Here is a 57,201-nt window from a genome sequence, read left to right on the forward strand (position 1 = left end):
CTCATCGAAAACTTCTTTGCCAAACTCAAACAATTCCGCGCCGTTGCCACGCGCTATGACAAACGGGCGCGTAACTTCCTGGCGGGTATTTATTGTGCGGCTATTTGGGTGTGGTTGGCGTAATTGGTGACACGCCCTAAGCTCCCTAACAACCGGATTAGATGACGCCGCTGATGACAGCGGCTGCAATGATTGCGATAGCCACGACGTTAAGCGCGTTGGTTGCGGACGTGTCCGAGTTTTTCTTCGCGAGCAAAAATCCCAACACCACGAATACTGCCAACACGGCGACTCCGTGGGTAATCCAAGGGTGTCCGCTGGCGGCCTTCATCAGCGACATCGTCAGAGCGTGTTTAAAAACCCCTCTCCCGGTGGGAGAGGGGTAATAATCCGAACCGTTTGTAAGTTTTTAAACAGCTTCTTATAAACTGGCACTGATGAAGGCAGAGAGTTGATGAGACCATGCATCCTGCTATCAGCACCATTATGTAAACGTACATGCCGTCTCCCTGAGCACCGGCCGGTCCAGGATCTTGAGCTCGTCCTCGCCCAGGGTTTCTTTGGCAAGCAGTTGTTGCGCGCCGCGTTCCAACGTCTGCCGCCGCTCACGCAGAATCGCCAGCGCCTGGTCGAACGCCGCGGTCAGGACGTCGCGCACGGCGTGGTCGATCTCGCGCGCTGTCTCCTCGCTGTAGTCACGCGGATGGGTCGTCGTCGGCACGTCGAGCAGCGTCGCCCGGTCGTTCTCGTAGACGACATGTCCGAGCTTCTCCACCATGCCGTAGCGCATCACCATACTGCGCGCGATGTCGGTCGCTTTGGCGAGATCATCGGCCGCGCCGGTGGAAAAATGTCGGTAGACGAGTTGCTCGGCGGCGCGCCCGCCGAGCAGTACCGCCATTTTGTTCTCTAGCTCAGCACGCGTCATGAGGTAACGATCTTCGGTCGGCCGCTGGATGGTGTATCCGAGTGCGCCGATGCCGCGCGGAATAATCGACACCTTGTGCACGACATCGGTACCCGGTAACGACAGCGCCACCAGCGCGTGACCCATTTCGTGATGCGCTACGATCTCGCGCTCCTTGACGTTAAGGAGGCGATTCTTCTTTTCGAGGCCGGCGACGATGCGCTCCACGGCGCGCGTGAAATCGTCGAGCGCGACTGACTCGGCACCGCGGCGCGTCGCGAGTAGCGCCGCTTCGTTCACGAGATTGGCCAGATCGGCGCCGGAGAAACCCGGCGTAAGCGCGGCAATCTTTTCCGGATCGGCGTCGCCTGCCAGCCGCACTTTCTTAAGATGGACCTTGAGGATATCTACTCGCCCTCTCTTATCCGGCCGATCGACCAGCACCTGCCGATCGAAGCGCCCGGCGCGCAACAAGGCAGGATCGAGTATCTCCGGCCGATTGGTGGCGGCGAGCAGCATCAGCCCGACGCTCGGGTCGAAGCCGTCCATTTCCGTGAGCAATTGATTCAGTGTCTGTTCCTTCTCATCGTGCCCGCCGGCAAGCGGCGACGCGCCGCGGGCGCGGCCCAGTGCGTCGAGCTCGTCGATGAAGATGATGGCAGGCGCAAGCTTGCGCGCCTGGTCGAAAAGATCGCGCACCCGCGCCGCGCCGACACCGACGAACATCTCCACGAACTCAGAGCCGCTGATTGAAAGAAACGGTACCTTAGCCTGGCCGGCGACGGCGCGGGCGAGCAGCGTCTTGCCGGTCCCGGGCGGACCGACCAGCAGCACGCCTTTGGGAATACGCGCGCCGAGACGGCCGTAGCGTTTCGGATCTTTTAGGAACTCGACGATCTCCTGCAATTCTTCCTTGGCCTCGTCGACGCCGGCCACGTCCTCGAACGACACGCCGGTCTGCTTCTCCATGTAGACCTTGGCCTTGCTCTTGCCGATTTCGAGCATGCCGCCGGCCGCGCCGCCCATGCGCTTCATCAGCAAGCCCCAGATGCCGACAAAAATCACCGCCGGCAAAACCCACGACAGCAGGGTAGCAAGCCACCGGCTTTCAATCTTGCCCGCGAAGCGCACGTTGGCGGCTTCCAACTCCTTAACGAGGTCGGGATCGGCGACGCGCACAACCTCGAAGCGGTGGCGATCGCCGCCGGCACGCTTGAGTCGTTCGAGTGTCGCGGCCGGCAGCTTTCCTTCGAGACCATCGGCGTCCAATACGCCCGCAATCGCCGTTTCCGTGATCGCCGCCTCCTCGACCTTGCCGGCCTTGAGCAGTGTCTTGAACTCGCTGTAGGTCAGATCCTCCGTATGCGTATCCGCGAAATAATTCTGCACCGCGAGCAGCGCCAGAAACATGATCACGAAATACCACAGGGAGAATTGATGTTTGTTCTCCATAGCGATCGCGCGCTCTGTTTTAAGGAGTACGCATCGGAAAATGTTCTCGAACCTTTTCCACAATTTGACGATCAGTCATCTTATCAACCGTTTCGACACCGACGACGTGCGCGGGGAAATGGTTCTTATCGAGACGCTTCTTCAGTTCTGTCTTCGCCTCGCCCGGGCCGAAGATCACCACGGACTCGCCGTCGGGAATCTGGGCGATGACTTCGTCGTAGTATTGGCTCAGATGCTGTCGGTAAGTTCGCTGCGCGTGATCGTCCGCCGGCCTCGGTTCTCGCGACGCCGTCGATACCACCCCATCGTAACGCCGCGGTTGTCGGTCGACGTTGGCGGCAACCGACTTCACGCTCTCGCCTTCGTCGGTCACGGTCACGATGACGGCGCGTGTATGGTCTATCCACAATCCGACTTCCGTTTTCATAGCCGCTCCTGCTCAGTAACTAGTACTAAGTGTGGCGCTCCCGGTAACGAGATATCTTGATCTGTATCAAAAAATGCGTGGGCTAGGAAAAACCTTGAATCCTGAAGGTGTCCCCCGAAAAACTGATCATGTATGCAGGCGACGCGCGGTTCCTGGGTAAAACGGTGTTGCATGCGGCTTAACCTTATTTCCGTCGCATCATCTCCATCAGCGCCTCTTGCTGCCCCAGCATCTGGTCCATCATTTGCTGCATCATGTCCATGCGTGCTTGCATCATCTGCATACGCTTTTCCGTCGGCGCGTCGGTGCCCTCCGCCGGCTTCATGCCCTGCGCCATCATGCCGCCCATCGCCTTCATGTGGGTCTGCATGAGCTGCATATGCTCCTGCATCAGGCGTTCGCGTTCCTTCGGGTCGCTGGTCTGCTGAATTTTTGCCATCTGCTCATGCATCTTTTTCATACTGTCCATCATCGCCGGCGGCATACCGGCGCTTTGCCCGGTGGCAGGCGCCGGTGTGGCGGATGCATTCGTTTGCGCCTGCGCATGGTGGGTATCGTCGGCATAGGCCGGCGCGCACAAGATCGAGGCAAAGGTAACGACATATAAAAGCGATTTCATGGCGAATCTCCGGATCAATATTGAAAGGCTTATATATGACAACACCACCCGCATTTCATTGACCCACGTCAAACGTTGCGACACAGTGTCGGCGTCGTCGCCCGGCAACGATCGCCCCCTGCGATAGCTCGCACAATCGCCGGAAGCTACGGAGAGCCTATGAAACCCATGGACGAACTACGCCTCGCGCAAGCGGCTTTCCAAAACACCAACGATGCCATCATTTTGCGATCGAGATAGACATCGCCTTGCCGCCGCGCCGAAGCCTCATATTGCTGCAGCAGATCGGCGTTCATAACGCCGAACTCGGTCGGTAACGCGTAGGCCGGTTCCAACACGTGAATGCCGACGATTTTCGCATTCAGTATTTTTGCCAGCCGCACGCCGTCGCCAACGACCTTTTCGGAAAGTTCCGAACCGTCGGTCGGAATAAGAATGTTCTTGTACATGTCGCCTCCTTTTTATTTCGATGGTTCCATGATCACGATAGCGAGCGGCGTGTTTCAGGTATTGATTTGGATCAGAGATATGCCGAAGGTGAGATACCGAACCAGAATGAATCCTTCATCGTATCCTCCTCACGATTTCCTTTGCGCCGCCTCGTGGTACTTTCCCGGCTCGGACGAGAAACGTGCATGGCACCCGCCGGAGCAGAAATGATAGGTCGCACCGCAATAAACGACGCTCGCCGCCGCTTGAAACTCGCTCAACGACCGCCCGCAAACCGGGTCGGCGAACAGCGCCCCGGCTGGTCGTGGCGCCGGCTCTGGAAACCACGAAAATGATCTGAAGGCGTACGTCAGCATATAGAACACTCCTCGTTCGTTCTAGCACGGGGCGCTAACGCTCGGATTGACCGAGGCCAAACGCCACGATCACGATGAGCACGCCGCCCGCGATCGCGCCCGGCGACTGCCCGGGCCAACGGGTTTGATGACTATGCAAGCTTGCTGCTTTGCGATCCGGCTCCATGGCTTGTTTCCTCGAAATGTTTTACCGCATCACTGACCATTCGTTGGCTACACCAGCGCGCGTCATAGCGGCTGAACAGCCGACCGAATAAAGATTCCGGCAACGCGTAGTCAATGAAGACGCGGAACCGTGAACGGTCGTCGCGCGGGGTAATCTCAAAACCCATTTGATAATGTCCGATCACCAATAGATGCGGTTGATCGATCGTCTTCCAGACTTTGCGACGAGGCAGGACACGTTCGGTGACCACCTCCTCGACCGCGAGCGACATCCCGAAGACGCGCCCGGCGATGCGCACGCGCGATCCCACGCGGCGTCCGCCGGCTTCGTCGACGTCGATTTCCATTCGACCACCGCCCAGCCTCCACGAGGGTTGGTTCATGTGCGACGCCAACCGCGCGTGGTCGTCGGCATACTCGAAGACCTTGTCGGCGGGCGCGTGGATCCAGGCGCCTTGCTTGATTGCGAGTCTTATCGTTTCGCCGATTTCGGCCGCACGCTATCTACCCGCTGTTTGTGGCGGCGGCGCATCGGCCCAAGGCGGCGTACGCTGCCGGTAGCGAAAGCGCTTCTGCCTGGATAATATGCCCAGCTGTTCGTTAAGTGCTTCGTGGGGTTATCGCTCATACGAGACGCCTCCTTGAGAACCAGTAGATGCGAGAATTTTGCGCGTTCCGCACAGCACCGGTATTGATATGAATCAAATATCACCCTCATCCACCGGCGCTAAATCGTCTTCCGTTACTCCGGACTCACGTTTAAAGCGTCTGCTTACCATTCTCGGGCCGGCACTGCTCCTGGCCGGGGTAACGGTCGTCTTGACGGCATTCGCCGCGACCCTGGGTTTTTACCGCACCGAGATGCTGATAATCGCCGCCGCGGTTACCGGTGCCGCGCTCGTCTTCGCCACGGTCCTGCTTTATCGGCAAGCGGCGCAACAGCGCACCGCCAAGCGCACACTGGACGATGTGGAAGCGCGGATCGGCGGCATCATTAACTCGGCGATGGATGCGATCATCACCATCGATCGCCATCAACACATCGTCCTGTTCAACGACGCCGCCGAACAGGTGTTTCGTTGGCCGCGCGCGGCGATGATCGGCCAGCCGCTCGACCTATTACTGCCGGCGCGCTTTCGCGACCTGCACCAGCAACACGTTCAGCGTTTCGGCGACATCGGCGCCACATCACGCCGCATGGGGGCGAATACCATCCTCACCGGTCTACGCGCCAACGGCGAGGAATTCCCAGTGGAAGCGTCTATCTCGCAGTTCGGCCAAGGCAAGCAAAAACTCTACACGGTGATCTTGCGCGACGTTACCGAGCGCGTAAAAGCGGAAGACGCGTTACGCCGCTCGAAGGAAGAGTTGCGCGAATTGGCGGCGGCCGCCCATCAGTTGCGCGAACAAGAAAAACGCGCGATCGCACGCGAGCTGCACGACGAGTTGGCGCAGGCGTTGACCGGCCTCAAAATGGACGTCGCCTGGATCAAGGACAAGCTACCGGCACCGCCGCCGGAGATTGTGAATAAACTGCAAAACATGGAGTTATTGCTCGACGACACCGTCGCCGCCACCCGGCGGATCTCCGCCGACCTGCGTCCGATGATGCTCGACGACCTCGGTTTGGTTCCGGCGATCGAGTGGCTGGTGCAAAACTTCATCGAGCGTACCGGCATCCATTGTGAGTTCATCCTCACCGACCCCCATCTCGAATTGCACGATCCGCACGCCACCAGCCTATTCCGCAGCCTGCAGGAATCGTTGACCAACATCGGCAAACACGCCAACGCCGGAAACGTCAACGTCACGCTGGCGAGCACCGACGACACCGTGACGCTCAGCGTGCGCGATGACGGCGTCGGCTTCTCGCTGCAATCGCCGCGCAAACCCAATTCCTATGGTCTCATCGGCCTGCGCGAGCGCGCCTATCTGCTGGGCGGCACGGCAACGATCGAAAGCCGCCCCGGCGAGGGAACTTGCATCGAGGTCCGGTTACCATTCACCTTATGATACGAGTCATCATCGCCGATGATCACACCATCGTGCGCGAGGGTTTGAAACAACTGCTCGCCGGCGCCGACTTCGAAATCGTCGGCGAGGCGCGCGACGGCCACGAAGCGATCGAATGCGTGCGAACGCTCGCGGCGGACGTGTTGCTGCTCGATATGTCGATGCCGAAAAAAAGCGGCATCGAACTGATCAAACAGATCAAGAGCGAAAGACCGAAGCTGCGCGTGCTCGTCTTGAGCATGCACGAAGAGCAACAGTACGCCATCCGCGCGATCAAGGCCGGCGCCTCCGGCTACCTGACGAAAGACAGCGCCTCGGCGCAACTGATCTCGGCGATCCGCAAGGTCGCCGGCGGCGGCGCGTTCATCAGCAGCGCCGTCGCCGAGCAGCTCGCGCTCGGCGCCATGCCGCAAACCGAAGGCCCGCCGCATACGGCGCTGTCCGATCGCGAGTACCAGGTGTTTCAGCTGCTGGTCTCCGGAAAATCCGTGACCGAGATCGGCGAGCAATTGAATCTGTCGGTCAAGACGGTGAGCACGCACAAGGCGCGGCTGATGGAGAAGTTGGGCCTGACCAACCAGACGGAGTTAGTGCGTTACGCCATCGCGCATCGTCTGGTCGATGACCCGAGCGCTGGCGGCTAGTGTCCTAAAACACCCCTCATCCCGCCAAAGGCATGAAACCGATGGGCGACATCGATTCCAACTGGAAAGAAGAACGAGAACTTCCCGTCGTCACACCACATTCGCTCTGTCTGGCGTTATACTGCTTTGCCTGATCAATGTAGCAGTCTGCGAAAAATAGCGTCGTGACCCATCACCGCCAGAAAATTCAATTCTTTCGGCAACGTATTCCATCGTTCGAATGCAAACCCGGATGCCACGATTGCTGTGGGCCGGTGACCGCCTCTACCGAAGAGATGGCAAGGCTTCCCGTCAAGAGCGATGACGAACACGAGACGGCGCTTGCCGATCTCCGCTGCCCCCACCTCGGTGAGCATGGATGTACCGTCTATGAAGAGCGGCCGCTGATCTGTCGTTTATTCGGAACGACGCCGCGACTCCCGTGCCCGGTCGGCAAGCGGCCGGAGACGATGATCGACTCGCAAGTAGAACAGCAAATTTACCGATTTTTTGCGAGCACGCGTCATGTGTTGGTTTGAGGTGGCAAGAGTCGAGAACTAGAGGTTGCCCCATCCTGCAGGCTTCATTTTCAACTACCAACGCCGTCTTTCCATGCCGATAAACTATCTCGCCCAACTCACCGCCCGCGAGCGAACCGCGCGGACGAATCTTCATCTGGGGGTATCGCTGGCGTTCGTCGCCGGCGCGCTGAATGCCGGCGGGTTTTTGGCGATCGGGCAATACACGTCGCACATGACCGGCATTGTTTCCGCGGCGGCGGATAATTTGGTGCTGGGCAATATCGCCTTAACGGTTGCCGCGGCGCTGTCGCTGCTGTCATTCATTAGCGGCGCGGGAACGACGGCGGTGCTGGTCAGCTATGCGAAACGGAACTCCGGGAAGAACATCTACGTCGTTCCATTGCTGATCGAAGCGGTGTTACTGCTACTCTTTGGCATTATCGGCGGTACCTTACGACTGCACGAGATCGTCAGCATCTCGTTAACGGCGATCCTGCTTTGCTACGTGATGGGTTTGCAAAACGCGCTGGTAACAAAGGTATCCAACGCCGAAATTCGCACGACACATTTAACCGGTCTCGTTACCGACATCGGTATCGAGCTGGGTAAGTTGATTTACTGGAACCGCGGCCATCGCGTCTCCCAGCAGGCGGTGCGAGCCAACCGGGTTCGGCTACGGATTCACAGCTTGTTGGCGATGGCGTTCTTTTTCGGGGGCGTCGCCGGCGCGTTCGGATTCAATCATGCCGGCTTTGCATCGACGATTCCGCTGGCGGTGGCACTGGTAGTCATGGCGTTGGCGCCGGCGTTCAGTTCACGGCGGCCGGTGGCAGCAGAATGAAACAGAGTTGTGGTGAGCAAGCGTAGCGTGCGCCATGCGCACGATTACTCCATCTCCCCGAAACTGTCATCCTCATGTTGTAGGGACGTGCGCATGGCGCACGTTACATTTGCTACCCCTCTCCCGGAGTGATAGGGGTGATAAGTTATTCGATCGATACGGATTCGAGATAATCCGGCACGTGTGTGGTCCAGCCTAAGTTTTCTTCGATGCGGTGGCGTAGTGCGTCGGCGGCGTAGGGTTCGCCATGGGCGATGAAGGTTTTGCGCGGCGGTGATTCGAAATGTTCCAGCCAGTTCAAGATTTCGTTGTAGTCGGCGTGCGCCGATAGGTTGTCGATGTTGGCGACCTCGGCGCGCACGGGAATATATGAGCCATGGATCTTGATGGTGTCGGCGCCATTCACCATGGCGGCGCCGCGGGTGCCGCCGGCAGAGATCAACTAAAATCGTTATTAGCGGCGCCGGATCTTGGTCAGCGCGCCGCGACATTCCTCCTGATCAGGCAATCGCCGCGGGTCCGTTAACGTAGGAGAATTCCTACACGCCGGCTCCTCTCCGTCCTACCCCTAAAATCAGAACGCCCTGACAGGCAGATTCAGCACCCGCCGATACGATCGCGGGCGTTGTCGGCCGATACTTTCGTCCATGGAAATGCCGGTCGCCTCGAAGAACGTTTTTATTGTCGAAGATTCCGTCGCGGTGCGCGCGCGGTTGGTCGAGTTAGTGCGCGCCATTGATGGTGCGACCGTCGTCGGCGAAGCCGGAACGCCGGTCGATGCGGTGATCGGAATCATGAAGACCCGTCCCGATTTTGTCGTTCTCGATTTTCAGCTCGAGGGCGGCACCGGTGCCGACGTGCTGCGGATGATTCGCCCGCAGATGCCGAAAGTTGTCGTTATGGTGCTGACTAATTATCCGCTGGCACAGATCCGTCGCGCCTGCATCGAGGCCGGTGCGGACACGTTTTTCGATAAAACGAGCGAGTTTGGAAAGATCAAGGACGTCATCGCGGGCACCGCGCCCGGGTAACGAGACACATCATTCAACACATTAGAGGCCGTCGCCATGGGATCCGCTGCTGCTTTCCGTGCTATCGATAAAAATTTGCCCATACCCATCAACCACCGCGCCGCATCGAAAAACATTGAGCGTTGCCCGATCTTGTGTTCGAGCTGCAATCTGCGCCACCTCTGTCTGCCGTGCGGCATGACCGACGCCGACGCTGAATTTCTCGGCGACTTACACTTCACTCGCCGCCATCTGAAACGCGGCGACACGCTCTACCGCGCCGGGGCGAGCTTCGACTCGCTCTACGCGGTTCGCAGCGGTTTTTTTAAGAGCTACGCGATCACGGAAGACGGTCGCGAACAAGTGACGGGTTTCCAGATGACCGGCGAAATCATCGGCCTTGATGGCATCGAGAACGACAAGCACAGCCTAACGATCAAGGCGCTCGACGACGCCGTCGTCTGCGTCATTCAATTCACCCAGCTGGAAGAAATGGCAAGCCGGCTACCCGCCTTGCAGCGCCAAATCCATCGCCTGATGAGCCGCGAAATCGTGCGCGATCAGAGCATGATGATGCTGCTCGGCGCGATGCCGGCCGAGGGACGCGTAACCGCCTTCCTGCTCGGCCTGTCGCAACGCTTCGCCGCGCGCGGCTATGCCGCCTCCGAGTTCATTCTGCGCATGACGCGCGAGGAAATCGGCAGCTATCTCGGGCTGAAACTCGAAACCGTGAGCCGGGTATTCTCGCGGCTGCAGCAATCCGGCCTGATCGACGTCCAACAAAAACACGTGCACCTGCGGGACATGACGGGCCTTCAGGCGATCCTGGGAGGATCCGCGTAACAACGCGATACGACAAGGAGTCGCTACCCATGTGCGCACAAAGGCACCCTCTTTCCGCCGTCGGACTATCGCTGCCGCCGGAGTTGTTGGCGAACGCGCTGACGGTGATCGCTAACCCAGTCTTCATTGCCGATCGGCGAGGCTACATCGTTTGGGTCAACGACGCCTTCTGCCGAATCAGCGGTTACTCGCCCGACGAAATCATCGGCAAGAGTCCCCGGATTTTAAAATCCGGGAAACAAGACGCCGCGTTTTATCGGCAACTATGGGAAACCATTCTCGCCGGCAACACCTGGCACGGCGAAGTCGCACAACGCCGCAAAGACGGCAGTCTGTTCACCGTGGAAGAAGCGATCTCCCCCCTGCGCGACGACACCGGCGCCATCACCCACTATGTCGCGATTCACCATGATGTCACGCGACGCAAGAATGAGGTCGAGCGCGAGCGCTACCTTGCCTACCATGACACGCTGACCGATCTGCCGAATCGCGCGATGTTTTTCGACGTGCTGAAGCAGGCGCTCGCAAAGTCCGGGCGCACGGCAAATTCGTTGGCGTTACTCTATGTGGACGTTGATAACTTCAAGTCGATCAACGATACCTTGGGGCACCACAGCGGCGACCGCCTGTTGCGCGCCGTCGCCGACCGATTGCGCGCGGCGGTCCGCAAGCACGACACCGTCGCCCGACTCGGTGGCGATGAATTCGCCGTCCTTCAGACCGATCTCGACCATCCGGAGATCGCCGACGCGCTTGCCGCCAAGGTGTTAGACACCATTTCGCAACCGTTCATGATCGACGGGCACACGGTGCACGTGTCCGTGAGCATCGGCATCGCTATACACCCGGGTGATGGCGATAGTCCACCGGATCTGCTCGGCAACGCGGATCGGGCGATGTATCAGGCGAAAAACCACGGACGAAATAACTATCGGCGACATTGCCCGATGACACCACGATTGTTGGTTTCGGTTCAGGAATGCCATACCAAGAATACCGTCGAACCGACGTCGTCAAGGCAAGATCGCGCCCGCCGTTTTCCACGAGCGGCATCACGCAGAAGGTGCACGAACGACCATCGATTGGATGGGGAGAACGATGCATGAATTTCACTGCGCAGAACGACGGTCGAATCGGCGAGAGTTTGTCGTCGGCAGCGACGTTGCCGGATTGAAACCCCGTGACGTCCGATGGCTGTTAACCCCTCTCCCACCGGGAGCGGGGCAGGGGGTGAGGGAAAATGTGGCGGAAATTGGCTCTGGTTCCCTCACCCCAACCCCTCTCCCGGTGGGAGAGGGGTAATACGCCGAACACTTCTAACGCGATCTAGTGTCCTGAGTCATTAATTCGTTAAAGAATCCCCAGACGCTTAACGTTGCGTCTCCCTCTCCCCTTGCGGGAGAGGGAACAAGGGAGAGGGGTGATATTACGCCCCCTCTCTCCCGCAAGGGGAGAGAGGGACCCGAGGTTTGAGATCCACGAATTCTTGAATGAACTAATGACTCAGGACACTAGGTCGCGGTGATGAAACGGCGTTGCGTCCATCGAGTTAAACAGCTGCGCCAGCTCGCACCGCTGTAACTGGCTGCAAAGCAGCGACGCTGCATACGCTGGCGACCATTTTTTCGGCGTCATGCATGGGTTGCCTCGCGCGCCGCGCTGATTACGTTCTTAGCCGCGGCGCCCCTAGACGAATGAATCAGCGCACGCTCCTCGGTATCGAGCTTGGCGCCTACGAGATCGAGAATCGCGGATGAAGGCAAAGCTGAGGAGGTGAAACGGCCCGAAATGCGGGTTAGCCTTCCAGCCGAAGAGCATTTCGAGTAGATGACCGGCGTCGTGCGAGAGCCAGTCCACTCCGGGGTAACGGCTTTGCAGCCAGCCGGAGAGCAGATAGATCGTGAGCGGATAGCCGTACATTTCGCTGAACAGCGCCACCAGAAACGCGGACAGCGCGCCGAACGAGCGCCAGTCGCGTTTGCTTTGCGGCTTGGCGAAGCTGTAAAGAAAAATGCAGAAGATCTGAAGATCTCATGAACAACGAAACCACCGCGGCGACAGACACCCAAGATAAAGGCGGCCTTGAAGATGGATGCACCGCCGTCTTGATTTCGCTGTATGAAAAAATAATTAGCCGACCCCATCGAGCACGCGCCGGCGGAACCGCAGGCCGAGCCGGTAGGCGATGTCGCGGCAGGCGGCGATGTCCACCTCCGGCAGACCATCGATCGCGGTCAGGGTAATATCGGGCACGAACTCGCGCGCCCGCGCCACGAAGTCGAGCATCGCTTCGTAACTGTGCGGGTGGATCGGCCGGCAGTGGCGTGCGTAGACTTCCGCGTTGTGCGCGTTGAGCGACACCGACAACGCATCGACAATGCCCTCCAGATCGGGCGTGATGTCGCGCTCATGGACGAGATTGGCCAAGCCGTCGGTATCGATGCGGATGACGGCGCCGTGTCGGCGCAACTGCCGCGACGCCTCGAGCACATCGTATAGCCGCAACGTCGGCTCGCCGAAACCGCAAAACACGATTTGCTCGTAGCGCTCGGCATCGCCGGCGGCGACGACGATTTCATCGACCGTCGGTTCTCGTTGCAGACGCAGCGTGTCGCCGTGCGTCGTCCAGCAACCATTTAACGTGGGACGGAAGCGGCAACGCAGCGTGCAGCGGTTGGTCACATTGAGATAACGGTTGTTACCGATGGTATAGCCGACGATGCCGCAGCCGATGGATCCCGGCGGTGTTTCGTTCATCCTGACTCCTCGCCGCCGCGCGTTCGCGAGCGCAGGATTCTTGTACGCGCAACCGGGAAGCGTTGGCTTGATTCAGATCAAGCCGACGGCACGCGCCTTCCTTACCATCGAGTCAAAATAAAGGCCTATGGAGAAACGTAGCCACCGCGTCCATCACCCCTTCCCCTCTCCCGGAGGGAGCGGGGTTTACACATTAATGGCGCCTTAACCTGGACCATGACCATGCCTACGCACGTCCTGCCTGAAACCGAAGAGCTGGCGGCGCCACCTTCATTCGCATTGCTCTATGTGGGCATCGACAACTTTAAGTCGATCACAGAGACCTCGACAGCAACGGCTAAAGTTGACATAAGCGCAAACACGAGCGCCGACGGCGGCGCGCCGCTAGCCGCTGTCGAAAATCTGTCGTAAAGTTTGCGCGAGTAGTAAGTTGCGAGGAACCGCGGCTGATCGGCAGTGAGTGCTAAAGCACTGATCCCATTAGACGCGTCAGATAACTTACTGATCGCCCCGAGACTTGTAGCTGCCTCCTAAGCGGTAGGTCGCCGGTTCAACTCCGGCCCGGGGCACCAATAGTGGCCGTGGAGTCCTGTTTGGCGCATCGTCTCGATATCGTTGATCTCAGCTGCACACGCGGCGATCGGCCGCTTTTTAGTGGGCTAGGTCAGAGCGTTGCTGCGGGTGAGTTGTTGCATGTGGTAGGTAGCAACGGCAGTGGTAAGACGACGCTACTGCGAACCCTTTGCGGGCTATCGCAGCCAGCGGCGGGGGAAGTCCGTTGGCGCGGTACATCGACGCGAGCGTTAAGCGACACCTATCGGCAGGATCTAACCTATCTCGGCCATCTGGACGCGGTTCAAGGCGAGCTCACGCCGCCGGAGAATCTGCATGCGTTAGCGCGGATGGCGGGCGGCAGCGGCAAAATCGACGAAGCGCTGGAACGCCTGGGATTGACGGCGCACCGCTCCTTCCCGGCAAAGATCCTGTCACAAGGCCAAAAGCGGCGACTGGCGTTGGCGCGGCTCTTAGTGCTCCAAAAACCCTTGTGGATTTTAGACGAACCGTTTACAGCGCTCGATGCCCGCTCCTGCCGTCTCATGACTGAGCTCCTAGCGGAACATCTCGCGAGCCAAGGGATCATCGTCCTGTCGTCGCACCAAGACTTCGATATGCCCGGCGCTGTGATCAAACGCATTGATCTCGACCAGCTGCGGCACGCTCGGAATCGACCGTCAGCGTGAGCGGGCTCGTCAGCGCCACCCTTAGCATCGTTCGCCGCGATCTCACGGTCGCACTGCGACGCGCGCAAGACGCGCTAACGCCGGTCATCTTCTTCGCGATCGTCGTCAGCCTATTTCCGCTCGGCGTCGGTCCGGAGCCGGCAACGTTGGCGACCATAGCGCCGGGGGTGTTGTGGGTCGCGGCGCTGCTGTCGACGATGCTGTCGTTGCCGCGGATGTTCAGCAACGACTATGCCGATGGCACGCTCGAGCAACTGTTGCTGGCACCGCATCCCCTATCCGTACTGGTGTTGGCCAAGGTGCTGGCGCATTGGCTACTGACCGGCCTGCCGCTGGTGCTGTTGTCGCCGCTACTAGCGCTACAACTGCAGCTACCCGCCGACGCAATCGGCACGCTGACGCTGTCGCTACTCCTCGGCACGCCGGTGCTGAGCCTGCTCGGCGCCACCGGCGTAGCGCTTACGCTCGGGCTGCGCGGCGGTGGCGTGTTGGTTTCGCTGCTGGTATTGCCACTGTATACTCCGGTGCTGATTTTTGGCGCCGGCAGTGTCGCGGCGGCCGCCACCGGATTAGATACGGAAGCTTATCTCTCCCTGTTGGGCGCATTCCTGGTGCTGGCCTTGAGCTTTGCGCCTTGGGCCACTGCGGCGGCACTACGCACGTCGTTGGATTAACGGGAGCGAGAACACCCACTCTCTGCCTGACCCGTGTGGTGAAGGGAAGTTGGTGAAAATCTATGTTTCAATCGATACACAACTACGCGTCACCTAAAACGTTCTATCCCCTCGCCGGCCGCTTGCTTCCGTGGTTTGCCACGGCGACGGTTTTATTGCTCGCCATCGGGCTCTACCAAGGACTATTCGTTGCGCCGCCGGATTACCAACAAGGCAACAGCGTACGTATCATGTTCATTCACGTGCCCGCCGCCTGGATGTCCATGTTCGTCTACGTGGTCATGGCGGTCGCCGGCGCCACCGGACTCATCTGGAACGTAAAGCTCGCCGAAGTGCTGGCGCGCTCGTGCGCACCGATTGGCGCATCGTTCACCCTGCTAGCGCTTGCCACCGGCTCGCTCTGGGGCCGACCGATGTGGGGCACCTGGTGGGCGTGGGACGCGCGCATTACCTCCGAATTGATTCTGCTGTTCCTCTACATGGGGTTCATGGCGCTGCAGGCATCGATCGACGACCCTAAGCGCGCCGCCCGCGCGGCGGCGATTCTGGCGCTGGTCGGCGTCGTCAATATCCCGATCATTCACTTCTCGGTCGAATGGTGGAACACGCTGCACCAACCGGCATCGGTCGCGCGCATGGGCAAACCGACGATCCATCTAAGCTTGTTAATTCCTCTGCTGTTGATGGCGGCTGCTTTCAAAACTTACTTCGTTACCGTGCTGCTCATGCGTATGCGCAACGAAATTCTGCTGCGCGAACGGCACACCTCGTGGGTCACAGACGTCATCGAGAGCAAGGCATGAACTGGTCCGACTTCTTCGCCATGGGCGGTTATGCACTCTATGTCTGGGGTGCGTATGGCTTGGCGGTAATTATCTTGAGCGTAAATGTGCTGTTGCCGTTACGCCGCCGCAAAACCGTACGCCGCCAGCTTGCCGACTACTACCAGCTACAAGACGAATCGCGATGAAGCCGCGCCATAAACGATTGGCGGTCATTGTCGTCGGCGTCGTTGGCCTGACGGTGGCGTCGCTGTTCGTGCTGAACGCATTCCGCAGTAACTTGGTTTACTTTTATTCGCCAAGCGAGACGCTGGCCGGTAAGGCGCCGATCAATCGCGCGTTCCGCCTTGGCGGTATGGTGGAAAAAGGCAGCGTACAGCGCTCCAGCGACGGCCTGACGGTCGATTTCGTCGTCACTGACTTAAAACAAAAACTGCCGGTGCACTACCAAGGCGTGTTACCCGATTTATTCCGCGAAGGCCAGGGCGTGGTCACGCAAGGCCGGCTCGTTAACGGCCGCTTCATGGCCGATCAGGTCCTCGCCAAGCACGACGAAAAGTACATGCCGCCCGAAGCCGCTAAAGCGCTTGCCGGCGGATCTTATGTTCCGGGCAAGGAACCCTCGAAGTGAAAAAATTTTTGATTCCGATTGCCGGCTTCGTCGCGCTCGGCGGCCTATTCGTCTACGCGCTGTACCTCATGCAAACCGGCGGCTACAACCCGCGCGATATTCCATCGCCGCTGATCGGCAAGCCATTGCCCGCCTTTACGCTGCCGGTGCTGCATGAACCGACACGCACAGTAACGCCGGAATCGCTACACGGCCGTGCCTATCTGTTGAATGTTTGGGCATCGTGGTGTGTCGCTTGCCGCCAGGAACATCCGGTCTTGAACGAGCTGGCGCATAAGAAGACGGTGCTAATCGTTGGCCTTAATTACAAAGATCAGCGCAGCGATGCGCTCGACTGGCTCGACAACTTCGGCAATCCGTACGATCTAAGCCTGGTCGACGCGACTGGAAGAACGGGAATTGAATTGGGTGTCTACGGGGTGCCGGAGACATTCGTCATCGATAAGAACGGAATCATTCGCTACAAGCACATCGGGCCGGTAACTCCCGAGTCGCTGGCGCAGGTGTTGCTGCCGAAGTTGGCGGCGCTCAACGAATAGCTTTATGACCCCCACCCTAGCCCTCCCCCGCTTCGCCGAGGAGGGAATGGAGACACGGTAAAGTCAGTCGACATTTGTTGTCCCCTCCCCCGCGCTTTTGCGGGGGAGGGTTAGGGTGGGGGTAAAAAAATCGGCAGTTATTTTTTCGCCGCCCGCAGACGCGCCGCTTCGAGCGCGCGCTGCACTTGCGGTGTGACTTCGCTGTCCGGCGGTAATTCTTTCAACAAGCGCTCCCAATACTGCGCCGCCTGTTTAAATTTATTTTCCTTGAACGCCACTAAGCCGAGCGTCCACAACGCCGCGGGATGCTTGGGGTTGAGCTTATAAAGCTTACCGAACAACGCCACTGCCTCAGGATCGGGATTCGCCGGATCGCGCGACATTAAGAATGCGGCGTAGGCGGCGATGATTTCGGGACGGTTCGGCGCGAATCGATAGGCATGCACGTAAGCTTGGCGAGCATCGTCCGGGCGACCGAGCACTTCATACGACCGGCCGAGTTTGGCCCAGCCTTCAGCGTCGTTCGGATTGTCGCGCAGCTTTTGCTCGAGGCGTGCCACCATTTGCAGCACCATCGGCGGCATACCGGCGCTCTGCACCGTTTGCGGCTGCGCCAATTGCCCGAACGTTTCGTAATTGATTGCCCAATACAAGCCGGCTGGAACTAGCAACACCAACGCCGCAACGACAACGACAATGACGCTGCGAGTAACGGGCGAACCGGATACAGCCGGCGCCGGTACCTCGGTAAATTCGTCGAGCTCCTTCAGCGCGCGCGCCAGCTCACCTTCGAGACGCAGGCGCTCGTCGGCGGCGACCGCTGGATCGATATTGGCATCGCCGGTTTCAATATCGAGCTCGCGCAATTGCGCCAACAAACGCTCGCGCAATTGCACCAGTTGGTGATACCCCTCGTGGGTTACCGCGGCACCGCGCAAAATCGGGCGCACGAGATAAAAAACGGTAACGACCGCGATCAGCGCGACAACGACGATCAACGCAATCATGGTTCGTCCTGGCGGGCGGCGCGCACGCGGGCGGCGTCTTCTTCTGATAACTTCGGCGACGGCGCCAACGGCGTGCGCTGACGATGCCGCAAATACACCAATGCCGAAGCGCCAAGCATGACCAATACCAACAACGGACCGACCCACACCAGCAGTCCCGGTCCGCGCGCCGGTGGTTGCATCAGCACGTAGTCGCCGTAGCGATCGACGAAGTAATTGATGATTTCCTGCCGGCTCTTACCGGCAGTAATTTGCTCGCGGATGATTTGGCGCATGTCACGCGCTAAATCGGCGTCGGATTCGGCGATCGGTTGATTTTGGCAAACGGTACAACGCAGCTCTTTGGCGATGTCGAGCATTTGCCGTTCGAGCGGATCTTCGTTGACCTCGGCGGCAAACACCGGCAGCAACATTAAACAAAGCACGAGCCCGAAGACGCGTATCATTTATTTGGCGCCGACGGCGGCGGCGGTAACAGCCGCAGACGCGCGTTGCTTGCGCCGACCGCTCAACGACAGCACCAAACCCGACAACACGATGCCGCCGCCGATCCAAATGAACTGCACCAATGGATTGACGTAGGCATGCACTGCCCAGCGCCCGTTGTCGACCGCCTCGCCCAATACCACATACACGTCGCGCACCGGCGTCGAGTCGATGCCGGTTTCGTTCATCGGCATTTCCTGGCGCGGATAACGGCGGCGCTCCGGCGAAACATAACGACCGGAATTGAGCAGCGCGATACGCGCCTCGATCATTTGATAATTGGCCCGCTGACCGGCACTCACCCCTTCGAAACGCAAGCGCTCGCCGGCGATTTCGAGCACATCGCCCGGCTTCATTACCACCGACGCCTCGCTACGGAATAAGCCGGAGCCCACCAGGCCGAGAGCGATCACCACGATACCGAGATGCACCACCATGCCGCCATAGTGCCGACGATTACCGAGCACGGTTTTGCCGGCCGCTCGCAGCCACGGTTCATTAAGCTGCACCCGCCGCTGGCGCAGGGCACGCACGTAGTCGATGATCACGGCGGCGCCGGCCAACAACGCCAGCCCAACGCCCGCTGGCGCCGTCCAGTGGCCCTGCGGCAGCAACACGACCATGGCGATGGCCGCGGCCACACCGACCGCGATCGGCAACAGCATTCGCTGTTTTAGGCGCTGCACATTCGCCTTACGCCATGGTACCAACGGGCCGATCGCCATCAGTAATAAGACGCCCAGAAAAATCGGCACCATCACGGCATTGAAATACGGCGCGCCGACGGTGAGCTTGGCGCCGGTGAGCGCCTCGAGCGCCAACGGGTACAACGTTCCGAGCATGACGACCAAACAAGCGGCGGTGAAAATGACGTTGTTCCAAACGAATAATGATTCGCGCGACAACAGCGACGTAATCGACTCTTCCGCCTGCTGATAGCGCCCGCGCAACATGAAGATGCCGAACGATGCCGCCAATACGGTCGTCATGAACGCCAAAATGTAAGCACCGCGACCCGGATCAACGGCAAAGGCATGCACCGACGACAACACGCCGGAACGCACTAAAAAAGTGCCGAGCAACGATAACGAAAAGGTCGCGATGACCAAGAATATGTTCCACGCGTGGAGCATTCGCCGGCGATCTTGCACCGTGATCGAATGGATCAACGCCGTACCGAGCAGCCAAGGCATGAACGAGGCGTTCTCCACCGGGTCCCACGCCCAATACCCGCCCCATCCCAGCTCGTAATAGGCCCACCAACCACCGAGCAGAATACCCACCGTAAGAAAGCCCCAGGCGACCAACGCCCAGCGGCGTATATGACCGATCCACAGCTCGCTACGCCAGCGCGTCAACAATGCCGCGATCGCAAACGCAAACGGCACCGAGAAGCCGACGTAACCGAGATACAACATCGGCGGATGGATCACCATGCCGGGGTCTTGCAACAGCGGATTGAGATCGCGTCCGTCCTGCGGAATCGGTAGTAACCGCTCGAACGGGCTCGACAAGAATAAGATTAAACCGAGGAAGCCGACGACGAGCGCGCCCTGCACGGCGAGGATGACCGGCAGATGCTGCGGATAATGTTTACGTCCATGCCAAACCACCAACAGTGTGTAGAGGCTCAACACCCACACCCATAAATAGAGTGAACCCTCGTGCCCGCCCCACAGCGCCGCTACCTTATAAAAGAGCGGTAACTGCGTATTGGAGTTGATGGCGACATAAAGCACTGAGAAGTCGCTGGTCATGAACGCATGGATCAACGTCGCGCCGCCCATACTCAGCAAAACGAATACAGCGACTGCTGCATTCACGCTCACAGCAGCGACATTTGGAACCCGGAGCACACGCGCCACTAACGGCGCCAGTGCCTGCATAGCGGCAACGACAAGCGCCAAGAAAACTGCGAAGTGGCCTAGCTCGATGAGATACAACAAGGCGTCGTCAAAACCGTTAGTGAGAGCGGGACGATTCTACCCGCCTGCGCGAGTACGGCAACAAAGAATTTTTTCAGACCTAGCTTGGGGCATCGGAAAAAATCGCGTTACATTTTTATTAACAGAAATTGTGGATAACTATGTGGTTAAGTCTGTTGCGCCTAGGCGAAGTCCGAGTAAGCAACGCATCCGCATTAGATTGAACATTTTTTAAACAGAAGCAGGCGGAACAAAAACAATATGTTGCATAATTCTCTGCGCTGTAATAGTACTGCAACATTCGACCACAAACGCAATTAACGGTTGTGTAAAACCGATCTCGCTTACGCAAGCCGACGCACCAAAATTAACGCTAATACTAGAAACAAGATCAGCGGCGCGACCGCCGCGAATAGCGGTGGCAACCCGTAAATAACGGCGATGTAACCTAGCGCCTTGTGAACAACTACGAACACCAGCCCTAATACGATTCCCAAGAACATCCGCTGCGCCAATCCACCACTGCGTGCCGAGCGAAACACGAACGGCACGGCCAGGAACATCATTAACGCCGTGGCAAGCGGCATGAAACATTTTTGCCAAAACGCGAGCATGTAGCGCGCGACTTCCTGATTGTTGTGGCGTAGATGCTTGATGTAGGCGTGCAGCTGGGCAATGGACAGTGCCTCTGGACGAATGGTGAACACGGCGACAACGTCGGGCGTCAGTGCCGCCGGCCACGGCATCTGCGCCTGAATATGCGTGACGATTTGCTGCTGACCGATGTCGCTGGCGTGCACATCCAGCAGCTGCCATTCCTTGCCATCGTAACGCGCGCGGTCGGCGTAGATATGCCGATGCATTTCGTACGTCGGCGTTAACTCGTAAATATCGACACGCAACAGGCTAAGATCGGGCAGTACCTCACCGATGCTGACGAACGAGTTGCGATCGCGTAACCATAAACCACCGCTGCCATGCTGCAGGCTGGTGGCGAGCGCTTGGGCGCGGCCGGTCTGGGCTTGGGTCTCGGCAACGGGCACGACGTACTCACCGACCAGCACCGCGCCGATCACTAATACCGCACCGGTTTTCATGGCAGCGCCGATAATGCGTGCCTTAGACATACCGGCAGCACGCATGGCAATTAATTCCGAATTCAGGGCCAGCGTCGATAGACCGAGTAAGGTACCGATCAACACCGTTACCGGAAAAATCTCGTAAAGCTTGCGCGGTTGGCTGAGCAACACGAAGCTTACAATTTCGTAAGCGCCGAAATGGCCGCTCCCGTAGTTCGGCAATTCGTCGATCAGCGACGCAAAAACAAACAGTGCCGCGAATACCGCCAACACCAACAATGTGCCTTGGATGATACTACGGCCAATATGACGGTCGATCAGCGTGAGCATCGGACTCACCGGCCGCGCCGGCCAAGCCGGGGAAATAACGGCCAGTTGCGACTACGGCGATAAAATAAATAGGCGGCTACCGCTAACATCGATGCGTGCACCCACCAAAGACCGACGCTGCCCGACACGTACCCTTTGCGCATCAACGTCTGACCGACGCCAAGCAGATTGGAGTAAATAAAATAAACGAGAATCGCGGCGAATAAATTGGCCAGCCGCCCGCGGCGCGCATCGGTATGCGCCATCACTAAGGCAAAGATCGCCAATACAAACACGAACAGCGGCTTGGACAACCGCCAATGCCATTCGGCCGAGGCATCGGCATTGTTGAGCGCGAGCAGCGCCATTGCCGGCAACGTCTGAATCGTATCCGGCACCGGTACGATCGGCTTAATGTCGATGCGCACGGCATAGCTCTCGAACTTCACCATACGATAGTCCGGCTGTCCGGGAACGCCGTCATAGGCCCAACCATCGGCGAGCGCCATGAAGTGATCGCCGGTTCGTTCATCGGCGAAAGGATGCCCCGAGCGCGCCAAAATTACGCTCGGACGCCCATCCTTTGGGTTACTGATGAACACTTGCTGTAAGCGTCCTTGACCATCGGTCGACTCGGCATACACCACACGCCCACCTTCACCCGCTTCGGTGAATGCGCCCGGATCGACGCCGGTAATCTCTGGGCGACTCGCACCCTCCGCTTTCACTTGATCCAAAGCGCGCATGGCGTATGGCGAGACATAAAACGCGGCAACCGCAACGAGCGACGCCATCGCTGCCGCCGACACCAACACCGGTCGTAGCAACTGTGGTAGACCGATACCGCAGGCAGCCAATACCGTCATTTCGCTATCGCGATACCAGCGACTAAACGTCAGCAACACGCCCAAATAAAATCCGAGCGGCAGCAACAAATCCAATCGTCGCACCGTCTGCCAGCCAAGCAGCACGAACACAACACGCTCGGCATAGTCGCCGCTCACGGTATGCGCGAGCAACGAGGTCATACCGAACAACACGAACACCACCACCAGGACCGCGACTATGGCCACCGTCGCCTTGGTCATTTCCCAATAAAGCGTACGGCGGATGATCACGCAGCGAACTGCCTATGAGCGGATGGAAAAATAATACGGTCTGAAAAGCGGCGAAATGCCGACCCTTTCTCCGTCAGGGAGAAAGGCGAAATGAAGCGGATATTTCCAAAGAAGTTTAGGATTTCCCGAGCCGCAACCCCACCTCCACTATAAGAGGCGAAACAATACATCGGCCTCATCTTGTTAAAGATGCAATCGCATTTTGACAAGGATCGAACAAACAATGGAGAATGCGGCGCAACCGGCAGGAGCATGCGAAATTTGTCCGATGGGACCTTCTTTCCGTTTTCGCGAGTCGGTAAATGCTTGAGCAGAAAAAAGAACCGACCTAACAAACCGCCGGCAATATAACACAGTTCCAGCGATCCACGGGCCCAGGTAGGGATAGGAAATAGATGGAATACAGCGTCAAAAGCGGAACCCCCAAGAAACAACGCAGCGGTTGCCTCGTTGTCGGCATCTACAGCGGCCGCAAACTCTCCGCTGCCGCGCGCGAGATCGACGAAGTTTGCAATGGCGCGATCATGCAGATCGTCCGCCGCGGCGATCACAACGGTAACCCCGGTCAAACCTTACTGCTACACAACCTACCGAACTCGCCCAGCGAACGCGTTTTGCTCATCGGCTGCGGCAAGGACAAAGAATTCAACGAAGCGCGCTATCGCGACGTCACCGCCGCCGCCATCAACGCACTCAAGAATACCGGCGCCGGCGAAGCGACATCTTATCTCACCGATCTCGACGTCAAGGGCCGCGATGTGCTGTGGAAGTTGCGCCAAGCGGTCGAGATCAGCGAGGCATCGCTCTACCGCTTCGATCAGCTGAAGAGCAATAAGAACGACGACAACCGCCGGGCGCTGAAGCGCCTGATCCTCGCCGTGGCCAAGCGCAGCGATCTGCAGCCCGGCGAACAAGCGGTCAATGAAGCGCTCGCGGTTGCGGCCGGCGTGCGTCTCGCCAAAGATCTCGGCAATCTGCCGGGCAACATCTGCACACCGACTTATCTGGCAGAGCAAGCGGTCGAGCTCGCCAAGCAATACGGCATGGGCAACACGGTGCTCGAAGAATCTGACATGCGCGGTCTGGGCATGGGCGCGCTGTTGTCGGTATCGCGCGGCAGCCGCCAACCGCCGAAGTTCATCGTCCTCGAATACCGCGGCGGTATCGAGAACGAAGCGCCGGTCGCACTCGTCGGCAAAGGCATCACCTTCGATGCCGGCGGCATCTCGATCAAACCATCAGCGGCGATGGACGAGATGAAGTTCGACATGTGTGGCGCTGCCTCCGTGCTCGGTACGCTCAAAGCAATCGCCGAGCTCAAGCTCCGCATCAACGTCGTCGGCGTCATCGCCGCCTCGGAAAATTTACCGGACGGTAACGCCAGCAAGCCCGGCGATATCGTCACCAGTATGTCCGGCCAAACCATCGAAGTACTGAATACCGACGCCGAAGGCCGCCTGGTACTGTGCGACGCCCTCACCTACGTCGGCCGCTTCAATCCGAGCGTGGTGATCGATATCGCCACGCTCACCGGCGCCTGTGTCATCGCCCTCGGTGGTTTTCCCAGCGGTCTGTTCGCCAACAACGATGCGCTCGCGCGTGAATTGCAGAACGCCGGCAAGTACACGCACGATCGCGTCTGGCAGCTGCCGTTGTGGGAGGATTATCAGAAGTTGCTCGACAGCAACTTCGCCGACATGGCCAACATCAGCGGCGGTCGCGAGGGCGGCGCCATCATCGGTGCCTCGTTCTTGGCGCGCTACACGCGTGATTACAAGTGGGCGCATCTCGACATCGCCGGCACGGCCTGGAAGACCGGCAAGGACAAAGGCTCGACCGGCCGGCCGGTGCCGTTGCTCACGCAATTTCTGATCCATCGGGCGGCGAATACCGCCCCGGCCGCGGCGGAATGACCCGGGTCGATTTTTATCTGCTCCCCGTTGCCGAGGAAAACGGCAAATCGATCGCTGTTTGTAAGCTGGTCCACAAAGCTTATCGTTTAGGCCACCGCGTCTATATACTGGCACCGACGCGCGAGCACGCGGCCGATCTCGATCAATTGTTGTGGACCTTCGCTGCCGGCAGCTTTATTCCGCACAAGATCTACAGCGAGCCGCTCGATCCACAAGTGCCGGTGCTCGTTGGACATGAGCCACCGCCGGCGGCTTTCACGGACGTACTCATTCCTCTCACAACGGATGTGCCGGAATGCTTTACGCGCTTTGCGCGCGTGGCTGAGCTCGTTGCGCCGACCGAGATCGAACGCGCCGCAGCGCGCGAACGGTTTCGTTTCTACCGCGAGCGGGGTCACGACGTGCAAACGCATAATTTGTAATCAACATCCGTCGTGTACATGGCTGACGAAAAGCCCAAGCACAAACCGTCGCAGAAGCGCACGCTCGAAGAGGTGATGAAGTCGTTGCAGGATCTCATTCGCAACGATATCGTCGGCGACACGGATGCGCCCGCCGCACCCATGGACCCGGAACCGGAAGAAGCGCCGGAGGACGAGGATGAGGACGAATTTCAGGACGCGCTCGAACTCCTCGACCACCTTATTACCCACGAAATTATCGAACCGGTCGAACGCGCGCGCCGAGCGCGAGCGGAATCGATAGCCGCGGCCGACGACGAGCTAGCAGAGATAGACGAACAAGCCGTTAGCACTGACGACACGGAAGCCGTAGAATTGCATGGACTGGAAGTCACGGAAGACGACCATATGGACATGGATAGCCCAGAACCTACCGAAAACGACGCCGCAACGGCACACCCGCAAAACGCCCTACCGCATGAGCCACCGCTGGTACGGCCGGAATTGTTAGCGGAACCGCCGGAAATCAGCGAGGAACCCCCTAAGTCCGACGAGTGGCCGACGTTTGATGCCGATGGCCCAGCTTTTGCTCCTTTTGAGGACGAGCCATCAACATCCGACGCCATGCGCAATCCGCAAAAGCCTATCGCCAGGGACGACGCCGAAGAACTGCTGAATATTAAGATCGGTCCGATCGAAGACGATATTCCGGTACTGCGCGATGTCGCTTATTCCGTCGACGCGGATAATAGCGGTGCGCCGATCCTTCCCGGCAGCGCCCAATCGCGCGAAATCGCCATTCGCGTTATCGCTCGTCTTAACATCGAGCGCCGCCGAGCCGGCGAACCGGCGCTCGACATCAAGGCCATCGAACGACTGCAACGCATTCTGACCGAGACGCTGACGCGGCATGAATTGGCCGCGTTGGTGGCAGACGATAAAGATCCCGAAACTCACTAACGCGACCGATTTGGCGGCGCTGGTAATAGTCGGAGTAAGCATCGATCCATCGATTCACTTCGCCGCTGTCCACCAGTCGGCGAATAGGCCAAGTACTTCTGCCGTTCTTTAGTTAAGTAGGCGGCAACGATGAGGTCGATGTCGCCGCGCTTCGCGTACGTCTGCACCCGATTCCACGGCCCCAGCGCCTGACTTTCGACTTTGATCCCCAACTCGGCAAACGCGGTCGCCGCCAATGCGACCACCCTCTTCCCACATGACGGGTGGATATTCCGGATGACCGGAAGCAATGAGAACATCTTCACTGCGGGCAATAGTCGGACAGGACACCGGCAAACAGGTTCGGGCCCACCCGGGCGACCCGCCAACCGGTCGCCGGGAGCGATGCAGACTCTTTTCAACATTGGCCCCAAAGCCATTACAATTCCGCCCTTCCGTATGGATACCCGAGAGCACATGAGCCGCGACGCCGCCCACAACCCAGCCACCACCCCCGAAACGACCCTAAGCAAGGCCTACGACCCGCACGCCATCGAGCAGCGGATCTATGAATCTTGGGAAAAGGCCGGCGACTTCGCGCCGACCGGCAAGGGCGACCCGTACTGCATTATGATCCCGCCGCCGAACGTCACCGGCAGCCTGCACATGGGGCACGCGTTCCAAGACACGATCATGGACGCACTCATCCGCTATCACCGTATGAAGGGCCAGAACACGCTCTGGCAAGCAGGCACCGACCACGCCGGCATCGCCACGCAAATGGTGGTCGAGCGTCAGCTCGAAGCCGAAGGCAAAAAACGCCACGACCTGGGCCGCGAGCGTTTTATCGAGCGTGTGTGGCAATGGAAAGGCCAATCGGGCGGCACGATCACCAAACAGCTGCGGCGCATGGGCGCGGCGCTCGACTGGTCGCGCGAGCGCTTCACCATGGACGAGGGCCTATCGCACACCGTCACCGAAGTGTTCGTGCGCTTGTACGAAGAAGGTTTGATCTATCGCGGCCAACGCCTGGTGAACTGGGATCCGGTACTGCACACCGCCGTGTCCGATCTCGAAGTTATCTCCGAAGAGGAGAACGGCTTTCTGTGGCACATCCGCTACCCGATCGCGAAGTCGACGGAATATCTGGTGGTCGCCACTACCCGCCCGGAGACGATGCTCGGCGATACCGCGGTCGCGGTTCATCCCGACGATGAGCGCTACAAACACCTCATCGGCCGCTGCGTCGAGCTACCGCTCGCCGGCCGCAAGATTCCGATCATTGCCGACACGTATGTCGATCCTGCGTTCGGCTCCGGCTGCGTGAAGATCACGCCGGCACACGACTTCAACGACTACCAAGTCTGGCAGCGTCACAAGGATCAGGTGTACTTCAAGTCGCAACCGTACGGCGGCTTGATCAATATCTTCAGCATCGATGCCAAGATCAAGAAGCACAACTTCGACGAATACGCCTGGGGCCGCATCGAGCACGACCGCAAGAGCGGCCAACCGTGCTACGAAGAAGGCTTCATCGGCTTGCCGACCAAAGATCTGATTCCGCCGAAGTACTGCGAGCTCGACCGCTTCGAGGCGCGCCAGCAAATCATCGCCGACCTCGAGGCCGCCGGCCTCTTGGAAAAAGTCCAAGACCACAAACTCATGATCCCGCGCGGCGACCGCACCAACGCCGTTATCGAGCCGTACTTAACCGATCAGTGGTACGTGAAGGTCGCGCCGCTCGCCGAGCAAGCAATCAAAGTCGTCGAAGACGGTCGCATCAAATTCGTCCCGGAAAATTGGACGAAAACTTATTATGAGTGGATGAACAACATTCAAGACTGGTGCATCTCGAGCCAAATCTGGTGGGGCCATCGCGTGCCCGCCTGGTACGACGCCGACGGCAACATCTACGTCGCCCGCACCGAGGCCGAAGCAAAGAAGAAGGCTCGCGCCATGAATGGCGTCGATACCAAACTTGAACAAGACAAAGACGTGCTCGACACCTGGTTCTCGTCGGCACTGTGGCCGTTCTCGACGCTCGGCTGGCCCGAAAAAACGCCCGAGCTGAAAGCGTTCTATCCGACCAGCGTGCTCGTCACCGGTTTCGACATCATCTTCTTCTGGGTCGCGCGCATGATCATGATGGGCCTCAAGTTCACCGGCGAGGTCCCGTTCAAAGAGGTCTACATCCACGGCTTAGTGCGCGACGGCCACGGCCAGAAGATGTCGAAGTCCAAAGGCAACGTGCTCGATCCGCTCGACTTGATCGACGGCATCGATTTGGAATCGCTAGTCGCAAAGCGCACCACCGGCTTGATGCGCCCGCAAGACGCCCCAAAGATCGAGCAAGCCACGCGCAAAGAATTCGCCAACGGCATTCCGGCGCACGGCGCCGACGCGTTGCGCTACACCTTCGCCAGCCTCGCCACTCAAGGCCGTGACATCAAATTCGACCTGGGCCGCATCGACGGCTACCGCAACTTCTGCAACAAGCTGTGGAACGCCGCCCGCTACGTACTCATGAACACCGAAGGCCACGACTGCGGAACCGCGGGTCTCTCTCGGACCGAAGCGGGAGAGGGACCAAGGGAGCGGGGGAAATTAGAACTCACCGCCGCTGACCATTGGATCCGGTCGCGCCTAACCCAAACAACCATCGATGTCGAAACCGGCTTCCGCGAATATCGCTTCGACATCGCCGCCCAAGCAATCTACAGCTTCGTCTGGCACGAGTACTGCGATTGGTACTTGGAACTGTCGAAGGTCGCGCTGAACGACCCGAACAGCACCCCCGAACAACTGCGCGGCACACGCCACACGCTGGTCAGCGTGCTCGAAGCACTGCTGCGCCTGGCCCACCCGCTCATGCCGTTCATTACCGAAGAAATCTGGCAACGCGTCGCACCGCTCGCCGGCAAACACGGCAACACCATCATGCGCCAGCCCTACCCCGACGCGCGCCCGCAAACGATCAACCCGGCCGCTGCTGAAGAAATGCAGTGGGTCATGGCCGTCATCAGCGCGGTCCGCACGATCCGCAGCGAGCGCGACATCTCACCGGCGAAAGCATTACCGGTGCTACTCGCCGACGGCAGCGACCGTGAGCACACGTGGATGCGTAATAGCACGCACTACCTCAAGCTGCTCGGCCGCATGGAAACGCTCACCTGGCTGAACAAAGACGAGCCCGCACCCGAATCGATCATGGAACTCGTCGGCGACATGAAAGTGCTCGTGCCGCTCGGCTCGTTGATCGATAAGAAAGCCGAGCTTGAGCGCCTGCAGAGGGAAATCGAGAAGAACGAAAAGGAGCTCGACAAAGCGAAGACAAAACTCGCTAACCAGGAGTTCGTCGCGCGCGCGCCCACCGTCGTCGTGGAAGAAGTAAGAGCTCGTGTCCAGCAGTTCGAACAGGATGTGGCGAAGTTCAAGGCGCAGTACGCGCAAGTCGCCGCACTCCCTGGCTAGTTCCTACTCGTCGGTAAGGACCTGCTGCGCCACGTTGTCGACCACCACCGGACATTCGAAGTAGGTTACGGTTGGATCAGTGCCGTACTTCTCCCGGACGAATGAGCGCCACGATTCTGTGTACATTGCTTCTGCCTCTGGCCTCGAATTCCAAAGGTAGACGCCACCTGCTGTGGCTCCGTCTTGGGAGAGCACGTAGTGCTTCCGAAACAAACCTTGTACGCCTCGATACTTTGGCGCGGTGCTCAGGAAGATGCGGCGAGCTTCCTCGCGAGTGATTGGCTTTGGCAAAGCGAACGCAGTAATGACGATAATCATCTGCACCTCCTGTTGTGCTGTGTGGCCGATGACGCCCAACTTGTTATAAATCGCAAATGCCAATATAACATCGCTGAATACTGGCGTTTCTGGTCATAGACTGTACATATGTACAGTATTAACAGAATCGACAAATCACGCACGCCGGCTTTAGCCTCTACGCGGCTGCTCGACCAGCAAGTGTAGCGTGCGCCATGCGCACGACCCCTCTACCATCGAAGCATGGCCACCTTCCGACGCTCCACCGTTCCAGGCGCAACGTATTTCTTCACAACAGTAAATACCTACTTGAAAAACACATGGATTACATTCATTGGAATCCGATCAAGTAGGGTTATGTGAAGCGGGTGCGCGATTGGCGCTATTCAAGTTTTCACCGCTTTGTCGAACAGGGCGTCTACACGCCGGATTGGGCATTGCCGCCGGCACAAGGCGAACCGTTTGCGGAGGGTGGTTTCGACGAGGTGGGGTGATCGTGCGCATGGCGCACGCTACGCTTGCAAAAAAAAATCATTTTTCAAAGTAAGCGACCAGCCGCCAACGGCCGGTCGCTTGCCCGCGTTCATTCGGTACGGCACCATGGGAGGCCGCTATCACCGACATCTTCTTCCCCGGTGGTGCCAATAGCCGAGGCGGGCACCCAACCCCAAGCTTCGAAATTTTCCCAGCCCGACAAGGTGCGATCGCCTTGGGTCAAGTACCAAACATCGTTATGACCTTCATGTTCCCTGATATGCGTTTTGCACGTAAACCAGCTCGGATTGGAATCTAAAATTCCGACGGGTTGTAAATTTTCGTCGTCGTAACGCTGGTAGACATAGGTATGGGGCGTATTCGGACAGTACCATTGGTCGCCGCTTTGCCAGCAGCTGGCGAACGCACCTGTCGAGAATAAAAAGGCGCTGAGCGCGACCGCGGCGCGCATCTTCGTTGCCGTGCGTCGTTGTTGGTTGTTGGGCTTGTACATAATTCCTCCTATTCGAGAATTCTCGGTGAGTAGTTATCCATGTAGCCTCCAGAACTATTGAAGGACAAAAACAGCTATTTGAAACTTGCGCACTGCGAAATAGGTTGGATTGATCATTTTCTAATACGCTCCGACCCGCCATAATTTAAAATGAGTTGTGGTGAACCACATTTTCGGTTCAATTTGTCTTCGACAAACATAGGCAAAACCAAAAGGGTAGAGATCGAACTCGGTTCAGATTGGTCGCGATCTGGCAAACTTTTATTTGCGAAAGACAGAAAATTATTCCGCCTCGCTTTTGGTAAGACAGGCGAACTGCCTTGTCTGGATGATGCGGAGTTGCTGATCGATTTAAGTGATCGGACGTTTGAACCAAGAGCTAGCAAACGTAGCGTGCGCCATGCGCACGACCCCTCTGAAAAGCACATGGATTACATGCGTTGGAATCCGGTCAAGCAGGGTTATGTGAAGCGGGTGAGCAATTGGCGCTATTCAAGTTTTCACCACTTTGTCGAACAGGGCGGCTACACGTCGGATTGGGTATTACCGCCGGCACAAGGCGAACCGTTTGCGGAGGGTGGTTTCGGCGAGGTGGAGTGATCGTGCGCATGGCGCACGCTACGCTTGCTACTTAACTCGACTATGTTACTAAACTGACCCGCCCCAAACTTATTAGCAGGTCCCTTCCCCTTCAGGGGGAAGGACAGGATGGGGGTGGGTTGTGATCGCTACTGCAAAAAAACCCACCCCCACCCCAGCTTCTCCCCCTGAGGGGGAGGGAGTGGCGGCGGACGCGTTTCGGCTTTTTCTTTAACCCGATTTATTGTTGCTCTAAGGAAAGCGATGCGCATCATGTAGAGGCGCGAAAGAGATACGGACTCCGTGTCGGTAAAAAACCTGCCGCGATGAAACGCTGACGCCACCAATGGCGCGGGCGGAGGGTTACGCGATACTTGTCGCCTGGCTCGAACGACTCGCTCGTACTGCTCAGGAAATGATAGTAGCGACATATCTGACTGCACTGAGCCAGTAACCCATCGATATCGCTCTCTTTTAGATAGATCAGCGCGTTGCCAAAGATCAGGTCGAACTGCCGGCCGGCGCTAAGTACTCGCGGGACGTATTCCAACTGGTCGGCCTGCATTATTCGGGTTCGATAGCGGCGCGGTATACGGCTGTGGGCCCACGGATTTATCTCACAGCCTTCCGGGCGTACATCCCAGGCTTGTTCAAAATGGCGCAGAATGCGGCCAGTCGCTGCTCCTAGAACTGCCACAGACGCTATACGAATTTTGAATCGGTCGATGATGTCAATGCAGTGGTCGACACCGCTATACGCCAGGTAATTGTCGTCATAGGAACCGGCGCCGCAATAATTCGTAAAGTAGGAAACATCCAACGTCGTGCTCATGCGGATTGCTTTCAGGTTAGGTCTCGAGAGATTGGTTGCGCGACACGAGGTGGGATGCTCTTCCAAGCTTTACCGATCGATAAATCCTACGAATCGTCAGCCGATTCAGCGTGCCGCCTGCATTTAACGCTTGGTTTTAAGACGACGCACGTTCTACCAGAGTACATAAAGATCATCAACACCTAAGGATGTTGGCAAAACTTGCCTTCGAGAATATTTTCCACGTTGCATGTGTTCATTTAAGAGTACGATACGATCGGCGTTTAGATCTACTTTCCATTGTCGATACGGTGGCGTCGGGAGAAATACCCGTCGTTGATGGATCTCTGCCGCCACACCGTGAATTAACTAGCGCCGCAAAAGGACTTAGCGTTCGGTAATGGGTATGAGGAATTGTCTGCGTGTGCGAGACGAACCAGCGCCGCAGTTCCCCGATCCGGAATCTCTTAAGTGCCAACAAATGGAGAATTGTTATGGCAGAGAAAAATCCCGATTCGAAAAAGAGAGCCGCTGGCTTTCAATCTCAACCCATGGAGCAATACGACGACACCCATCGAGGCCACATCGACCAGCCGCCGTGGAATAACCCTCTCGCAACGATCTACACCAACCCTGACGATGTCAGCAGGCCTGTTAATCGACGCTCTCAACGACAATACGGTCTTGTTGAAAGACTGATTGTCGTTCTTACCGTTTGCTTTCTTGTAGGAATATTTGCGGTTCTCTGGCCGCAGCCCACTCGGGCAGAAGACCGGGGGCCCATTGCGGCTACCGGGCACGGCGGTTTTTTTGACCAAGACGGGCGCCAGATTCCGTTGACGTTAGGTTTTGCCGCCGAAGCGCAGGCCTGGTACCGCAACAAGCTGTTGTCGACTTTGCCAACGGCCAAGAAGAGCGAATTTGCTGCCTATGAAAAGCGCCTGCGTGGCGGGCTCAACGCTGACGGGCAGGATGGGCTTGTGTTGCAGCACCAAGCACTTGAATGGTTGTTGGCCAACACGCGATCAACCGATCTCAAGCTGCAAACGGCAAGCATGCTTCGTGCGCTTCGGTACGAAATGAACTGGAAGCTGCCCGAGCAAAACGACTCGAAGGCGGTTGACAGACTTGAGCCATTCACTCCGCGCGCCGATGTCCTAAAGCGACTAGAGTCCCTACCCTTCAAGCCCGGTGGTGGCGTGCAGCTGCTATCAATCACCACCAACTCAGGGCAGGCCTACATCAATGAATGCATGGCCGCCGGTGTGCCGATTCCACCCGCGATCAATCTGATGGACCCCGCTGGACTGGCGGGCTGGAAATCTCAGGGCTTCATTCCGACGACGGATCAATTCATCGTTGGCACACCGGCGGAGGTGCGTACCTACCGGAGCGCTTCACCGGAGGGCATGTGCTACGCCTTACCCCGATACACCGATGCCACGCTGAGCACGGTCAAACTTGACGGTGTCATCTGCATGGGCAAGCAAAGTTCCAAAGTCTGCTTTTGGGACAATCAGTGGACTGTCGGCGGCACGGTGCAGTCCTTTCAGTTCCCGGCAGGCACGCAGATACCGATTGGCGTACCCAGTACACCCGGTGGCAAGTATCAAGCCGGAGGAAAAGAAATTGAATTCGGCCCCGGCGGCATCTGCACGGATTGTCACGCCGGAGAAAACCCGTACATCATTCACCCCAAGAGCAATCTCGCCACCAGCGGTGCGGCGGTATTGTGGGAGAGTCTTTCGCAGGCGCCACAAAATTTACCGTCGATGCCAGTCAACCGTTATGACCCGCTCGTAGGGGCATCGTGGCCGCAGAACCAATTATCACAGGCGGGTTCCACCGTCCCCGGCGTGTGCAGCGGTTGCCACGTCAAAGGTGGCACCGGGCGCTTTCCGCATCTGTCGAATGAAATTTCGCAATACTGCAACACCGTCCTCGGGCAGGCGATCACCAGAACCATGCCACCGGGCAGCCCCGGCAGCGCCGCGGTTGCGGCCAACGCGTTCAAAAATGCCTGGTGCGGTGGTCCACCCGACGCAAGCTCTGCCGACGCCGGCGATCCGCACATCACAACCACCAACGGCATCAATTACGATTTTCAGGCGGCTGGCGAATTCACGGCCCTGAAGAACGAGGACACCCGCTTTGAATTGCAAACCCGCCAGAGTCCTGTGCTCACGACCTTTACTCCCGGCGCCAACCCCTACACCGGACTGGCAAGCTGCGTGAGCCTAAACACGGCGGTAGCCCTGCGCGTCGGCAAGCACCGCATCACTTACCAACCGGCCGGCGGAGCGTTTACCAGTGCCGAGCGGCTGCAACTGCGCGTAGACGGCACACCCGTCAACCCGGCGAGCGGCGTCAACCTGGGCAGCGGCAACGTCATCAACAAAAGCACAACCGGTGGTGAGATCGACATACGCCTGGACGACGGTACGCGCGTAGTCGTCATTCCGCTCTTCTGGGCATCACAAGGCTACTGGCACCTGGACGTACAGGTGTTCAACACGCCTGCGCGCGAAGGTGTGATGGGCCCGATTCTGGCGACCGACTGGTTACCGCGCGCGCCCGATGGCGCAAGCTTTGGTCCTAAACCGGCGTCGCTGCTGGACCGGCACGTGCTGCTTAACAAAAAATTTGCCGACGCCTGGCGCGTGAGCACTAGTACCAGCTTGTTTGACTACGCCATCGGTACCAGCACCGCCAACTTCACCGACACCAACTGGCCACCCGAAAGCGGCAAGCCTTGCACCAAAACCACGGTGGGCGGCCCGCACCCGAGGGTGAAAGAGCCGCGCCCCGACATGGCCAGAAAAGCTTGCCTGGGCATCAAGGACAAAGCCATCTACGCCAACTGCATCTTTGACGTGACGGTGATGGGCGACACCATAGCCGCCAAGGGCCACAAGCGGGCAGCCAAGCTCAAAGCGTTGGCCACGCAGACACCGTTGGTGAATCAATAACGGCGTAGGTAGTAACTAGCCCGGATGCAGCGTAGCGGTTTCCAATAATTCTGGATTCCACTGCGCTTCGTCTGGGCGACACACTGGCGGAATAGACGTGCTGTAAAACAAATGCAGGTAACTGCGATGAGACACAACATCGCGCACAACGCATCGTAATTAAAAGTCACCGACTCATTCGGCAAATCGCGTCTGACATTTTGGTCGGAGTATCGTCACAAAAATCAATAGCTGATTGTTGAAAACGTGACTCTGCGCACCGGCTGTTAATTTATCCACAAGTTCTGTTAATAACTCTGTGGAGTGTTTCATCAAACTGAAATAATTCTCGGAAATAGTGTCGCTTCCATTAGTTTGCTTACTTATTGGTCATTGTTCGTCCATCGCTAACACATAAAAAGAAAGAGCGCCTAACTGCTGGCGCTCTTTCAGCGGCTTTGTGCTAGACCGCCTATTTTTCTAGGTTGATAACTGCCAAAAAAAGACGGCAGATATATTTTTACTGATTGAATTGATCTGCTACCTTTATCTCTTGCCTCAATTTAATCGCCTAACCAGACGTTCACGTTGACCGACCGACCTTTAATTAACCCGGACTTCGCTAGGCTCCATCCGGGTTATACGTCTTACCGTAACCGCTTCCTCACGCTGAAGGCTTCGCCCCCGGTTTCAACGTTTGCGACAACTCATTCGCCTTAAGCGAACTCATCAACGACAGCAAGTTCGCAAAGGCATTCGCCTCACCACTGCCGCCCATTTGAATCTGCGGCACCAACGGCACCTTCGATGTCTCGAACGCCTCGGCCAGTCTGAGCATTACCGTTTGCATCAGCTGCTTGTCGGCACCCTCGCCTTGCAACGCCTCGGATTTGGCCTTGATGGCGGCGGCCTCCGCTTCGCCGACGGCTTTAACGGCGGACGCGCGGCCGGCGCCTTCCATTTCTTGTTTGAATTTTTCCGCGTGTGCCAGCGCTTCGATTTCCTGGCGTCGCTTCTCGGCAGCTTTGACGTTAGCGGCGCCTTGGTTTTCTTTGATCGAAATATCGACCAACGAACCGGTCAGCTCTTTCTGCTTGGCGGCGCGTTGCTCGGCTTCGTTCAGCTCGCGTTCTTTGTCGGCGGCGATTTGCTTTTGGGCGAAGGTCTCGACTTGTTCGCGGGCGATTTGGCGGTCGCGCAGCTGCGCCATGATGTTTTCGATCTTGGTATCGCCGGTCTGCGGCCGCGGTGTGCCGATCAGCACTTCTTGGAATTCCAGCGAGTACGTCAGGAACCGTTCCTTCATGTCGGTCGAGGCGTTGGTCTGTAGCTCGCTGCGCGACTGGATCAATTCGATGAAGGTCTTGGTCTGGGAAATATTCTTGAAATACGACGACACCATCGGGTCGAGCGTCTGCTCGACTAGCTGCGCGATGTTGCCGAAACGCTGCACCACCATCGGTGCTTTGCGATAGTCGATATGCACTACCACCGACAACGGCAACTGCGGCTCGAACGCGTCCTTGGTGATGAGCGTGATTTCGCGCAGGTTCGAATCGAAACTTGAACCGCTTTCGCCCGATTTCCACATCAATACGAAGTTGGTCGTCGGCACCAGCTCGATCTTGCCGGCGTAGGTGTTAAACGCATATTTTCCCGGCATCAGCGGATCGCGCCAAACGCCGCGGTAACCGTTCTCGACCAATTCACCATGGCTGTATTCCCTGCCGGAGACATCCTCACCGCGGCGACCGGTATACGACACGACGACACCGACGCTGCCCACGGGGATGATGGTCTTCTTGATGAATTCGACGGTGGCGAACAGACGGTTGATGTAATACGTGCCTTCCACCAGCACGCGCTCCTGACGACCGCGCTTACCGCCGGCCGCCAGAAATTTCTCCGGCTCTTGAAACGAATTGTGGTCGTCGCCGACATCGGGCGCCAGCAACTCGTCTTTGGACAATCCCGGTCCGTCTTGGACGGTAACGATGGCGAGCTGGTCGGAATCGTGCGCGCCCTTCACTTCTTTTATCACTACCGGCGTGAACCCTTCGCGCTCGTCGAGCACGCCGCGCATTTGGTTGTAGTACGCCTTCTCCTTCTCATCCAACGACGCCGAATAGGTCGCCTCCTGCGTCATGACCACGAACAACGCCGGATTGATGATATGCGTGCCTTCGCGCAGCACTTTGCGTTGCGGGCCTTTTTGGCCGCCGCCTTGAAGAAAGCTGCGCACGTCGCGGAAGTCCGAAACCTTGGAGTTCTCGGCCAAGGTTTGGCCGGCCGGCAGATCGACGCCATCGCGAGCGAACACGTAACCGATCTTGCCCTGCGTGACCGATACCATCGATTGAATATGCACGCGGTATTGGAATGGCGTAAAGAAATGAAAACCGCCGCGCCGAAGATCCGGCTGGAAGCCGGCCTCACCGTGAAGCGCCAGCAGCCCGCTCTGTACCGAACCCTTGGCGCTCCACAATTTCTCGACGACGCCGATGCGATCGTTCGGGATATACCGCACCACGCCAGACACCCACAAAATCAACGCGACGACGACAAGTACCGCCAACACGATGATCACCGGCGGAAACCAGCTAAACGTTAGAAGCGTATCCATTTATCTCCCCTGCTTAGTAGTAATTGAGACTGCACGACCGAATTAGTCGGGGGTCTTTTTAACACTTTTACCGTGACAACGGCTAATAGAACGCGCCTACTTTCGGCCGTTTTGCCGCCAACGTTTATCCACTAGACTCCGCTACACAAAAAACCACCGGGAACAACCATGGGCGACCGCTACGACGATCTAGCTCGACTCAACGAGCTGCGGCTAAAGGGAGCGTTGACGGAGGAGGAATACCAGGCCGAGAAACAAAAGGTATTGGCCAATCCGGGCACCACAGCCGGTGGCAGCTATTGGGGGATGGAAGAAAATCAATTCGCGATGCTGATGCATCTTGCGCAGTTTGCTAACTTCTTGCTTCCGTTCGCCGGATTGATCCTGCCGATCGTGATGTGGTCGACCTACAAGGAAAAGTCGCCGCTGATCGATGCCAACGGCCGCAATATCATCAATTGGCTCATCAGTGCGACTATCTATTGCGTCGGCGCGTTCGTGGTTTGCTGGACGATCATTGGCCTAGTCATCGGCATTCCGGTCCTGTTCGCCATCGCTATTATGAGCGTGGTGTTCACGATCATCGGTGCGGTGAAAGCGAATAAAGGCGAGGCGTGGAAGTATCCGTTGTCGATTAAATTTCTGTAGTGTCCCACTCTGGCCTGAGTCATTCATTCGCTGAATACCATTATCGCCAGCCACCCCCCTCTCCCCTTGCGGGAGAGGGGCCGGGGGAGAGGGGTATCGTTCGTAGACATTCCCCTTTCCCTTGTTGTATTCCCACCTGGGTGCAGGAAAATCACCTGCACCCGTTCGGCGGCGTAAACACACGTTAAGTGTGTTCGCGAAAACCCCGCCTCACCTCCCGCAAGGGGAGAGGGAGACCCAAGATCAAACGTCTAAATGAATTTTCTAGAGTAAACAAAGCGAATGACAACTCAACACTTTTCAATCGTAAACGGTAGCTGGGCCGTTGCGCGCCTCGGCGCCGACGAATTGACCCTTCGTTGATCTCGCCGTGCACACAGAAACCAACCTCGTTCTACTTCCCGGCCTAGACGGTACCGGAAAACTGTTTGACGACTTCGTTTGACTTCCCCAAAAACGGGGCGCGCAGTATAGGATTAGCGTCTACCAAAGACGCAGGCATCGATGCCCACCATTCTTTCTCATCCCGCCGTTCCGTTCGCGCTCGGATTAGGTCTGGGAACAAAGATTATTCCGCGGCCGTTGCTCGCGGCCGGTATGGTGGCGTCGATATTGCCCGATCTCGATGTGATCGCGTTCCGCATCGGCGTCCCCTACGCCTCTCAATTCGGGCACCGCGGCTTTAGCCATTCGCTGCTGTTCGCGTTCGCCGTTGCTTTGTTAGGTGCTGGCGCATTGCTCGCGCTCCGCATTCGCTTTAATCGCGCTTTTTGGTTCTTGTTCTTGGCAACGGCGTCTCACGGAATACTCGATGCTTGCACTAACGGCGGGCTCGGGATTGCGTTCTTATGGCCATGGTCCAATGAGCGATTTTTTCTGCCGTATCGAGTGATTGAAGTCTCGCCGCTCAGTATGTCGCGCTTTCTCTCCCATCGCGGTCACAACGTCATCCTGTCGGAGTTATTGTGGGTCTGGGCGCCTTGCTTGCTGATCGGAGCGACGATGATGCTAGTGCGGTGGAAAATTGCGAAGCCTTCCGCATGACCCGGAGTTCCCGGTGGCAACTCTGGCGGATCTGGCCGATGGCCCGCAGGTTGGCGCGTTATCGCTTCTTTTTCGCAGAGCGTCGCGGATGCCAACCAAAACGCTGCAGCGACACGCGACCACGCCCGTCAAATTGCACACCTTCCAGCTCCAGACGCACGCGCTGCTCGAATTCCGGACCGAGTTCGCGGCGACAACTGATTTCGCCGCGGGCGTTGATAACGCGGTGCCACGGAATAGTCGTGTTATTCGGCAACCCATACAGCGCGTAGCCGACCTGACGCGCCATTCGGCCGAGTCCCGCGATTGCCGCAATCTGGCCGTAGGTCGCCACGTATCCGCGAGGGATTCGCCGGACGACGGCGTATACGCGCTCGTTCCTATTTTTCATTTCGTCTAAGTAGCGATCGGTTGGGAATGAACGATATTTTCTCGGATCGCTTAGCCGGTACGCAACGGTTGCGTCGGTACATTTTCCCGACCTTCGTCAATGCGCTCGTACTCGGAGATAACCTGCGCACCGAGCAGCACCAACGTTGCCGCGATCTCCAAGCTCAGCAGAACGACAATCGCCGTCGTTAGCGATCCATAGACAACCCCGACCTGCGACATGCGCGCGAAATACCAGACGAGCAAATGGCGCGCGATCTCCCACAGCAGCGCGGCGGTAACGCCGCCGATCAGCGCATGCCGTATCGACAGTTGGCCGACCGGCATTACCCGGTAGATGGAGGTGAGCACGAAAATTTCGCCGCTGACGCCGAGCAGATACAGCAGCGCGCCGGACACACCGCGCAGCGACCAACTGCGCCCGAGGAAGTCGACGCTTTCATAACCGATGGTCTGTAAGCTGGTGGCAACGATGGTTACGAGCAACAGACCGACACCGAGGCACAGGATGTAGCAATATGGCAGCAACGCCGACACCAGAAAATGACGCCGGCGAACGGCCACGCGGTGTAGAAAGATTACCGACATCGCATTTTCCAACACGGTGAAGCCGAGCGAGCTGAAAAAAATCATCGTTATCAAGAGCGGCCAGCTAATGACATCGCGATGCACGAGAAAGTTCGTGAGCTCGCCGACGATGGATGTCGCCTCTCCGGGCAGCAACATCTCCAGATAACGGCGCACGGTTTGCAGCAGCTCCGCCTGATCGAGAAAGTGCGACAGGGCGATGACGGCGAGGATGGTCAGCGGAACGATGGACAACAGCGCGTAATAGGCGACGGCGCCGGCCAAGAGCAACCCCTGGTTAGCGCGAAAACTCTTGAGCGTTCGCAGCGCGAACGCGCCGGGGTGCGTCAGTATCTGTTTGAGCTTTGGATCGAGGATCTGCATGTAGTGGTCGAGAAACAAGGTGTCTTTTGCGACAACCTTAACCTCACGACCGCGGAAATGCACCGATAGATTTCCCCTCTGGTCGACATTCTCCCGCAAGTGCAGCGGGAGTATTCGCCGATTACGTAATCGCTTCGCCGGTGTCGGCAAAAACGTTGCCGCTACACCGGATACCGTGGGTGACGAACAGCGGCATCCGCTCGGTGTCGCCGGACAGCCGACCTTGGGCGGCGATAGCGTGGCGGCTCAATCGCACGACGGTGCAAACTCGTTGTTAAGCGCGGTCACCTTGTAGTTCGCATCGATCGTCACTAATCGATTATCCGACCATTGCGTGACGCTGCAGCTCACATAGGAAGGGCCATAAGACCAACTGCCGTCTACCACTCGATTACCGCGAACGATATAACGACTGCCACCGCCGTCGTGCACACGAATGGTGTAACCGCCGCCCATAAACAAGTTGTCGTATAACTCGGCTTGCTTCGATTCGTTGGCCATGAATACGTTCGACGTCGAATCTTCTGCAAGGCGCTGGTCGATGGTGTTGTGGCGAATGACGTTATTGATCCCGGCCTCGTACCCTTGTATGCCATCGGAGTGATCGCCTGGACTGGAACAGAGGATGACGAATGAATCTTCGATGGTCACATCGTTGTGTGAAATACGGAATCCGTCACTCGTATTACGAATGTACAAACGTTTGGCGGTAAACCGGCCGGCACCGACGGCGCTCGTGCTGTTACATCCGGACGGCGGCCCGATCGTGCTGTCGGTCACGGTGTACCGGAACGGATTGCCGCCATTCCAATTGCCAATCTCGCCGTAGACCTCGCTATTACGAATAACGACGCCATCGGCAGCGACGGTAATACTGCCGGTGACACGTTTGTTTTCGAAGACTTGGCCCGGCGTCGATAGCGTGACATCGCCGTTGATCGTCGTCAGCGCCGTGCCCGCCGGCACGCCGGTGCAGCTCGGTGTCGGATACGCCGGTAACGCGCACGAACTCGGGTCTGGGGGTGTCACGCGTGCTACCGATACCGCGACTATCGCGCTCGACGTCATGCGCCCGGCCGCATCGTAAGCATTTGCGCTGAGCCTATGGTTACCGACACTGGCGCTGGCGGTGTCCCAGCGGTAAGTGTACGGCGGCGTGACATCGGCACCGAGCGAACGACCGTCGAGTAAGAACTCAACGCGGGTGACGCCGACATCGTCCCAGGCCGCGGCTTCCATCGATACCGTTCCTTGAACCGTCGTGTTATTGGCCGGCGCTGGCAGCGTTACCGACGGCGCGGTGGTGTCGACCAGGCCGGGCGCATAGAGGTTCACTTCGGTCAGACTGTTCCAATCATTGACGCTATTGCCATGACCGATGTAACGCAGATAACGGGCGTCGACATCGGCGAAATCGAAACCTTCGATCTCGCGCGTCACTCCGCTGCTTTCGCCGCGATCGACGACCGTCCAGCTAACGCCATCGGCCGATACCGCAAGATCGAATCGCGCTTTGCGCTGATCGCCGTTGTAAAAGCCGATTTTGGCCGAGCCGATCGTCGTCATCTGGCCGAAATCGAACTGTATCCACTGACCATCGCCGACCGCCGACCAACGCGTGGCGACATCGTTATCGATCGTATTGGCGGGAACATTGCCGTCATCGCTGCTAGCCGTGACCACCCGCACCACGATCTCCGAGGTCGCATCGCGCGGCGTGGCTGCCACCGGCGCCGAGTTGACGCTTTCGCCGGCGCCGTTCACGGCGGCGACGACGTAGTAATAGCTAACCCCATTGGTAACGCCGACATCGGCAAAGTTCGTTGCCGCTTGCCCGCTGTTGATGTTGCTGTACGGACCTTGGCGAACGGTGGCGCGTTTAATGTTGTAAGCATCGGCACCCGTAGCCGCCGACCACGCAAGATTGACGCGCGCATTGCCGGCATCGGCGGTGAGATCTGTGGGCGCTGCCGGAACCTGCGCCACGGCGTAGATATCGACTTCGGTCAAACTATTCCATTGACCGACGTTCGGATCGCTAGTGTCGTTTCCGTGGCCGACATATCTGACATACCGCGCTTGCACGGGAATAAAGCCAAACGTCTCCTGTGCCAGCGTCGTGCCATTGCTCTGCCCGCTGAATACGGTCGACCAGGTCTTGCCGTCCGCCGAGACACCCAGATCGAACCGCGTATGCCGCGTGTTTCCTTTAAAGAAACCGATCGCCAAGGCATTGATCTTTTTGATCGACCCCAGATCGAATCGGATCCACTGGCCATCGCCAGCCGCTGACCAGCGTGTGTCGAAATTATTATCGAGCGTGTCCGCCGGCACATTGCCATCGTGACGACTGGCACTGACCGCGGTGATGGGCACCGGTTGTGCCGCCAATGCAGGCAGATTAAACAGCGACAATACCGCGGCAAACGGCAGGAGTAACGTGAAGCCGGAGCGGGTCATGGGTATCGTCTCGATATTGTTTTTAGAGGTAGATAAAATTTCTGCCGAACCAGGGACACCGCGTGTTTACGCTTTTTACTAACGATGGCGGCCCAACCCTGCTTGAGTCACTATGTACGCAGGTGAGTGCCCATAACATCGGGCGTTGGTTCAAAGAATTTTTACCGTCACAGGGACAGACAGAAATGACTCATGCGCAGAATCCGCCGTCGCCGACATTGATAGATTCCAGCAAAGGCGCCGCCGTCTATACGAAACCGGTGTTGGGCTTGTACGACTTGTTCATTCTTGGGCTTTCGAGCTCCTTCATTTGGCAATGCCCATCGCGCCGGGTGCTCGATCTTTATAACCAGCACGTCACCGACAAGCATTTAGACGTCGGCGTCGGCACCGGCTACTTTCTCGATCGTTGCCGATTTCCAACGACGACACCGACCATCGCCCTGCTCGACCTTAACCCCAATTGCCTGCAAGCCTCCGCCCACCGCATCCGCCGCTATCGCCCGTCGTGCCACGTCGTCGACGTGCTGCAACCGATCGATATCGACGATGCCGACTTCGGCTCGATCGGCATCAACTACCTACTCCACTGCCTACCCGGCAATCTAAAAACGAAGAGCGCCGCCTTCGCTCACCTAAAACCGCTGCTGGCAGACGGCGGCGTGATATTCGGCTCGACAATCTTGGGCGAAGGCGTCAAGCGCCATCGGCTGGCAAACAAGCTCATGCGCGTTTACAACGCCAAGGGCATCTTCGGCAACGCCGGCGATCGGCTCGAAGATCTCGAAGCGGCACTCAAGCAACACTTCGGGAACTGGTCGATTCGCGTTGAGGGTTGTGTCGCACTGTTTAGCGCGAGCAAGTGAAACGACGATATGTTCAGAACGGAGATGGCGATGAAAAAATTGGCTTTTATTGCCATTTTGGGCGGTCTACTGCTGACGTCGGCGACTGCCACAGTGCTGGCCGCCGCCGACGCCGATGAAGCGCGCCTGAAAACGATCAGCAAGAACATCGACCGCGAAGCGTTACATCAAAAAGAAAACGAGCGGGCGCAAGCGCTAGCAACCGAATTTAGTGTCTCGCCGGACTCGGTGCAAAAAATGCGGAGGCAAAAACAAGGATGGGGCGAAATTACGGTAGAACTGGCGATGGCGCAGCGGCTGGCGATGACCGACCCCGTCAGCTATCCCGACACGACACTGGCACTGGCCAAGGTAGCATCGTTGCGCAGCGAAAAATTAGGCTTCGGCCAAATCGCGCACGAGCTTGGATTTAAACTCGGCGCCGTCGTCAGCGCCGCCCAGCGGTCGCAGCGCAGCTCGGCCGCCCATGCCGAAAAAAAATCGCGCAACGATCACGCGACAAGCACCGCCACATCCGGCAAGGGAAAAGCTGACCATGACGGCAATAGCGGGAAAGGCGGTAAGGGTGGAAGCGGTGGTGGTGGTCATAATTGATTAAGACTGGCCGGACGCGATGCGTCGTTCCATCAAACTAGTCGCATTGTCGATTTCAGGATTAATGCTGATAGTTATCCTTGGCATATATGAACTGGGCTCAACGCTGTCGGCACCTGCCCCACACAACATTGGACCGCCGCCGGAAGATCTGCACGCGATAGAAATCGAATTCTCCGGCATTCGCGGCTGGTTCGTGCCCGCAGGCGCAAACTCCCATTGCATCCTTCTGATGCACGGAGTTCGCGGACATCGACTAGATATGATTAAGCGCGCCCGATTTCTGCATGAAGCCGGTTACGCATCGTTGCTCTTTGATTTCCAGGCGCACGGTCAAAGCCCGGGGGATCACATCACTTTCGGCTACCTGGAATCACAGAACGCCCGCGCGGCGCTTGTCTTCGTTCGCGCAAAATTTGGCTGCAAGCACGTAGGTGCTATCGGCCAATCGTTAGGTGGAGCGGCGGCCTTGCTTGGCAAGGAACCCCTGCGAGTCGACGCATTGGTCATCGAGTCGGTTTATCCGACTATCGAGCAAGCCATTGCCGATCGCCTTCGGATACGACTAGGCAATTTCGGTCCGCCGCTCGAACCGCTACTGACTTTGCAGCTCAAATTCCATCTCGGCATCAACGCCGACGCCCTTCGTCCCATTGACGCCGTTCGCCATGCCAGCGCCCCGCTCTTCGTCTTGGCAGGCACAGAAGATCAACACACCCCCCTCGCCGAGGCACAACGCCTGTTCGACGCAGCACCAGAGCCTAAACAATTCTGGGCGATTGCGGGCGCTAAACACGTCGACTTGTATAACGTTGCGCCGGTTGAATACCAAAAAAGAGTACTGCAGTTTTTTGCCTTATACGTTGGTGCGCCGGTCGCTTCAATACCGGTGAAGCAACGTGACTCTTACTCCCGTAGCCGACAGTTATTCGATGGAGATTAAGGAGTGCAAGACGAATGGCACTTACTGAAAGCAAAAACCGAAACGTATCCGCCGCCACTCCCTCCCCCTCAGGGGGAGGGCTGGGGTGGGGGTGGGTTTTTTTACAGTAGCGATCACAACCCACCCCCATCCTGTCCTTCCCCCTGAAGGGGAAGGGACCTGCTAATAAGGTCGGGGTCGTCAGTTTAGTAACATAGTCGAGTTAAGTGTAATCCACTGTGGTCTATCCTTAATTCGTAAAAAAAGAAAGCTGTCGTTTCCTATAACAAAAATGAAATAACTGACATGGCGAATAACTGTAAAGAGTGCGGAGCTGCACTGAGCGAGGCAGTCGAACTGCCTGCTAAGCATTCGTATTGCGCCAACTGCTGGAAAGATAAGCAGCAGCACCAACAACGCTCCGCGTTATTTGGGTTGGCCCTTTATGTCGGCGTTGGCCTCTTGATAGTTCTTGTCTTTCGTGGCAACGGCTTTGGATGGATGTTGCTAAACATAGCCCTACTGTACGTACTCAGCGTTCTTGCGGTAGTCCTTCATGAGCTTGGGCATGCGATTGCATCCCGTTCGGTGGGAATGCGGGTACAACGATTGGTAATCGGCACTGGAACCACTTTTTGGCAAATCCGACTATTTGGAGCCTGGATAATTCTTAGAGTCTTCCCCTTCGGCGGCGGACATGTTGTAGCGACCCACCCGGCCTTGAATTGGGTGCGATTGAGACATGCGGTATTCGTTCTGGCCGGACCAATGACTAATTTGTCCATCGCCATCATGCTGAGTTGCTTGACGCCCGAAACAGCTCTACGTAACTGGCCAGCAAACACATACTTCTATCCCACCCTAGTCTTTATCGCCGCCAATCTGGTGGCATTTGTCGTGAGCTTGTACCCAAAGCATTACATAACCGAGGAAGGCAACCAGGAGGAGAGTGACGGTCTGCAATTGCTGCGTCTTCCGTTTCGGAAAGCGGATGATTTTAGTTCACATGTTGCCGCTCACTATTTATTGCCCGGCGCCGAATGCCTCGCCATCAAAGACTATGCGGGTACCCGCCAAGCAGCTCTTAACGGCTTACAGGCTTATCGCACGTTAGATCTAGTACGCGCACATTTATTAAATCAGGTAGCGTGGAGCGATTTGCTGGATGGAACCATGAAGTTACCTGAGGAATCATTGGCGTTTGCGTCTGAAGCGCTACGACTTGCGCCCGATGATATCGCTATCAAAGGCACCTTGGGTTCTCTACTAGTGGAAAGTGGTCAATATGAGAAAGGTCTAACGCTCTTGCTCGACTCTAATGCCGGAGTTAAACGTAGCACGGACCGTGCACTCAATTTGTGCTACGTAGCTATTGCCCATAAACAACTGGGCAATACCGGCAAGGCTGACGACGTAATTCACGAAATTCAGACGCTGGATCCTGATTGTCTCTTGCTCCAGCGGGCTCGCGGCATAGTTGGTTAGGGCGCATCTCCCTACGCTCGCCCTAACTTACCCATCAAAAGCACTTACCCTAAACTTTGTAATCACCCACACGCCAACGTTGACACGTTCCGGCATAGCCCCGTAGGTTGCGTACACAATAACCCACGGCCGCAGGTCTTGGGTCCATACTACGAACACTCATTCACGGAGGAGACGTATGAAATTCCTGAAAGCCGTCCTGTGTGTCGTTCTGAGTGTGGTGGCCGTCACAGCGCAAGCGCGCAGCCTCGACGAAATCAAGAAACAAGGAAAGATCGTCATTGCTTCGGAAGGACAATACGCGCCGTTCAACTTCTTCGAAGGTAGCCGTCTGACTGGGTTTGAGATCGACGTGGCCGACGCGGTGGCGAAGAAGATGGGGTTGGCGGTGGAATGGAAGACGCTGGCGTTCGATGCGTTGCTTGCCGGATTGGCGACGGACCGATGGGACTTGGTAATTGCATCGCATGCCATCACCCCGGAACGCGAGAAGGCAGTGACGTTCACCGCGCCGCACTATTGCTCGGGTGGCGTCATCGTCAGTAAGAGCGCCTCGATCAGCAAGGCTAAAGACCTTGCCGGGCACACTGTCGCCGCCCAGACCGGAACGAGCTACCTAGAAGCCCTACAGAAAATTCCCGGCATCAACGCCGTCAAAAACTTCCCGAAAGATACCGACGCGCAAAGCGCGCTCATGAGTGGGCGGGTCGATGCATGGGTGACGGATAAATTCGTCGCCAAGCCGGCGGTGGCATCGAATCCCAAAGCGAATCTGAAAATCGGCGACTTCGTGGTAGTCGAACGGGTCGCGGCAGCGGTGAAGAAAGGCAACAATTCACTGGCACAGGCGTACAACGAAGCGCTTAAGCAAGTGATGGCGGATGGCACCTACGCGGCGATCTCGAAGAAGTATTTCGACGAAGACGTGCGCTGCCACTAGTGTCCGTCCCTAGTGGCACTTACTTAACGCCTTTATGGTTTGTTATCCCCTCTCCCCCGTGCTTTTCGGGGGAGAGGGTAAGGGAGAGGGGGCGCATTTAAGAGCCTCGATACTTCAGGCGCCCCTCTCCCTCACCCTCTCCCCGCAAGCGGGGAGAGGGAATATCTACGGTACGTTGCTTAAGTAACTGCCATGCAGGACAGACCCTAGAAGTTGTTTCAACAATCGGTAGCCCGGATGGAGTGAAGCGCAATCCGGGTTACGAACAGTAGACGGGTAATTCATCGCCCGTTCTACACAAGACCACTTCCGAACACCGAGAGAGGTCGCCATGACCCAGGCAACCACATCGTCGCCCAGCTGGTCGCCCGAACGAAAAAGCACCGCGATTATTTTGGTATCGGCGGTGCTTTTGGTACTCATCCTGTGGCTCATCGCGATTCCGCTATCGTGGGCGCCCGATCCTATCGGGCCAGCGGCACAACTGTTCGCCGAAGGCACGCGCACCACGGTAGAGCTGACGCTCCTATCCGGCATCATCGGCGTCTTAATCGGCGTATTGGTAGCGGTCGGCAAACTGTCGAAATTTCTGGTGCTGCGTATGGTGTCGGCGGCGTATATCTGGATCATCCGCGGCACGCCGCTGTTGGTGCAAATCTTGTTCGTGTTTCTGGCATTGCCGATGTTGGTTCCTGAGCTGCAACTGTCGGACTTCAACTCCGCCGCGGTCGCGCTTGCGTTTAACGTCGGCGCCTATAACGCCGAAGCGATTCGCGCCGGCATTCAGGCGATTCCGAAGGGACAGATCGAGGCGGCGCGCTCGCTCGGCTTAAGTCCGCTGCAAACATTCTTCGATGTCACTTTTCCGCAAGCGTTCAAGATCTCGTTGCCACCGCTGGTGAACAATTTCGTCGCGCTGCTCAAAGATTCATCGCTCGCTTACGTTATCGGCGTGGTCGAACTGTCGAACATCGGTAACCGCATACAAGCCGCGACGTTCCAGCCGGTACCGGTGTTCATTACTACCGCGTGTCTCTACTTGTTACTAACGACGGTGTTGACACAGATTTCCGGAGCAATCGAGGACCGATTAGACATCGGCCGACGCTAACCATCAGCGACGAGCACGGGCCCCTATGACGCCATCACCTCCTACCACAGACGCTACGGCTCAATCACCGCCCCTCATTATCGCCGAGCATGTCGGCAAACATTTCGGAAAATTTCACGTATTGCAGGACGTCTCCACCACGTTCCGTCAAGGCGAAGTCGCCGTCATCATCGGTGCTTCCGGTTCTGGCAAATCCACCTTCCTTAGAACGCTGAATCGACTGACCGCGCACGACAGCGGGCGGATCGTCGTCGACGGTGTCGAACTCAACGACGACTGTAACAACATCGACGAGGTGCGACGCGAAGTCGGCATGGTGTTTCAGCAGTTCAATTTGTTTCCACATTTATCGGTACTCGACAACATTACCCTCGCGCCCCGCCGCGTGCGCCGCAGCAAGCGCGACGCCGCCGAAGCGATGGCGCTCAAGCTGCTCGAGCGCGTCGGCATGGAAGATCACGCGCACAAATATCCGCATCAACTATCCGGCGGCCAACAACAGCGCGTCGCCATCGCCCGCAGCCTCGCCATGCAACCCAAAGTCATGCTGTTCGACGAGCCGACATCGGCACTCGACCCGGAAATGACGAAAGAGGTGCTCGACGTTATGAAGGATCTGGCGAAGTCGGGCATGACGATGATCGTGGTAACGCACGAGATGGGCTTCGCGCGCGACGTCGCCGATCGGATTATCTTTTTCGATCAAGGTGGGATCCTGGCCGAGGCCAAGCCGCAGGAGTTTTTCACTCATCAGCCGCACCCGCGAATTCGAGCGTTCTTGGGACAGCTTTCCTACTAAACTGCATCCGCCGACCTGTTGACGTACCGCGTACCTGCGCTAATCTGGACGTCCGCGGCGCTCGCCGCGTTCCAAAACTGGAGGCGTAAGGTGAGGTCCATGATTTTTGAAGATATGGAGTACGTCGGCTTCTGGACGCGGGTCGGCGCGGCCTTGATCGATTCGGTATTGGTGCTGTTGATCTGCGCGCCGATCGTAACAGCGATCTACGGCCCGGCGTATTGGAACGGCGAGAAGTTCGTGCAAGGATGGCTCGACTTCATCGTCTCCTGGGTCTTGCCGGCGGCAGCCGCAGTGGTCTTCTGGAAAGCGAAGCAGGCGACGCCGGGAAAGATGGCGTTTTCCGCTCGCATCGTCGACGAAAAAACAGGAGAAGCACCGACGACTGGACAACTGATCGGACGCTATCTTGGCTACTACGTCTCTACCATTCCGCTATTTCTCGGAATTCTTTGGGTAGGAATCGATCCGCGCAAACAGGGCTGGCACGACAAGCTCGCCGGCACAGTTGTGATTCGACCGAAGAAGCGCGACGCCTAATATACGAGAGATATCTACATGGTCGAGCTCGAAGCCGTCACACGGGCGAAGTTGTATGAATATCGCCTCGAACACAAAGCGCTCGATAGCGCCATCGAGCGCTTAGGGCAGGATCCATCGATGGACCAACTGCAATTGCGCCGCCTCAAGAAGCGCAAGTTGTTGCTCAAGGACTTTATCGCACGACTGGAAAGTCGATTGATTCCCGACATCCCGGCGTAACATTCGCCGACCGTTGACGCGCCGACGCGTTATCGAACCGCCCGCACTCAGGCGCTGAAATCGGCGCGCTCGGTCGACAACACACCGTCGTAAAAGTACACCACGAATCCGCTTCCATCCGGCGCTCGATCGGCGGTCCAGATAAAGTTGATACCGCGTAGAAATACCGGATCGATGTGCATACCGTCGTTGGCCGGGAACTCCATCAACGCCATCGCTTCTTCCAACGTCGGCAGTCGCCAATCGCCGAAGCCGGCGTATTTCGCAGCATTCAACTTTTAGATTCGAACCGCTTGAGGAGAATCGGCAGCTGGTCGCAGCGAACCGCCGGTCTTATGCGGACGAATCATAGCGGCGCACGTGCAGACTGAGTAGCACGCGGCAATCTGAACCAAAGAATTGAAGTCAGCCGGTCGGCGACAACCGCACCTGCCTTCGCTTGGCGGCGGGCGTAGCGGCGTTGCCAGACGCCGTCCCCGCTCCATCCAGTCCCCAGAACTTGCCGATGTAGTAACTCGCGCAGATTCCGACCGGGAACATATACGGCGCCGGCCGGCCGCAATGATCGGCATTGTTACCCGGATCGATCGGAACGCCATGGCCCATGCCGGGGATCACGTACGTTTCCACCAGCGCGTTGCCGTTCGCATCGCGGTAGACCCGATGCGGAAATCCTTTGACGCGGTTTTCTTCCGGTGGCGTTTGGTCGACGCCGTGAATGGCGGTCCACTGCTCCGCCAGCTCGACCGCATCGCGCGGGTTGACGGTCTTGTCGGCATCGCCTTGCCAGATCGAAACGCGCGGCCACGGTCCTTGGTAGTCGGTCGCGTCGCGCACGCGCTGGGCCCATTCGTGCGACGTCAGGTCGGTGATCGGAACCGTTGGCGACTGGTCCAGGCTGACGCCGCAACGTGTTAGCGCCGCCGAGCTGGTGCTGGCACACAAGTACGGCACACCGGCGAGAACACCGCCGCCGGCGAAAATCTCCGGGTAAACCGCCAACATGACCGCCGTCATGGCGCCGCCGCCGGAAAGGCCGGTCACATAAACTCGCTTGGGATCGACCTTATGCTCGGTCTTCACGCGATCGATCATTTGTTTGATCGACAGCGCTTCGCCGGCGTCGCGTACTTGGTCTGTGCCCCATTCACCCCAGAACCAAAAATCTGACGGCGCCCAACCGTTGAACCAGTTGAAGCACAGTCGTGGGTTGTTGATTCCTTGCTGCTGCGGCAATAACACCGCGAAGTGCCAGCGCCGTGCGAGCTGGGTCCAGCCGGTCTCGTCATCGTAGTCGCCGGCGGTTTGCGTACATCCGTGCAGCGCGACCACCAACGGCGCCGATGCCGGCAACGACGGGGGAATATATTTGAACATTCGTAGATCGCCGGGATTAGAACCGAAGTCATGGACTTCGGTGAGTTCTTCGGCAAGGACTGTCCGAGAAACGCCGATCACCAGCAGAATAACGGCCAGCGCTAACGTGCCAACTGATCCAGATCGGCGACGAGCAAGGTGCTGAACATCCATGTCCCTTCTCCATTGCGTGGTTAGCGAAGACCTTCGCTACACTGGTGATCTTAATACGCGAGCGATTTTTTTGTCTGCGCATTCATAAGCCAAACAAGTGCATGGACATTCATAAGATGATAAAAACCGTTTCACAATGATCGCCCCACTTCCCGCACGCGACGGCGTAAGCCCGAGCGCCGTCTGGTTACCCGACGGCGCGTGGCGCACCATGCTGGAGTTTTTAGTGGATCGCTTCACCGATATTGCCGCGGCGACATGGATCGCGCGCATGCAAAAGGGACTCGTGGTTGATGAAAACGGCACCCCGATCGACTGCAATACTCCTTATCGCAGTGGCCTTCGGCTTTATTACTATCGTGAGCTCGATACCGAAGCATCCATTCCGTTTACAGAAACGATTCTTTACCAAGACGACCACATAGTCGTCGTCGACAAACCGCATTTTCTGCCGGTTATTCCCTCCGGCCGTTTCCTCCACGAAACGTTGCTGGTTCGCTTGAAACGAAAACTGCGGCTCGATTATCTCGCACCGATCCATCGCATCGATCGCGAAACCGCCGGTCTCGTGCTCTTTTGCATTACTCCTAACAGCCGCGGTCACTATCAATCGCTGTTCCAGCGTCGCGAAGTCACTAAGACGTACCACGCATTGGCACGATTACGTCCCGATCTTAGTTTTCCACGCGTCCATCGCAGCCGAATGGTGGAGGGACAACCGTTTTTTCGAATGCAGGAAACCGCGGGAGAGCCAAACTCGGAGACCCACATCGAGCTCATCGAAGCCAGGGGAGAACTGGCGCTTTACCAGCTAACGCCGGTCACCGGGCGAAAACACCAACTACGGGTTCATATGGCGTCATTGGCCATTCCTATTATGAATGACGCGTTTTATCCGCAACTGCTGACCCGCGACCAAGACGACTTCTCGCGCCCGCTACAACTGCTCGCCAAAGCGATTGCCTTCACCGACCCGCTGACCGGGGCAGCGCGGCAATTTGCCAGCCAGCAGGCGCTGTCTCTGCAGGACGCGTCTGCCGTCGGAAAGTCGCCGATGGCTTAGCGAAACCGCGCGTTTTGCGGTGACAGCGCGGTCCCGGTAGCAGCGCCTAGGAAGACAGACTATATAAGTACCATCGAGAATGGCGCGTTCGGGCGCTGTCGTTCCGCTTCGCCGGTACAGGGATTACCGGGATAAATGCACATTTTCAAGGATGTCGTGATAGTCGCATTCCTCGCCGACGCCCTCACCCGTGATGTAGGACACCACCAATAGCTCGGGTAAATGAGCCGAGAGTAATAGGGGACTGAAGAAATGACGCTGCGTATGGTTTCGTTAGCTTTTTCTCTACTGCTCGCCACCGCCGCGCAAGCAGATATCCGAGTGGGTGTCGTCGGCTCGATGAGCGGCCAATATGCCGCTTATGGCGAGCAAGTGCGACGCGGCATGGAAATGGCGGTCGCCGACATCAACGCCAAAGGCGGCCTGCTCGGGCAGAAAGTCGTACTGGAAGTCGGCGACGATCAGTGCGATGCGCAGAAAGCGGTACCAGCGGCGAAAGAGATGGTCAACAAAAAAGTCGTGTTCGTGAACGGTCACGACTGCTCGGACACATCGATTCCGGCGTCCGATATCTATAGTCAAGCGGGTATCTTGCAGATTTCACCGGCGGCAACCAATCCGGCATTCACCGACCGCCAATTGAAGAACGTTTTGCGCGTATGCGGCCGCGATGATCAGCAAGGCTTGGTCGCCGGCGCCTACATCGCCACTCGTTTCAAAAATCAGAACATCGCGATCCTGCACGACAACACCACGTACGGCAAAGGCTTGGCCGACGAAACGAAGAAGACGATGAATAAGCTCGGCACGAAAGAGTCGATGTACGAGGCTATCACCCCAGGTGCGAAGGACTACTCGGAGCTGGTGAAAAAACTGAAAGCAGCGAACATCGGGCTGATCTACCTCGGCGGCTATCACACCGAGGCCGCGGCAATCGCCCGCGAGGTACACGCCCAAGGTATGAAGACACGGTTGATGTCCGGCGACGCCTTAGTGACCGATGAGTTCTGGACGATTGCCGGACCGGCCGGCGAAGGCGTGCTCATGACCTTCGGCCCGGATCCGACGCGCGAACTCTCGGCGGTTTCGGTGGTAAGAAAATTCGTGCAGCAAGGTTACAAACCCGAAGGCTCGACGCTCTACGCGTACGGCGCGACCCAGGTGTGGGCGCAGGCCGTGAAACAAGCGGGCAGCACTAAAGCGGCCGATGTAGCAAAGGTATTGAAGAGCGGCAAGCGGTTCGAGACCGTGCTCGGCAAAATCTCGTTCGACGGTAACGGCGATGTCATCGGTCCCGGATATGTCGTGTACGAATGGAAGGACGGAAAGTACGATTACGTAAAGAACTAACGTATTCGCCGTCGCCGTTAGGGTTCGCGGCGCTCGGTCAAGCTACCCGAGGCAATATCGTGTAGTTTGGCAGAGTGCCACGAACCCTAATGCGTTATAGCCCATGCCAATAAAACCGAGTCAGTCGCATTTCTCGACGATCCGCGGTCTGCACTATCACGTACGCACCTGGGGCCAACCGTCCGCGCCAACGCTATTCATGCTGCACGGCTGGATGGATGCGTCGGCGTCATTTCAATTTCTCGTCGACGCTCTGCAGCAAGACTGGTATGTCATCGCCCCCGATTGGCGCGGCTTCGGTTTGTCACAATGGAACCCGCAAGGCTACTGGGTGCCCGACTACTTGGGCGATCTCGATGCCTTGTTGGCACAGTACTCGGCCGAGGCACCGGCAAAGCTGATCGGACACAGCCTCGGCGGCAATATCGTCTGCCTGTATGCCGGCATACGGCCGGAACGGGTGTCGCACGTCGTGTCGCTCGATGCTATCGGCGTGCCGCGCAACGATCCGGCCGAGGCACCGGCACGTTACCGTCGCTGGCTCGACGAAATCATCGACCCGCCGCCGCTGACGCACTATGCGAATCTCGATGCCGTCGTCGCCCGGCTTAAGAAGAACAACCCACGGCTGAGCGACGACAAAGCGCGCTTTCTCGCGCCGCATTGGGCCGAGGAACTAGCCGACGGCAGTGCGCGATTGCGCAGCGACCCAGCGCACAAGCTGGTCTATCCGCTGCTCTATCGGCTGGAGGAAGCGACGGCATGTTGGCGCCACATCACTGCGCGCGTGCTGCTGGTCGAAGCCGAAGACTCGTACATGCGCAAATGGATCAACGAACATCCGACAGAGTTCGCCAAGCGCAAAGCGGCGTTCTCGAATCTGACGGAACACAGGGTACGCGACGCCGGCCATATGCTGCATCACGACCAACCGGAAGAATTGGCGCCGCTCATAGAAGCATTTCTCGCCGGCGCGACTTACCCTTAACCTCACCGTAGTTCCTGCTCCGCCGCCAACAATTGGTCGTAGAGCTTATAGCCGTTGGTGCTATAGCACGCGTTTCTCCGTCAGCTTAGGGTCGGCATCAGTCGATCAAAAGGAGAAGATCATGACCTTCCGGCACACGCTGACGCTTTTTATTTTCGTTTTATCGCTCGGCCTGAATCAGGCGGACTTCGCCGCCGAAACAGCCACCCGCACAATTCGCGTGGCCGCGCTCGACAGTCTCGAGGGTCCTCCGCCCTGCGGACAAGACAACAAATGCAATATCGCGGTATGCCCGAACGATCCTGACTGTCCCGCCGATCTGCCGAAGACGTCGACCACGACCAGTACCGACAAGCCGGACCGACCGTCCGACATCAACGACTGCACTTCCAAAGAAGTCACCGAAATCGGACTGGCGATCGATTTTGGCGCAGATCATTGGCAGGAATATAAAGCGGTGCTCGAAGATATCCGCGACTGGCCGGTGACGATCGGAAATTGCCTCGAGAATAGGTTCAAGAAAAACGGCAAGGTCGTCTGCGAAAAATCGATGGGCGGCAGCTGCACCGATAAGAACGGAACAAATAACGGCTGGGCGGTTTTCTCGAATAAGAGATGCCACATGTGCCCGGACTTTCTGAACCGCATAAAAAATCTGCCGGACCCGGTCAGCAATCGGCAAGCGTGCTACTTCGCGCTGGTGACGCATGAGTGGGGACACACCTGCGAACGCGGGCATAAAACGTTGGAAATTATCGACGACGAAGCATTCAACTTTTGGAAGAGCAAACATCCCGACGTAACGATCACCTTTAGCGATTGCGGGATGCGATGACGGCCGGAAAATAGGGTGGTCGCCCTGACCGTTGCTGAAGCGTTCAATACGTTGTATTACTTCGAAGCGCGTGCGAAAGCTATATTACTGCGCTATCGACCGGGCGCACGTTACCGACGCCGTCGCCGGCAAGACGGTGGAACTGTGGGCGGCATATTTGAATTTTTCCGCCAATCACTTCCATGCACTGAAACAGATTTTGCGGCACGCAAGAAACGGATTTTTAAACTTGAACACAGCAAATCGACAACGGGAGAAACGAAGACCATGAGAATTTTGCATACGATGTTACGGGTAGGCGACCTGGACCGTTCACTGACGTTCTACACCGAAGTGTTGGGCATGCGCTTATTGCGGCGCAAAGATTATCCGGAAGGAAAGTTCACGCTCGCGTTCGTCGGCTACGAGGATGAAGCCGATGGTGCCGCGCTGGAGCTGACTTACAACTGGGGCGTCGGCGACTACGAAATAGGCACGGGCTACGGCCATGTCGCCGTCGAAGTCGACGATGCCTATGGCGCCTGCGCCGAAATCAAACGCCGTGGCGGAACCGTGACACGCGAGGCCGGGCCGATGAAACATGGCACAACAGTTATCGCTTTTGTGCAGGATCCGGATGGTTACAAGGTCGAATTGATTCAAAAGAAGACCCACTAAGCGGTACCGACGCCGGCAGGGGCGGCCGTCGACCTTGGAAGGCTCGACCTCCCCCCCTTTT

At 57.6% G+C, this 57,201-nt stretch carries 61 protein-coding genes, 1 tRNA gene and 1 pseudogene; 39 read left to right on the forward strand and 24 right to left on the reverse strand.

The genetic code is table 11. From position 1 onward, the window contains the following. On the forward strand, positions 1-123 hold a 123-nt coding region (locus HY308_07870), incomplete at its 5' end, for a transposase (protein MBI3898200.1). A gap of 34 nt (positions 124-157) precedes the next feature. Here the strand turns inward: HY308_07870 and HY308_07875 are convergent. From HY308_07875 to HY308_07905, 7 genes are all read right to left on the reverse strand, one after another. Next, entirely contained in the window at positions 158-331 is a 174-nt protein-coding gene (locus tag HY308_07875) for a hypothetical protein (GenBank protein MBI3898201.1), read from the reverse strand. A gap of 153 nt (positions 332-484) precedes the next feature. Next, the gene (hflB, locus tag HY308_07880; protein ID MBI3898202.1) at positions 485-2,359 is read right to left on the reverse strand and encodes an ATP-dependent zinc metalloprotease FtsH; all 1,875 of its coding nucleotides are present in this window, start codon (positions 2,357-2,359) and stop codon (positions 485-487) included. 19 nt (positions 2,360-2,378) lie between these two features. Next, positions 2,379-2,786 carry a hypothetical protein gene (locus HY308_07885; protein ID MBI3898203.1) on the reverse strand — a complete coding sequence of 136 codons (408 nt, stop codon included), beginning with the start codon at positions 2,784-2,786 and terminating at the stop codon, positions 2,379-2,381. Positions 2,787-2,970: 184 nt separating this feature from the next. Beyond that, on the reverse strand, positions 2,971-3,405 hold the full coding sequence (locus HY308_07890) for a hypothetical protein (protein MBI3898204.1): 435 nt from the start codon (positions 3,403-3,405) through the stop codon (positions 2,971-2,973). A 146-nt stretch (positions 3,406-3,551) separates the two neighbouring features. After that, complete coding sequence (locus tag HY308_07895; protein MBI3898205.1) at positions 3,552-3,854, reverse strand: universal stress protein; 303 nt, start codon at positions 3,852-3,854, stop codon at positions 3,552-3,554. A 129-nt stretch (positions 3,855-3,983) separates the two neighbouring features. Continuing rightward, positions 3,984-4,211 (reverse strand): YHS domain-containing protein, encoded by a 228-nt coding sequence (locus HY308_07900; GenBank protein MBI3898206.1) that lies wholly within the window; start codon positions 4,209-4,211, stop codon positions 3,984-3,986. A gap of 131 nt (positions 4,212-4,342) precedes the next feature. Continuing rightward, positions 4,343-4,852, reverse strand: coding sequence for an SRPBCC family protein (locus HY308_07905; GenBank protein MBI3898207.1), 510 nt, complete (start codon positions 4,850-4,852; stop codon positions 4,343-4,345). Between HY308_07905 and HY308_07910 the strand changes: the two genes are divergently transcribed. The 5 genes from HY308_07910 to HY308_07930 all read left to right on the forward strand — a co-directional run bounded on the left by HY308_07910 (position 4,760) and on the right by HY308_07930 (position 8,374). Next, entirely contained in the window at positions 4,760-4,960 is a 201-nt protein-coding gene (locus HY308_07910) for a hypothetical protein (GenBank protein MBI3898208.1), read from the forward strand. The two genes, HY308_07905 and HY308_07910, sit on opposite strands and share 93 nt — an antisense overlap. A 376-nt stretch (positions 4,961-5,336) precedes the next feature. Further along, positions 5,337-6,389 carry a PAS domain-containing sensor histidine kinase gene (locus HY308_07915; protein MBI3898209.1) on the forward strand — a complete coding sequence of 351 codons (1,053 nt, stop codon included), beginning with the start codon at positions 5,337-5,339 and terminating at the stop codon, positions 6,387-6,389. Beyond that, entirely contained in the window at positions 6,386-7,033 is a 648-nt protein-coding gene (locus tag HY308_07920; GenBank protein ID MBI3898210.1) for a response regulator transcription factor, read from the forward strand. Before HY308_07915 ends, HY308_07920 begins: the two co-directional genes overlap by 4 nt. Positions 7,034-7,197: 164 nt before the next feature. Beyond that, positions 7,198-7,551: a YkgJ family cysteine cluster protein gene (locus tag HY308_07925; GenBank protein ID MBI3898211.1), complete on the forward strand. Its 354-nt coding sequence runs from the start codon at positions 7,198-7,200 to the stop codon at positions 7,549-7,551. Positions 7,552-7,624: 73 nt separating this feature from the next. Then, positions 7,625-8,374, forward strand: coding sequence for a DUF1275 domain-containing protein (locus HY308_07930; protein ID MBI3898212.1), 750 nt, complete (start codon positions 7,625-7,627; stop codon positions 8,372-8,374). Positions 8,375-8,519: 145 nt separating this feature from the next. Here the strand turns inward: HY308_07930 and HY308_07935 are convergent, their stop codons facing one another. Next, on the reverse strand, positions 8,520-8,783 hold the full coding sequence (locus HY308_07935) for a hypothetical protein (GenBank protein MBI3898213.1): 264 nt from the start codon (positions 8,781-8,783) through the stop codon (positions 8,520-8,522). A 238-nt stretch (positions 8,784-9,021) separates the two neighbouring features. On the opposite strand from HY308_07935, the gene HY308_07940 reads away from it, so the two are divergent. From HY308_07940 to HY308_07950, 3 genes are read left to right on the forward strand one after another with little or no spacing between them, the layout of a single operon-like run. Next, positions 9,022-9,405 carry a response regulator transcription factor gene (locus HY308_07940; GenBank protein ID MBI3898214.1) on the forward strand — a complete coding sequence of 128 codons (384 nt, stop codon included), beginning with the start codon at positions 9,022-9,024 and terminating at the stop codon, positions 9,403-9,405. A 36-nt stretch (positions 9,406-9,441) separates the two neighbouring features. After that, positions 9,442-10,227, forward strand: coding sequence for a fumarate/nitrate reduction transcriptional regulator Fnr (fnr, locus tag HY308_07945; protein ID MBI3898215.1), 786 nt, complete (start codon positions 9,442-9,444; stop codon positions 10,225-10,227). Positions 10,228-10,256: 29 nt separating this feature from the next. Beyond that, the gene (locus HY308_07950; GenBank protein ID MBI3898216.1) at positions 10,257-11,333 is read left to right on the forward strand and encodes a sensor domain-containing diguanylate cyclase; all 1,077 of its coding nucleotides are present in this window, start codon (positions 10,257-10,259) and stop codon (positions 11,331-11,333) included. Between the two features lie 646 nt (positions 11,334-11,979). Here HY308_07950 and HY308_07955 read toward each other — a convergent pair. Together HY308_07955 and HY308_07960 are read right to left on the reverse strand one after the other, a co-directional pair. After that, positions 11,980-12,249 (reverse strand): annotated as a pseudogene (locus HY308_07955) (isoprenylcysteine carboxylmethyltransferase family protein). A gap of 108 nt (positions 12,250-12,357) precedes the next feature. Then, complete coding sequence (locus HY308_07960; GenBank protein MBI3898217.1) at positions 12,358-12,984, reverse strand: radical SAM protein; 627 nt, start codon at positions 12,982-12,984, stop codon at positions 12,358-12,360. A gap of 216 nt (positions 12,985-13,200) precedes the next feature. On the opposite strand from HY308_07960, the gene HY308_07965 reads away from it, so the two are divergent. The 8 genes from HY308_07965 (at position 13,201) to HY308_08000 (ending at position 16,851) form a co-directional block, all read left to right on the forward strand. After that, a complete protein-coding gene (locus HY308_07965) occupies positions 13,201-13,395 on the forward strand; it encodes a hypothetical protein (GenBank protein MBI3898218.1) in 195 nt (64 codons plus the stop codon). A gap of 96 nt (positions 13,396-13,491) precedes the next feature. Then, positions 13,492-13,556 (forward strand) — tRNA-Leu (locus HY308_07970). 21 nt (positions 13,557-13,577) lie between these two features. After that, positions 13,578-14,225: a cytochrome c biogenesis heme-transporting ATPase CcmA gene (gene ccmA, locus HY308_07975; protein MBI3898219.1), complete on the forward strand. Its 648-nt coding sequence runs from the start codon at positions 13,578-13,580 to the stop codon at positions 14,223-14,225. After that, positions 14,222-14,899, forward strand: coding sequence for a heme exporter protein CcmB (gene ccmB / locus HY308_07980; protein MBI3898220.1), 678 nt, complete (start codon positions 14,222-14,224; stop codon positions 14,897-14,899). Before ccmA ends, ccmB begins: the two co-directional genes overlap by 4 nt. Positions 14,900-14,961: 62 nt before the next feature. Further along, complete coding sequence (locus HY308_07985; protein MBI3898221.1) at positions 14,962-15,702, forward strand: heme ABC transporter permease; 741 nt, start codon at positions 14,962-14,964, stop codon at positions 15,700-15,702. Continuing rightward, positions 15,699-15,869, forward strand: coding sequence for a heme exporter protein CcmD (ccmD, locus tag HY308_07990; GenBank protein MBI3898222.1), 171 nt, complete (start codon positions 15,699-15,701; stop codon positions 15,867-15,869). Before HY308_07985 ends, ccmD begins: the two co-directional genes overlap by 4 nt. After that, positions 15,866-16,312, forward strand: coding sequence for a cytochrome c maturation protein CcmE (ccmE, locus tag HY308_07995; GenBank protein MBI3898223.1), 447 nt, complete (start codon positions 15,866-15,868; stop codon positions 16,310-16,312). The genes ccmD and ccmE overlap by 4 nt, the downstream gene beginning before the upstream one ends. Next, positions 16,309-16,851 (forward strand): DsbE family thiol:disulfide interchange protein, encoded by a 543-nt coding sequence (locus HY308_08000; protein MBI3898224.1) that lies wholly within the window; start codon positions 16,309-16,311, stop codon positions 16,849-16,851. Before ccmE ends, HY308_08000 begins: the two co-directional genes overlap by 4 nt. Before the next feature lie 137 nt (positions 16,852-16,988). Here HY308_08000 and HY308_08005 read toward each other — a convergent pair whose 3' ends face one another. The 5 genes from HY308_08005 to lptF form a co-directional block, all read right to left on the reverse strand. Next, positions 16,989-17,858 carry a tetratricopeptide repeat protein gene (locus tag HY308_08005; protein MBI3898225.1) on the reverse strand — a complete coding sequence of 290 codons (870 nt, stop codon included), beginning with the start codon at positions 17,856-17,858 and terminating at the stop codon, positions 16,989-16,991. Further along, positions 17,855-18,304 carry a cytochrome c-type biogenesis protein CcmH gene (locus HY308_08010; protein MBI3898226.1) on the reverse strand — a complete coding sequence of 150 codons (450 nt, stop codon included), beginning with the start codon at positions 18,302-18,304 and terminating at the stop codon, positions 17,855-17,857. Before HY308_08010 ends, HY308_08005 begins: the two co-directional genes overlap by 4 nt. Further along, positions 18,305-20,278 (reverse strand): heme lyase CcmF/NrfE family subunit, encoded by a 1,974-nt coding sequence (locus HY308_08015; protein ID MBI3898227.1) that lies wholly within the window; start codon positions 20,276-20,278, stop codon positions 18,305-18,307. Between the two features lie 335 nt (positions 20,279-20,613). Beyond that, positions 20,614-21,687, reverse strand: coding sequence for an LPS export ABC transporter permease LptG (gene lptG, locus HY308_08020; protein ID MBI3898228.1), 1,074 nt, complete (start codon positions 21,685-21,687; stop codon positions 20,614-20,616). After that, a complete protein-coding gene (lptF, locus tag HY308_08025) occupies positions 21,684-22,775 on the reverse strand; it encodes an LPS export ABC transporter permease LptF (GenBank protein ID MBI3898229.1) in 1,092 nt (363 codons plus the stop codon). The genes lptG and lptF overlap by 4 nt, the downstream gene beginning before the upstream one ends. A gap of 395 nt (positions 22,776-23,170) precedes the next feature. On the opposite strand from lptF, the gene HY308_08030 reads away from it, so the two are divergent. From HY308_08030 to HY308_08045, 4 genes are all read left to right on the forward strand, one after another. Then, entirely contained in the window at positions 23,171-24,688 is a 1,518-nt protein-coding gene (locus HY308_08030) for a leucyl aminopeptidase (protein ID MBI3898230.1), read from the forward strand. Continuing rightward, complete coding sequence (locus HY308_08035) at positions 24,685-25,110, forward strand: DNA polymerase III subunit chi (GenBank protein ID MBI3898231.1); 426 nt, start codon at positions 24,685-24,687, stop codon at positions 25,108-25,110. The genes HY308_08030 and HY308_08035 overlap by 4 nt, the downstream gene beginning before the upstream one ends. An 18-nt stretch (positions 25,111-25,128) precedes the next feature. Next, a complete protein-coding gene (locus tag HY308_08040; GenBank protein ID MBI3898232.1) occupies positions 25,129-26,049 on the forward strand; it encodes a hypothetical protein in 921 nt (306 codons plus the stop codon). 456 nt (positions 26,050-26,505) lie between these two features. Next, entirely contained in the window at positions 26,506-29,499 is a 2,994-nt protein-coding gene (locus tag HY308_08045) for a valine--tRNA ligase (protein ID MBI3898233.1), read from the forward strand. A gap of 3 nt (positions 29,500-29,502) precedes the next feature. Here the strand turns inward: HY308_08045 and HY308_08050 are convergent, their stop codons facing one another. Together HY308_08050 and HY308_08055 are read right to left on the reverse strand one after the other, a co-directional pair. Further along, the gene (locus HY308_08050) at positions 29,503-29,817 is read right to left on the reverse strand and encodes a monooxygenase (GenBank protein MBI3898234.1); all 315 of its coding nucleotides are present in this window, start codon (positions 29,815-29,817) and stop codon (positions 29,503-29,505) included. A 562-nt stretch (positions 29,818-30,379) separates the two neighbouring features. After that, a complete protein-coding gene (locus HY308_08055; protein MBI3898235.1) occupies positions 30,380-30,784 on the reverse strand; it encodes a hypothetical protein in 405 nt (134 codons plus the stop codon). A gap of 183 nt (positions 30,785-30,967) precedes the next feature. Here HY308_08055 and HY308_08060 point away from each other — a divergent pair, with 183 nt between their 5' ends. Continuing rightward, positions 30,968-31,384, forward strand: a complete 417-nt coding sequence (locus HY308_08060) for a hypothetical protein (protein ID MBI3898236.1) — start codon at positions 30,968-30,970, stop codon at positions 31,382-31,384. 250 nt (positions 31,385-31,634) lie between these two features. Here the strand turns inward: HY308_08060 and HY308_08065 are convergent, their stop codons facing one another. Continuing rightward, positions 31,635-32,195 (reverse strand): class I SAM-dependent methyltransferase, encoded by a 561-nt coding sequence (locus HY308_08065; GenBank protein ID MBI3898237.1) that lies wholly within the window; start codon positions 32,193-32,195, stop codon positions 31,635-31,637. A 473-nt stretch (positions 32,196-32,668) separates the two neighbouring features. Between HY308_08065 and HY308_08070 the strand changes: the two genes are divergently transcribed. Beyond that, a complete protein-coding gene (locus tag HY308_08070; GenBank protein ID MBI3898238.1) occupies positions 32,669-35,143 on the forward strand; it encodes a hypothetical protein in 2,475 nt (824 codons plus the stop codon). A 643-nt stretch (positions 35,144-35,786) separates the two neighbouring features. On the opposite strand, the gene HY308_08075 is transcribed toward HY308_08070, so the two are convergent. Further along, the gene (locus HY308_08075) at positions 35,787-37,745 is read right to left on the reverse strand and encodes a flotillin family protein (GenBank protein MBI3898239.1); all 1,959 of its coding nucleotides are present in this window, start codon (positions 37,743-37,745) and stop codon (positions 35,787-35,789) included. Between the two features lie 168 nt (positions 37,746-37,913). Between HY308_08075 and HY308_08080 the strand changes: the two genes are divergently transcribed. Then, the gene (locus tag HY308_08080) at positions 37,914-38,393 is read left to right on the forward strand and encodes a DUF4870 domain-containing protein (GenBank protein MBI3898240.1); all 480 of its coding nucleotides are present in this window, start codon (positions 37,914-37,916) and stop codon (positions 38,391-38,393) included. A gap of 504 nt (positions 38,394-38,897) precedes the next feature. Then, positions 38,898-39,437, forward strand: coding sequence for a metal-dependent hydrolase (locus HY308_08085; GenBank protein ID MBI3898241.1), 540 nt, complete (start codon positions 38,898-38,900; stop codon positions 39,435-39,437). A gap of 58 nt (positions 39,438-39,495) precedes the next feature. On the opposite strand, the gene HY308_08090 is transcribed toward HY308_08085, so the two are convergent. The 3 genes from HY308_08090 to HY308_08100 all read right to left on the reverse strand — a co-directional run bounded on the left by HY308_08090 (position 39,496) and on the right by HY308_08100 (position 43,238). Continuing rightward, positions 39,496-39,828, reverse strand: a complete 333-nt coding sequence (locus tag HY308_08090) for an MGMT family protein (protein ID MBI3898242.1) — start codon at positions 39,826-39,828, stop codon at positions 39,496-39,498. A gap of 50 nt (positions 39,829-39,878) precedes the next feature. Further along, complete coding sequence (locus HY308_08095; GenBank protein ID MBI3898243.1) at positions 39,879-40,778, reverse strand: YihY/virulence factor BrkB family protein; 900 nt, start codon at positions 40,776-40,778, stop codon at positions 39,879-39,881. Positions 40,779-41,024: 246 nt separating this feature from the next. After that, positions 41,025-43,238 (reverse strand): discoidin domain-containing protein, encoded by a 2,214-nt coding sequence (locus tag HY308_08100; GenBank protein MBI3898244.1) that lies wholly within the window; start codon positions 43,236-43,238, stop codon positions 41,025-41,027. Positions 43,239-43,423: 185 nt separating this feature from the next. Between HY308_08100 and HY308_08105 the strand changes: the two genes are divergently transcribed. The 9 genes from HY308_08105 (at position 43,424) to HY308_08145 (ending at position 50,717) form a co-directional block, all read left to right on the forward strand. Beyond that, entirely contained in the window at positions 43,424-44,104 is a 681-nt protein-coding gene (locus tag HY308_08105; protein MBI3898245.1) for a class I SAM-dependent methyltransferase, read from the forward strand. Between the two features lie 30 nt (positions 44,105-44,134). After that, a complete protein-coding gene (locus HY308_08110; protein MBI3898246.1) occupies positions 44,135-44,698 on the forward strand; it encodes a hypothetical protein in 564 nt (187 codons plus the stop codon). A 19-nt stretch (positions 44,699-44,717) separates the two neighbouring features. After that, positions 44,718-45,641, forward strand: coding sequence for an alpha/beta hydrolase (locus tag HY308_08115; protein ID MBI3898247.1), 924 nt, complete (start codon positions 44,718-44,720; stop codon positions 45,639-45,641). Between the two features lie 285 nt (positions 45,642-45,926). Next, positions 45,927-47,105 carry a site-2 protease family protein gene (locus HY308_08120; GenBank protein ID MBI3898248.1) on the forward strand — a complete coding sequence of 393 codons (1,179 nt, stop codon included), beginning with the start codon at positions 45,927-45,929 and terminating at the stop codon, positions 47,103-47,105. A gap of 178 nt (positions 47,106-47,283) precedes the next feature. Then, positions 47,284-48,045: an amino acid ABC transporter substrate-binding protein gene (locus HY308_08125; GenBank protein ID MBI3898249.1), complete on the forward strand. Its 762-nt coding sequence runs from the start codon at positions 47,284-47,286 to the stop codon at positions 48,043-48,045. 331 nt (positions 48,046-48,376) lie between these two features. Beyond that, positions 48,377-49,156 (forward strand): amino acid ABC transporter permease, encoded by a 780-nt coding sequence (locus HY308_08130; protein ID MBI3898250.1) that lies wholly within the window; start codon positions 48,377-48,379, stop codon positions 49,154-49,156. Between the two features lie 25 nt (positions 49,157-49,181). Beyond that, on the forward strand, positions 49,182-49,955 hold the full coding sequence (locus HY308_08135; GenBank protein MBI3898251.1) for an amino acid ABC transporter ATP-binding protein: 774 nt from the start codon (positions 49,182-49,184) through the stop codon (positions 49,953-49,955). Positions 49,956-50,054: 99 nt separating this feature from the next. Next, a complete protein-coding gene (locus tag HY308_08140) occupies positions 50,055-50,495 on the forward strand; it encodes an RDD family protein (protein ID MBI3898252.1) in 441 nt (146 codons plus the stop codon). 18 nt (positions 50,496-50,513) lie between these two features. After that, entirely contained in the window at positions 50,514-50,717 is a 204-nt protein-coding gene (locus HY308_08145) for a DUF465 domain-containing protein (protein ID MBI3898253.1), read from the forward strand. A gap of 47 nt (positions 50,718-50,764) precedes the next feature. Here the strand turns inward: HY308_08145 and HY308_08150 are convergent, their stop codons facing one another. Together HY308_08150 and HY308_08155 are read right to left on the reverse strand one after the other, a co-directional pair. Beyond that, complete coding sequence (locus HY308_08150) at positions 50,765-50,992, reverse strand: DUF1566 domain-containing protein (protein MBI3898254.1); 228 nt, start codon at positions 50,990-50,992, stop codon at positions 50,765-50,767. 130 nt (positions 50,993-51,122) lie between these two features. Beyond that, positions 51,123-52,247 carry a PHB depolymerase family esterase gene (locus HY308_08155; GenBank protein ID MBI3898255.1) on the reverse strand — a complete coding sequence of 375 codons (1,125 nt, stop codon included), beginning with the start codon at positions 52,245-52,247 and terminating at the stop codon, positions 51,123-51,125. A 136-nt stretch (positions 52,248-52,383) separates the two neighbouring features. On the opposite strand from HY308_08155, the gene HY308_08160 reads away from it, so the two are divergent. From HY308_08160 to gloA, 5 genes are all read left to right on the forward strand, one after another. Continuing rightward, positions 52,384-53,310, forward strand: coding sequence for an RluA family pseudouridine synthase (locus tag HY308_08160; protein ID MBI3898256.1), 927 nt, complete (start codon positions 52,384-52,386; stop codon positions 53,308-53,310). Between the two features lie 252 nt (positions 53,311-53,562). Continuing rightward, on the forward strand, positions 53,563-54,660 hold the full coding sequence (locus HY308_08165; protein ID MBI3898257.1) for a branched-chain amino acid ABC transporter substrate-binding protein: 1,098 nt from the start codon (positions 53,563-53,565) through the stop codon (positions 54,658-54,660). 103 nt (positions 54,661-54,763) lie between these two features. Continuing rightward, complete coding sequence (locus HY308_08170) at positions 54,764-55,648, forward strand: alpha/beta hydrolase (protein MBI3898258.1); 885 nt, start codon at positions 54,764-54,766, stop codon at positions 55,646-55,648. Positions 55,649-55,769: 121 nt separating this feature from the next. Beyond that, positions 55,770-56,483, forward strand: coding sequence for a hypothetical protein (locus HY308_08175; protein MBI3898259.1), 714 nt, complete (start codon positions 55,770-55,772; stop codon positions 56,481-56,483). Between the two features lie 267 nt (positions 56,484-56,750). Then, on the forward strand, positions 56,751-57,140 hold the full coding sequence (gene gloA / locus HY308_08180; protein ID MBI3898260.1) for a lactoylglutathione lyase: 390 nt from the start codon (positions 56,751-56,753) through the stop codon (positions 57,138-57,140). Positions 57,141-57,201 lie beyond the last annotated feature (61 nt).

The organism is Gammaproteobacteria bacterium (assembly GCA_016199745.1).
GTDB lineage: Bacteria > Pseudomonadota > Gammaproteobacteria > Acidiferrobacterales > Sulfurifustaceae > JACQFZ01.

What these genes read in the sequence shown, in the direction of transcription:
- HY308_07875 (MBI3898201.1), bottom strand. Translation starts at nt 331, where the DNA reads ATGAAGGCCGCCAGCGGACACCCTTGGATTACCCACGGAGTCGCCGTG.
- hflB (MBI3898202.1), bottom strand. Translation starts at nt 2,359, where the DNA reads ATGGAGAACAAACATCAATTCTCCCTGTGGTATTTCGTGATCATGTTT.
- HY308_07885 (MBI3898203.1), bottom strand. Translation starts at nt 2,786, where the DNA reads ATGAAAACGGAAGTCGGATTGTGGATAGACCATACACGCGCCGTCATC.
- HY308_07890 (MBI3898204.1), bottom strand. Translation starts at nt 3,405, where the DNA reads ATGAAATCGCTTTTATATGTCGTTACCTTTGCCTCGATCTTGTGCGCG.
- HY308_07895 (MBI3898205.1), bottom strand. Translation starts at nt 3,854, where the DNA reads ATGTACAAGAACATTCTTATTCCGACCGACGGTTCGGAACTTTCCGAA.
- HY308_07900 (MBI3898206.1), bottom strand. Translation starts at nt 4,211, where the DNA reads ATGCTGACGTACGCCTTCAGATCATTTTCGTGGTTTCCAGAGCCGGCG.
- HY308_07920 (MBI3898210.1), top strand. Translation starts at nt 6,386, where the DNA reads ATGATACGAGTCATCATCGCCGATGATCACACCATCGTGCGCGAGGGT.
- HY308_07930 (MBI3898212.1), top strand. Translation starts at nt 7,625, where the DNA reads ATGCCGATAAACTATCTCGCCCAACTCACCGCCCGCGAGCGAACCGCG.
- HY308_07935 (MBI3898213.1), bottom strand. Translation starts at nt 8,783, where the DNA reads ATGGTGAATGGCGCCGACACCATCAAGATCCATGGCTCATATATTCCC.
- HY308_07940 (MBI3898214.1), top strand. Translation starts at nt 9,022, where the DNA reads ATGGAAATGCCGGTCGCCTCGAAGAACGTTTTTATTGTCGAAGATTCC.
- fnr (MBI3898215.1), top strand. Translation starts at nt 9,442, where the DNA reads ATGGGATCCGCTGCTGCTTTCCGTGCTATCGATAAAAATTTGCCCATA.
- HY308_07950 (MBI3898216.1), top strand. Translation starts at nt 10,257, where the DNA reads ATGTGCGCACAAAGGCACCCTCTTTCCGCCGTCGGACTATCGCTGCCG.
- HY308_07960 (MBI3898217.1), bottom strand. Translation starts at nt 12,984, where the DNA reads ATGAACGAAACACCGCCGGGATCCATCGGCTGCGGCATCGTCGGCTAT.
- HY308_07965 (MBI3898218.1), top strand. Translation starts at nt 13,201, where the DNA reads ATGACCATGCCTACGCACGTCCTGCCTGAAACCGAAGAGCTGGCGGCG.
- HY308_07985 (MBI3898221.1), top strand. Translation starts at nt 14,962, where the DNA reads ATGTTTCAATCGATACACAACTACGCGTCACCTAAAACGTTCTATCCC.
- ccmD (MBI3898222.1), top strand. Translation starts at nt 15,699, where the DNA reads ATGAACTGGTCCGACTTCTTCGCCATGGGCGGTTATGCACTCTATGTC.
- ccmE (MBI3898223.1), top strand. Translation starts at nt 15,866, where the DNA reads ATGAAGCCGCGCCATAAACGATTGGCGGTCATTGTCGTCGGCGTCGTT.
- HY308_08005 (MBI3898225.1), bottom strand. Translation starts at nt 17,858, where the DNA reads ATGATTGCGTTGATCGTCGTTGTCGCGCTGATCGCGGTCGTTACCGTT.
- HY308_08010 (MBI3898226.1), bottom strand. Translation starts at nt 18,304, where the DNA reads ATGATACGCGTCTTCGGGCTCGTGCTTTGTTTAATGTTGCTGCCGGTG.
- HY308_08030 (MBI3898230.1), top strand. Translation starts at nt 23,171, where the DNA reads ATGGAATACAGCGTCAAAAGCGGAACCCCCAAGAAACAACGCAGCGGT.
- HY308_08035 (MBI3898231.1), top strand. Translation starts at nt 24,685, where the DNA reads ATGACCCGGGTCGATTTTTATCTGCTCCCCGTTGCCGAGGAAAACGGC.
- HY308_08040 (MBI3898232.1), top strand. Translation starts at nt 25,129, where the DNA reads ATGGCTGACGAAAAGCCCAAGCACAAACCGTCGCAGAAGCGCACGCTC.
- HY308_08045 (MBI3898233.1), top strand. Translation starts at nt 26,506, where the DNA reads ATGAGCCGCGACGCCGCCCACAACCCAGCCACCACCCCCGAAACGACC.
- HY308_08050 (MBI3898234.1), bottom strand. Translation starts at nt 29,817, where the DNA reads ATGATTATCGTCATTACTGCGTTCGCTTTGCCAAAGCCAATCACTCGC.
- HY308_08055 (MBI3898235.1), bottom strand. Translation starts at nt 30,784, where the DNA reads ATGTACAAGCCCAACAACCAACAACGACGCACGGCAACGAAGATGCGC.
- HY308_08065 (MBI3898237.1), bottom strand. Translation starts at nt 32,195, where the DNA reads ATGAGCACGACGTTGGATGTTTCCTACTTTACGAATTATTGCGGCGCC.
- HY308_08070 (MBI3898238.1), top strand. Translation starts at nt 32,669, where the DNA reads ATGGCAGAGAAAAATCCCGATTCGAAAAAGAGAGCCGCTGGCTTTCAA.
- HY308_08075 (MBI3898239.1), bottom strand. Translation starts at nt 37,745, where the DNA reads ATGGATACGCTTCTAACGTTTAGCTGGTTTCCGCCGGTGATCATCGTG.
- HY308_08080 (MBI3898240.1), top strand. Translation starts at nt 37,914, where the DNA reads ATGGGCGACCGCTACGACGATCTAGCTCGACTCAACGAGCTGCGGCTA.
- HY308_08085 (MBI3898241.1), top strand. Translation starts at nt 38,898, where the DNA reads ATGCCCACCATTCTTTCTCATCCCGCCGTTCCGTTCGCGCTCGGATTA.
- HY308_08090 (MBI3898242.1), bottom strand. Translation starts at nt 39,828, where the DNA reads ATGAAAAATAGGAACGAGCGCGTATACGCCGTCGTCCGGCGAATCCCT.
- HY308_08095 (MBI3898243.1), bottom strand. Translation starts at nt 40,778, where the DNA reads ATGCAGATCCTCGATCCAAAGCTCAAACAGATACTGACGCACCCCGGC.
- HY308_08100 (MBI3898244.1), bottom strand. Translation starts at nt 43,238, where the DNA reads ATGACCCGCTCCGGCTTCACGTTACTCCTGCCGTTTGCCGCGGTATTG.
- HY308_08105 (MBI3898245.1), top strand. Translation starts at nt 43,424, where the DNA reads ATGACTCATGCGCAGAATCCGCCGTCGCCGACATTGATAGATTCCAGC.
- HY308_08110 (MBI3898246.1), top strand. Translation starts at nt 44,135, where the DNA reads ATGAAAAAATTGGCTTTTATTGCCATTTTGGGCGGTCTACTGCTGACG.
- HY308_08115 (MBI3898247.1), top strand. Translation starts at nt 44,718, where the DNA reads ATGCGTCGTTCCATCAAACTAGTCGCATTGTCGATTTCAGGATTAATG.
- HY308_08120 (MBI3898248.1), top strand. Translation starts at nt 45,927, where the DNA reads ATGGCGAATAACTGTAAAGAGTGCGGAGCTGCACTGAGCGAGGCAGTC.
- HY308_08125 (MBI3898249.1), top strand. Translation starts at nt 47,284, where the DNA reads ATGAAATTCCTGAAAGCCGTCCTGTGTGTCGTTCTGAGTGTGGTGGCC.
- HY308_08130 (MBI3898250.1), top strand. Translation starts at nt 48,377, where the DNA reads ATGACCCAGGCAACCACATCGTCGCCCAGCTGGTCGCCCGAACGAAAA.
- HY308_08135 (MBI3898251.1), top strand. Translation starts at nt 49,182, where the DNA reads ATGACGCCATCACCTCCTACCACAGACGCTACGGCTCAATCACCGCCC.
- HY308_08140 (MBI3898252.1), top strand. Translation starts at nt 50,055, where the DNA reads ATGATTTTTGAAGATATGGAGTACGTCGGCTTCTGGACGCGGGTCGGC.
- HY308_08145 (MBI3898253.1), top strand. Translation starts at nt 50,514, where the DNA reads ATGGTCGAGCTCGAAGCCGTCACACGGGCGAAGTTGTATGAATATCGC.
- HY308_08155 (MBI3898255.1), bottom strand. Translation starts at nt 52,247, where the DNA reads ATGGATGTTCAGCACCTTGCTCGTCGCCGATCTGGATCAGTTGGCACG.
- HY308_08160 (MBI3898256.1), top strand. Translation starts at nt 52,384, where the DNA reads ATGATCGCCCCACTTCCCGCACGCGACGGCGTAAGCCCGAGCGCCGTC.
- HY308_08165 (MBI3898257.1), top strand. Translation starts at nt 53,563, where the DNA reads ATGACGCTGCGTATGGTTTCGTTAGCTTTTTCTCTACTGCTCGCCACC.
- HY308_08170 (MBI3898258.1), top strand. Translation starts at nt 54,764, where the DNA reads ATGCCAATAAAACCGAGTCAGTCGCATTTCTCGACGATCCGCGGTCTG.
- HY308_08175 (MBI3898259.1), top strand. Translation starts at nt 55,770, where the DNA reads ATGACCTTCCGGCACACGCTGACGCTTTTTATTTTCGTTTTATCGCTC.
- gloA (MBI3898260.1), top strand. Translation starts at nt 56,751, where the DNA reads ATGAGAATTTTGCATACGATGTTACGGGTAGGCGACCTGGACCGTTCA.